The sequence below is a fragment of the Bradyrhizobium frederickii genome, assembly GCF_004570865.1.
Taxonomy (GTDB): domain Bacteria; phylum Pseudomonadota; class Alphaproteobacteria; order Rhizobiales; family Xanthobacteraceae; genus Bradyrhizobium; species Bradyrhizobium frederickii.
Window position 1 is genome coordinate 167,904 of record NZ_SPQS01000008.1, and the last position, 56,249, is coordinate 224,152.

Annotated in this window: 53 protein-coding genes, 1 tRNA gene and 1 pseudogene (2 of these 55 cut by a window edge); 37 read left to right on the top strand and 18 right to left on the bottom strand. The window is 64.8% G+C overall.

Annotation, left to right across the window (positions count from 1 at the left end):
* The 5 genes in view from E4K64_RS15985 to E4K64_RS16005 are tightly spaced (at most 54 nt apart) and all read right to left on the bottom strand, a layout consistent with a single transcriptional unit that may run on beyond the window.
* Positions 1 to 192, bottom strand: the start of a protein-coding gene (locus tag E4K64_RS15985; RefSeq protein WP_135164371.1) for a cation diffusion facilitator family transporter. It extends 786 nt beyond the left edge of the window; the window shows 192 of its 978 coding nt (coding positions 1–192); its start codon is at positions 190 to 192; the stop codon falls past the left edge of the window.
* 2 nt (positions 193 to 194) lie between these two features.
* Entirely contained in the window at positions 195 to 3,413 is a 3,219-nt protein-coding gene (locus tag E4K64_RS15990; RefSeq protein ID WP_135164372.1) for an efflux RND transporter permease subunit, read from the bottom strand.
* Complete coding sequence (gene ihpB / locus E4K64_RS15995; RefSeq protein WP_135164373.1) at positions 3,406 to 4,374, bottom strand: divalent metal ion exporter adaptor subunit IhpB; 969 nt, start codon at positions 4,372 to 4,374, stop codon at positions 3,406 to 3,408. Before ihpB ends, E4K64_RS15990 begins: the two co-directional genes overlap by 8 nt.
* On the bottom strand, positions 4,371 to 5,648 hold the full coding sequence (gene ihpA, locus E4K64_RS16000) for a divalent metal ion exporter subunit IhpA (RefSeq protein WP_135164374.1): 1,278 nt from the start codon (positions 5,646 to 5,648) through the stop codon (positions 4,371 to 4,373). The genes ihpB and ihpA overlap by 4 nt, the downstream gene beginning before the upstream one ends.
* A 54-nt stretch (positions 5,649 to 5,702) precedes the next feature.
* A complete protein-coding gene (locus E4K64_RS16005; protein ID WP_135164375.1) occupies positions 5,703 to 6,065 on the bottom strand; it encodes a hypothetical protein in 363 nt (120 codons plus the stop codon).
* A gap of 464 nt (positions 6,066 to 6,529) precedes the next feature.
* Between E4K64_RS16005 and E4K64_RS16010 the strand changes: the two genes are divergently transcribed.
* Positions 6,530 to 7,414, top strand: a complete 885-nt coding sequence (locus E4K64_RS16010; RefSeq protein ID WP_135164376.1) for a hypothetical protein — start codon at positions 6,530 to 6,532, stop codon at positions 7,412 to 7,414.
* Between the two features lie 146 nt (positions 7,415 to 7,560).
* Here the strand turns inward: E4K64_RS16010 and E4K64_RS16015 are convergent.
* The 5 genes and pseudogenes from E4K64_RS16015 to E4K64_RS16035 all read right to left on the bottom strand — a co-directional run.
* Positions 7,561 to 8,355, bottom strand: a pseudogene (locus E4K64_RS16015) (alpha/beta fold hydrolase); the annotation flags it as partial.
* The gene (pepT, locus tag E4K64_RS16020; protein WP_135164377.1) at positions 8,277 to 9,527 is read right to left on the bottom strand and encodes a peptidase T; all 1,251 of its coding nucleotides are present in this window, start codon (positions 9,525 to 9,527) and stop codon (positions 8,277 to 8,279) included. The gene pepT and the pseudogene E4K64_RS16015, both read right to left, overlap by 79 nt.
* A 101-nt stretch (positions 9,528 to 9,628) precedes the next feature.
* Positions 9,629 to 9,973 carry an HU family DNA-binding protein gene (locus E4K64_RS16025; RefSeq protein WP_135164378.1) on the bottom strand — a complete coding sequence of 115 codons (345 nt, stop codon included), beginning with the start codon at positions 9,971 to 9,973 and terminating at the stop codon, positions 9,629 to 9,631.
* A gap of 202 nt (positions 9,974 to 10,175) precedes the next feature.
* Positions 10,176 to 10,252: transfer RNA gene (locus E4K64_RS16030), tRNA-Asp, on the bottom strand.
* 160 nt (positions 10,253 to 10,412) lie between these two features.
* Positions 10,413 to 10,616, bottom strand: a complete 204-nt coding sequence (locus E4K64_RS16035; protein WP_063194782.1) for a hypothetical protein — start codon at positions 10,614 to 10,616, stop codon at positions 10,413 to 10,415.
* A gap of 413 nt (positions 10,617 to 11,029) precedes the next feature.
* Between E4K64_RS16035 and E4K64_RS16040 the strand changes: the two genes are divergently transcribed.
* The 22 genes from E4K64_RS16040 to E4K64_RS16145 all read left to right on the top strand — a co-directional run bounded on the left by E4K64_RS16040 (position 11,030) and on the right by E4K64_RS16145 (position 33,405).
* The gene (locus E4K64_RS16040) at positions 11,030 to 13,291 is read left to right on the top strand and encodes a TonB-dependent siderophore receptor (protein WP_167772035.1); all 2,262 of its coding nucleotides are present in this window, start codon (positions 11,030 to 11,032) and stop codon (positions 13,289 to 13,291) included.
* Between the two features lie 747 nt (positions 13,292 to 14,038).
* Entirely contained in the window at positions 14,039 to 14,404 is a 366-nt protein-coding gene (locus E4K64_RS16045) for an NADH-quinone oxidoreductase subunit A (protein ID WP_008136158.1), read from the top strand.
* Positions 14,395 to 14,982 carry a NuoB/complex I 20 kDa subunit family protein gene (locus tag E4K64_RS16050; RefSeq protein ID WP_167772036.1) on the top strand — a complete coding sequence of 196 codons (588 nt, stop codon included), beginning with the start codon at positions 14,395 to 14,397 and terminating at the stop codon, positions 14,980 to 14,982. The genes E4K64_RS16045 and E4K64_RS16050 overlap by 10 nt, the downstream gene beginning before the upstream one ends.
* A gap of 11 nt (positions 14,983 to 14,993) precedes the next feature.
* Positions 14,994 to 15,608: an NADH-quinone oxidoreductase subunit C gene (locus E4K64_RS16055; protein ID WP_126257328.1), complete on the top strand. Its 615-nt coding sequence runs from the start codon at positions 14,994 to 14,996 to the stop codon at positions 15,606 to 15,608.
* 2 nt (positions 15,609 to 15,610) lie between these two features.
* Positions 15,611 to 16,807, top strand: a complete 1,197-nt coding sequence (locus E4K64_RS16060) for an NADH-quinone oxidoreductase subunit D (protein WP_028136066.1) — start codon at positions 15,611 to 15,613, stop codon at positions 16,805 to 16,807.
* Positions 16,807 to 17,769, top strand: a complete 963-nt coding sequence (locus E4K64_RS16065; protein ID WP_167772037.1) for an FkbM family methyltransferase — start codon at positions 16,807 to 16,809, stop codon at positions 17,767 to 17,769. The genes E4K64_RS16060 and E4K64_RS16065 overlap by 1 nt, the downstream gene beginning before the upstream one ends.
* Positions 17,770 to 17,781: 12 nt before the next feature.
* Positions 17,782 to 18,393: an NADH-quinone oxidoreductase subunit NuoE gene (gene nuoE / locus E4K64_RS16070; RefSeq protein WP_135164382.1), complete on the top strand. Its 612-nt coding sequence runs from the start codon at positions 17,782 to 17,784 to the stop codon at positions 18,391 to 18,393.
* Positions 18,393 to 18,599 carry a hypothetical protein gene (locus tag E4K64_RS16075; protein WP_126257330.1) on the top strand — a complete coding sequence of 69 codons (207 nt, stop codon included), beginning with the start codon at positions 18,393 to 18,395 and terminating at the stop codon, positions 18,597 to 18,599. Before nuoE ends, E4K64_RS16075 begins: the two co-directional genes overlap by 1 nt.
* Before the next feature lie 15 nt (positions 18,600 to 18,614).
* Complete coding sequence (nuoF, locus tag E4K64_RS16080) at positions 18,615 to 19,940, top strand: NADH-quinone oxidoreductase subunit NuoF (protein ID WP_135164383.1); 1,326 nt, start codon at positions 18,615 to 18,617, stop codon at positions 19,938 to 19,940.
* Between the two features lie 5 nt (positions 19,941 to 19,945).
* Entirely contained in the window at positions 19,946 to 22,021 is a 2,076-nt protein-coding gene (nuoG, locus tag E4K64_RS16085) for an NADH-quinone oxidoreductase subunit NuoG (RefSeq protein WP_135164384.1), read from the top strand.
* Positions 22,022 to 22,031: 10 nt separating this feature from the next.
* Complete coding sequence (gene nuoH / locus E4K64_RS16090; RefSeq protein WP_085969087.1) at positions 22,032 to 23,099, top strand: NADH-quinone oxidoreductase subunit NuoH; 1,068 nt, start codon at positions 22,032 to 22,034, stop codon at positions 23,097 to 23,099.
* 8 nt (positions 23,100 to 23,107) lie between these two features.
* Complete coding sequence (gene nuoI, locus E4K64_RS16095; RefSeq protein WP_191093171.1) at positions 23,108 to 23,602, top strand: NADH-quinone oxidoreductase subunit NuoI; 495 nt, start codon at positions 23,108 to 23,110, stop codon at positions 23,600 to 23,602.
* A gap of 9 nt (positions 23,603 to 23,611) precedes the next feature.
* Positions 23,612 to 24,250, top strand: a complete 639-nt coding sequence (locus tag E4K64_RS16100; protein ID WP_061027048.1) for an NADH-quinone oxidoreductase subunit J — start codon at positions 23,612 to 23,614, stop codon at positions 24,248 to 24,250.
* The gene (nuoK, locus tag E4K64_RS16105) at positions 24,247 to 24,555 is read left to right on the top strand and encodes an NADH-quinone oxidoreductase subunit NuoK (RefSeq protein WP_126257332.1); all 309 of its coding nucleotides are present in this window, start codon (positions 24,247 to 24,249) and stop codon (positions 24,553 to 24,555) included. The genes E4K64_RS16100 and nuoK overlap by 4 nt, the downstream gene beginning before the upstream one ends.
* Positions 24,556 to 24,563: 8 nt before the next feature.
* Positions 24,564 to 26,654 (top strand): NADH-quinone oxidoreductase subunit L, encoded by a 2,091-nt coding sequence (gene nuoL, locus E4K64_RS16110; RefSeq protein WP_135164385.1) that lies wholly within the window; start codon positions 24,564 to 24,566, stop codon positions 26,652 to 26,654.
* Complete coding sequence (locus tag E4K64_RS16115; RefSeq protein WP_135164386.1) at positions 26,655 to 28,163, top strand: NADH-quinone oxidoreductase subunit M; 1,509 nt, start codon at positions 26,655 to 26,657, stop codon at positions 28,161 to 28,163. It begins immediately after the preceding gene.
* Positions 28,164 to 28,185: 22 nt separating this feature from the next.
* Complete coding sequence (nuoN, locus tag E4K64_RS16120; RefSeq protein ID WP_135164387.1) at positions 28,186 to 29,622, top strand: NADH-quinone oxidoreductase subunit NuoN; 1,437 nt, start codon at positions 28,186 to 28,188, stop codon at positions 29,620 to 29,622.
* A 1-nt stretch (position 29,623) separates the two neighbouring features.
* On the top strand, positions 29,624 to 30,430 hold the full coding sequence (locus E4K64_RS16125; RefSeq protein ID WP_135164388.1) for a biotin--[acetyl-CoA-carboxylase] ligase: 807 nt from the start codon (positions 29,624 to 29,626) through the stop codon (positions 30,428 to 30,430).
* A complete protein-coding gene (locus E4K64_RS16130; protein WP_167772038.1) occupies positions 30,430 to 32,100 on the top strand; it encodes a ribonuclease J in 1,671 nt (556 codons plus the stop codon). Before E4K64_RS16125 ends, E4K64_RS16130 begins: the two co-directional genes overlap by 1 nt.
* A 12-nt stretch (positions 32,101 to 32,112) precedes the next feature.
* On the top strand, positions 32,113 to 32,517 hold the full coding sequence (gene mce, locus E4K64_RS16135) for a methylmalonyl-CoA epimerase (protein ID WP_135164390.1): 405 nt from the start codon (positions 32,113 to 32,115) through the stop codon (positions 32,515 to 32,517).
* A 9-nt stretch (positions 32,518 to 32,526) separates the two neighbouring features.
* Positions 32,527 to 32,802, top strand: coding sequence for a DUF1467 family protein (locus E4K64_RS16140; RefSeq protein ID WP_135164391.1), 276 nt, complete (start codon positions 32,527 to 32,529; stop codon positions 32,800 to 32,802).
* A gap of 255 nt (positions 32,803 to 33,057) precedes the next feature.
* Complete coding sequence (locus tag E4K64_RS16145) at positions 33,058 to 33,405, top strand: hypothetical protein (RefSeq protein ID WP_135164392.1); 348 nt, start codon at positions 33,058 to 33,060, stop codon at positions 33,403 to 33,405.
* Positions 33,406 to 33,493: 88 nt separating this feature from the next.
* Here the strand turns inward: E4K64_RS16145 and E4K64_RS16150 are convergent, their stop codons facing one another.
* Together E4K64_RS16150 and E4K64_RS16155 are read right to left on the bottom strand one after the other, a co-directional pair.
* Positions 33,494 to 33,757 carry a GlsB/YeaQ/YmgE family stress response membrane protein gene (locus tag E4K64_RS16150; protein ID WP_135164393.1) on the bottom strand — a complete coding sequence of 88 codons (264 nt, stop codon included), beginning with the start codon at positions 33,755 to 33,757 and terminating at the stop codon, positions 33,494 to 33,496.
* 30 nt (positions 33,758 to 33,787) lie between these two features.
* Positions 33,788 to 34,255 (bottom strand): YidB family protein, encoded by a 468-nt coding sequence (locus tag E4K64_RS16155; RefSeq protein ID WP_126257342.1) that lies wholly within the window; start codon positions 34,253 to 34,255, stop codon positions 33,788 to 33,790.
* Between the two features lie 611 nt (positions 34,256 to 34,866).
* Between E4K64_RS16155 and mtnK the strand changes: the two genes are divergently transcribed.
* A complete protein-coding gene (gene mtnK, locus E4K64_RS16160) occupies positions 34,867 to 36,183 on the top strand; it encodes an S-methyl-5-thioribose kinase (RefSeq protein ID WP_135164394.1) in 1,317 nt (438 codons plus the stop codon).
* A 6-nt stretch (positions 36,184 to 36,189) separates the two neighbouring features.
* Here the strand turns inward: mtnK and E4K64_RS16165 are convergent, their stop codons facing one another.
* Complete coding sequence (locus E4K64_RS16165) at positions 36,190 to 37,074, bottom strand: hypothetical protein (RefSeq protein ID WP_135164395.1); 885 nt, start codon at positions 37,072 to 37,074, stop codon at positions 36,190 to 36,192.
* A 269-nt stretch (positions 37,075 to 37,343) separates the two neighbouring features.
* Here E4K64_RS16165 and E4K64_RS16170 point away from each other — a divergent pair, with 269 nt between their 5' ends.
* Genes E4K64_RS16170 through E4K64_RS16190 form a run of 5 tightly spaced genes read left to right on the top strand, consistent with a single transcriptional unit; the run spans position 37,344 to position 42,748 of the window.
* Positions 37,344 to 38,933 (top strand): ABC transporter substrate-binding protein, encoded by a 1,590-nt coding sequence (locus E4K64_RS16170; RefSeq protein WP_135164396.1) that lies wholly within the window; start codon positions 37,344 to 37,346, stop codon positions 38,931 to 38,933.
* 60 nt (positions 38,934 to 38,993) lie between these two features.
* Positions 38,994 to 39,917, top strand: coding sequence for an ABC transporter permease (locus E4K64_RS16175; RefSeq protein WP_135164494.1), 924 nt, complete (start codon positions 38,994 to 38,996; stop codon positions 39,915 to 39,917).
* Positions 39,914 to 40,735 (top strand): ABC transporter permease, encoded by an 822-nt coding sequence (locus E4K64_RS16180; RefSeq protein ID WP_135164397.1) that lies wholly within the window; start codon positions 39,914 to 39,916, stop codon positions 40,733 to 40,735. Before E4K64_RS16175 ends, E4K64_RS16180 begins: the two co-directional genes overlap by 4 nt.
* A complete protein-coding gene (locus tag E4K64_RS16185) occupies positions 40,732 to 41,712 on the top strand; it encodes an ABC transporter ATP-binding protein (protein ID WP_135164398.1) in 981 nt (326 codons plus the stop codon). Before E4K64_RS16180 ends, E4K64_RS16185 begins: the two co-directional genes overlap by 4 nt.
* Positions 41,705 to 42,748, top strand: a complete 1,044-nt coding sequence (locus E4K64_RS16190; RefSeq protein ID WP_135164399.1) for an ABC transporter ATP-binding protein — start codon at positions 41,705 to 41,707, stop codon at positions 42,746 to 42,748. The genes E4K64_RS16185 and E4K64_RS16190 overlap by 8 nt, the downstream gene beginning before the upstream one ends.
* Positions 42,749 to 43,149: 401 nt before the next feature.
* Here the strand turns inward: E4K64_RS16190 and E4K64_RS16195 are convergent, their stop codons facing one another.
* Positions 43,150 to 43,776 carry a LysR family transcriptional regulator gene (locus E4K64_RS16195; protein ID WP_135164400.1) on the bottom strand — a complete coding sequence of 209 codons (627 nt, stop codon included), beginning with the start codon at positions 43,774 to 43,776 and terminating at the stop codon, positions 43,150 to 43,152.
* A gap of 128 nt (positions 43,777 to 43,904) precedes the next feature.
* On the opposite strand from E4K64_RS16195, the gene E4K64_RS16200 reads away from it, so the two are divergent.
* Together E4K64_RS16200 and E4K64_RS16205 are read left to right on the top strand one after the other, a co-directional pair.
* On the top strand, positions 43,905 to 44,297 hold the full coding sequence (locus E4K64_RS16200; protein ID WP_135164401.1) for a RidA family protein: 393 nt from the start codon (positions 43,905 to 43,907) through the stop codon (positions 44,295 to 44,297).
* A gap of 49 nt (positions 44,298 to 44,346) precedes the next feature.
* Entirely contained in the window at positions 44,347 to 45,048 is a 702-nt protein-coding gene (locus E4K64_RS16205; protein WP_135164402.1) for an L-2-amino-thiazoline-4-carboxylic acid hydrolase, read from the top strand.
* A gap of 153 nt (positions 45,049 to 45,201) precedes the next feature.
* Here the strand turns inward: E4K64_RS16205 and E4K64_RS16210 are convergent, their stop codons facing one another.
* From E4K64_RS16210 to E4K64_RS16225, 4 genes are all read right to left on the bottom strand, one after another.
* Entirely contained in the window at positions 45,202 to 46,227 is a 1,026-nt protein-coding gene (locus E4K64_RS16210) for an ABC transporter permease (protein WP_126257353.1), read from the bottom strand.
* 11 nt (positions 46,228 to 46,238) lie between these two features.
* Positions 46,239 to 47,741 (bottom strand): sugar ABC transporter ATP-binding protein, encoded by a 1,503-nt coding sequence (locus E4K64_RS16215; protein WP_135164403.1) that lies wholly within the window; start codon positions 47,739 to 47,741, stop codon positions 46,239 to 46,241.
* 6 nt (positions 47,742 to 47,747) lie between these two features.
* On the bottom strand, positions 47,748 to 48,770 hold the full coding sequence (locus E4K64_RS16220) for a sugar ABC transporter substrate-binding protein (protein ID WP_135164404.1): 1,023 nt from the start codon (positions 48,768 to 48,770) through the stop codon (positions 47,748 to 47,750).
* A 141-nt stretch (positions 48,771 to 48,911) separates the two neighbouring features.
* Entirely contained in the window at positions 48,912 to 49,316 is a 405-nt protein-coding gene (locus E4K64_RS16225; RefSeq protein WP_135164405.1) for a globin, read from the bottom strand.
* Positions 49,317 to 49,799: 483 nt separating this feature from the next.
* On the opposite strand from E4K64_RS16225, the gene E4K64_RS16230 reads away from it, so the two are divergent.
* The 6 genes from E4K64_RS16230 to proS all read left to right on the top strand — a co-directional run.
* Positions 49,800 to 50,174, top strand: a complete 375-nt coding sequence (locus E4K64_RS16230; RefSeq protein ID WP_135164406.1) for a DUF2946 domain-containing protein — start codon at positions 49,800 to 49,802, stop codon at positions 50,172 to 50,174.
* 85 nt (positions 50,175 to 50,259) lie between these two features.
* Positions 50,260 to 52,467 (top strand): TonB-dependent receptor family protein, encoded by a 2,208-nt coding sequence (locus tag E4K64_RS16235; RefSeq protein WP_135164495.1) that lies wholly within the window; start codon positions 50,260 to 50,262, stop codon positions 52,465 to 52,467.
* Positions 52,468 to 52,528: 61 nt separating this feature from the next.
* The gene (locus E4K64_RS16240) at positions 52,529 to 53,062 is read left to right on the top strand and encodes a copper chaperone PCu(A)C (protein WP_135164407.1); all 534 of its coding nucleotides are present in this window, start codon (positions 52,529 to 52,531) and stop codon (positions 53,060 to 53,062) included.
* 29 nt (positions 53,063 to 53,091) lie between these two features.
* Positions 53,092 to 53,619, top strand: a complete 528-nt coding sequence (locus E4K64_RS16245) for a YcnI family copper-binding membrane protein (RefSeq protein ID WP_167772040.1) — start codon at positions 53,092 to 53,094, stop codon at positions 53,617 to 53,619.
* Positions 53,619 to 55,181, top strand: coding sequence for a copper resistance CopC/CopD family protein (locus E4K64_RS16250; RefSeq protein ID WP_135164409.1), 1,563 nt, complete (start codon positions 53,619 to 53,621; stop codon positions 55,179 to 55,181). The genes E4K64_RS16245 and E4K64_RS16250 overlap by 1 nt, the downstream gene beginning before the upstream one ends.
* A gap of 143 nt (positions 55,182 to 55,324) precedes the next feature.
* Positions 55,325 to 56,249 carry the 5' portion of a proline--tRNA ligase gene (proS, locus tag E4K64_RS16255; RefSeq protein ID WP_135164410.1) on the top strand. 395 nt of this gene lie beyond the right edge of the window, so the window shows 925 of its 1,320 coding nt (coding positions 1–925); the start codon lies at positions 55,325 to 55,327; its stop codon lies beyond the right edge, outside the window.

Consider the following 56,249-nt stretch of genomic DNA (forward strand, 5'->3'; position numbering starts at 1 on the left):
GCCGATATAGCCGTAGATCGCCTCGGCCACGACCAGCGCGGTGTTGAGCGAAATGCCGAGCGCGAACGCCTTGCCGAAATTCGCGGGGGCATGGACATGGCCGTGCCCATGACCATGATCATGATCATGATCATGATCATGCGAATGGCCGGCATGATCATGGTGGTGATGAGCGTGGTGATCGTGGCCCAATTCTAGCGCTCCCCGGAAGCCGCCAAATCAGCCGTCATTGTAGGCGTTTCGCGCGCCCCGTCACGGCGGAACAGCACGTAGAGCGCCGGCAGCACCAGCAGGGTCAGGGCGGTCGACGAGATGATGCCGCCGATCACCACGGTCGCGAGCGGCCGCTGCACCTCGGCGCCGGCGCCGGTGGCGAGCGCCATCGGCACGAAGCCGAGCGAGGCGACGAGCGCCGTCATCAGCACCGGCCGCAGCCGCGTCAGCGCGCCCTCGCGCACGGCCTCCGCGATGGGGCGCCCCTCGCCGCGCAGCCGCTCGATGAAGGCGATGATCACGAGGCCGTTGAGCACGGCGACGCCCGACAGCGCGATGAAGCCGACACCGGCGCTGATGGAGAGGGGAATGTCGCGCAGCAACAGCGCGGCAACGCCGCCGGTCAGCGCCAGCGGCACGCCGGAGAACACCAGCGCCGCGTCGGCCGCCGATCCCATGCTCATGAACAGCAGCAGGAACACCAGCAGCAACGCCACCGGCACCACAATGGTCAGCCGCTTGGTCGCCGAGACCAGCTGCTCGAACTGGCCGCCCCAGCCGATGAAGTAGCCCGGCGGCAGCTTGACCTTCTCGGCCACCGCTGTCTCGGCCTCGGCCACGAAGGAGCCGAGGTCGCGCGCGCGGACGTTGGCGGTGACGACGATCCGTCTCTTGCCGTTCTCGCGGCTGATCTGGTTGGGCCCGGGCGTCGCATCGACGGTGGCGACCGACGACAGCGGCACGTAGCGCATCTGGGCGAGGGGAGAGGCGACGAGCGCGGTTCGAATGGCCGAGCCGGAGCCGGCCTCCTCGCCAGGCGGCAACGGGATGGGGATCGCCCGGATCGCCTCGAGATTGCCGCGCAAATGCTCGGGCAAGCGGACCACGATGTCGAAACGGCGGTCGCCCTCGAACAGCTTGCCGGCGGACTTGCCGCCGACTGCGATCTCGACGATGCCCTGCACCTCGGCGACGCTGAGGCCGTAGCGGGCGAGCGCCTGGCGGTCGAGGCGGACGGTGAGGATCGGCAGGCCCGCGACCTGCTCGATCTTGACGTCGCTGGCGCCTCGGATGCCGCGGATCGCGGCCTCGACCTGCCTTGCGGCACCTTGCAGGATGTCGAGGTCATCGCCGAAAATCTTGACGCCGACATCGCTGCGCACGCCGGAGATCAGCTCGTTGACCCGGAACTGGATCGGCTGGGAAAGTTCATAGGCGCTGCCGGGAATGTCGTCCGCGGCATGGTCGATGGCCTCGATCACCTCCGATTTCGGCTTGTCCGGGTCGGGCCATTCGCTGCGCGGCTTGAGCATGATGTAGCCGTCGGTCTGCGCCGGCGACATCGGGTCGGTCGCGATCTCGGCGGTGCCGATGCGGGTGAAGAACTCCTTCACCTCAGGAATCTGCGTAATGCGCTTTTCCAGCGCCTTCTGCAGATCCAGCGATTGCGTCAGGCTGGTGCCGGGAATCCGGATCGAGGCAAGCGCGACGTCGCCTTCGTCCAGGCTCGGAATGAACTCGCCGCCCATGCGCGAAGCAGCGATCCCGCTGGCGATCACGATGAGCGCGGCCATGATGGCGACGGCCGCGCGGTTGTCGATGGCCCAGCGGAGCAGTGGCACATAGCCACGCTTCGCCATCCGCATGAACAGGTTTTCGTGCTCGGATACCTTGCCGGTGACGAAGATGGCCACCGCCGCCGGCACGAACGTGATGGAGAACAGCACGGCGGCGCCCAGCGCCATCAGCACGGTCAGCGCCATCGGCGTGAACATCTTGCCTTCGACGCCGGTCAGCGTCAGCACGGGCAGGTAGACCACGGCGATGATCAGCGTTCCGAACAGGCTCGGCTTGATGACTTCGCTCGATCCGCGCTGGATCGCCCGCAGCCGCTCCGGGAGCGTGAGCAGGCGACCTTTCTCGCGCTGGGCCGCAGCCAGCATGCGCAGGCAATTCTCGACGATGATGACGGCGCCGTCGACGATGATGCCGAAATCGATCGCGCCCAGGCTCATCAGGTTGGCGCTGACCTTGGTCTCGACCATGCCGGTGATCGTCATCGCCATCGATAGCGGAATGACGCAGGCCACCACGAGCGCCGCGCGGATGTTGCCGAGGATCAGGAACAGCACCGCCACCACCAGCGCCGCGCCCTCCAGCAGATTGTTCCTGACGGTGCGGATGGTGGCTTCGACGAGGTCGGTGCGATCGTAGACGGTCCGCGTCACGACGCCTTCGGGCAGCGATTTGGCGATGTCCTCGAGCCGGGCCGCGACGCGGCGCGCCACCGTGCGGCTGTTCTCGCCGATCAGCAGCATGGCGGTGCCGAGTACGGTTTCCTCGCCGTCGCGTGTCGCAGCTCCCGTGCGCAAATCGCGCCCCTCGGTGACCGTCGCGACGTCCCTGATCCTGACGGGATTGCCGCCGCGCGAGCCGATCACGATGTCCTGGATCTCGCTGATGTTGCCGACCTGGCCCGGCGAGCGAACCAGATATTGCTCGCCATTGCGCTCGATATAGCCGGCGCCGACATTGGCGTTGTTGGCGGCGAGCGCCGTCATCACGTCGCGGAAGCCGAGCCGGTAGGCCATCAGCTTGCCGGGGTCCGGCAGCACGTGGAATTGCCGTTCGAAGCCGCCGATGGTGTTGATCTCGATCACGCCGGGCACGTTGCGAAGCTGCGGCTTGATGATCCAGTCCTGCACGGTGCGCAATTCGGTCAGCGAATAATCGTGGCCGCCTTGCGTCTTCGCGCCCGCCTTGGCCTCGACTGTGTACATGAAGATTTCGCCGAGCCCGGTCGAGACCGGGCCCATCGCGACCTCGACGCCAACAGGCAGCTGGTCCTTCACCTGCTGGATGCGTTCGCCGACGAGCTGGCGGGCGAAGAAGATGTCGGTGCCGTCCTTGAACACGACCGTCACCTGGCTGAGGCCGTAGCGCGACAGCGAGCGGGTGTAGTCGAGTTTCGGCAGGCCTCCCATCGCAGTCTCGACCGGGAAGGTGATGCGCTGCTCGGTCTCGAGCGGCGAATAGCCCGGCGCGCGGGTGTTGATCTGGACCTGGACGTTGGTGACGTCGGGGACGGCGTCGATCGGCAGGCGCTGGAAATTCCAGGCCCCGAAAGCGACGGCGCCGAGCGCGAGCAGGAGGACCAGCCAGCGCTGGGCAAGCGAGACGGCGATGAGGCGCTCAATCATGCTCGGCCTCGCCCTTGCCCATCTCCGCCTTCACGACAAAACTGTTCTCGGCGACGTAATGCTCGCCGGCAGAAAGCCCGGCCTTGATCTCGACGTGGCGGGGATCGGAATCTCCAAGTTCGACCGGGCGCGCCTCGATCTTGTCGCCGTCCTCGCGGACGAACACGATGGTCCGGCTCTCCAGCGTCTGAATCGCGCTCCGGCGCACGGCGACCGCGACGTTGCGTGCGGCGAGGATCAGCCGCGCCGTGACGAACAGGCCGGGACGCAGGCGCCCGTCCGGGTTTTGCAGCACCACGCGCGCCAATGCGGTCTGGGTCTCGCTCGAGCCGATCGGCGCCATATAGGAGATCGTGCCCTTGATCTCGCCGCGGCCGTCGTCGGGATCGATCAGCACCTCGTCGTTGAGGTGGACACGCCGGAGATCCTGCCGATAGATCGAAAGATCGACCCAGATGGTGGAGAGGTCGGCGACGACGAAGGCCGGCTTCTGCTCGGAGACGTATTCGCCGAGCGAGATCTGCCGCTCGATGATGGTTCCGGCAATCGGCGCCTTCAGCTCGTAGACGGTGAGGCTCTGGTTGCTCTCGATCGCGGCCAGCAGGTCGTCCTTGCTCACCTTGTCGCCGATGCGTTTCAGAATCGATTTGGCGAGGCCCGGAAAGCGCGGCGTCACCTGCACCACGGCTTCCTGGTTCGCGCGCAGGATGCCGTTGAAGGCGAGCGTGTCGGTCAGCGTCGCGCTCGCGGCCTCCGCCAGCGTGACGCCAGCGGCCGCCAGCTTGACGTCGGAGATGCGGATGCGGTCGGCGCCGTGCTCGTCCTGCTCGACATGGTCGTTCGGCTTCCTCGGTTCGGAATGCTCGGCGGGCCCGACCTTGGCCGGCGCGAGCAGGGAGTAACTGTAAGCGCCGAGCGCGGCGGCGACGATTGCGACGAGAACGGTGGAGGACATCTTCATCGTGCGCTCTCCCGCGCCAGCGTAAAGGGATTGCCGACGAGGCCTTCGATGGTCGCGACGCCTGCATGGAAATTCTGCAGCGCCTCCTGCTCGCGCAGCCGCGCCTGGGTGACGCTGGCCTGGGCATCGAGCACCTCGAGCAGGGTGAAGCGGCCCTGGCCGTAGCCTTGCGAGATCGCCTCGGACGCCTCAACGGCCTTGGGAATGGCGGTCTCGCGCAGCACCGCGAGTTCGCGCAGCGAGCCCTGCAGCGAGTCGTAGGCGCGCCCCGCAATCACGATCAGCGTGTTGCGGTTGGCCTCGCGCTCGGCTTTGGTCTTGGCAAGGCTTTCCTGCGCCGACAGGATGTTGCCCTGGTTCTGGTCGAACACGGGGATCGGAACCGAGAGGGACAGCCGAACCGCGTCGTCATTGGTCTCGCTATAGTGACGCCAGCCGGCGGCAATCCGTACATCAGGATAGGGCTTGAGCCGCGCCAGCAGCAGCTCGGCGTTGCGCTGGGCAAACACCGCGGTCCAGCGCACCAGCTGCGGATTGGCGTCGATGGCGGCGACGACGGACTGGAAGGTCGGCGGCTTGCCCATGGTGTCGAGCCGACCGGAGACCTCGCCGAATTTCGCGGCGGGATCGCCCATCAGCACCGCAAGCTCGCGCCGGGCGCTCGCCAGGCTCGCCTTGAAGCGTTCGCGGTCGGCCCTCACGAGGGCGGAGGCGACCTCGGCGCGGCCGGTCTCGGCCGGCGAGGAGGCGCCGGCCTCGACGCGGCGGCGCAGCAGCGGGGTCAGGCGGTCGATGGCGGCGATCTGCTCGTCGAGGATTTGGATGCGGCGCTGCGCGCCGAGCACGCTGAGGAAGGCGATCGCGGTCTCCGACAGCACTTCGAGCCTGACGGCCTTGCGCTGGATTGCCGCGACTTCGACACCGGCCGCTCCGGCCGCGATCCGCGCGTCGCGCTTGCCGAACAGCTCGAAGGCCTGGCTGATCTGGAGCGTGGTCTCGGCCGATCGCGTCCCGCGATATTTGCCGGAGCCGAACGAATCGTCCTGCTCGTAGGACAGTTCCGGATTGAGCAGCGCGCCGGCCTGGATGCGCTGGCCCGTGGCGATGCCGACGTCGCGCTCCGCCGCCGTCAGCCGCGGGCTCGCGGCCAGCGCACGCGACAGTGCACTGCGCATCGTCAAAGTCTGGGCCTGCGACGGCAGTGCAAGAGCCACTCCGGCAATCAGACACGCTGCCGCGCACGCCAGGCGCGCGGCCATTCCCCTGCGAAACATGAAACCGACCTGTGAAGGATGAACCTAATGGGCGCAGACGCCCGACCAATCCGTTCAGGCAATGCGTTTGGGAGGCGGAGAGTCGGTTTCGGGGACAATGCCGGCGAGCCGGGAGGCATGTTGCGGGCGTGTTGCCGGCACGGGCGCGACCGACGCGGCCGATGGCGCCGGCTGGGTGACCGCCAGCGAGAAGCAGCCATGACAATGATGGCCGCCGACGGCCTTGTGGTCGCTATGGCCCGAGGGTTCACCCAGGACCGCGGCAGCCTCCGAGCCACCGCCGGGCGTGGTCACGTCGATATCGTGCGAGGCGTGCAGCGCGCCCGCAAGCAGATAGACCACCGCGATCAGCACGGACAGCAGCCCGCGCCAATGGCACGGACGGCAGGTTGCTGAGGGCTGGCGGGTGGCGAGCACGACGTCACTCTGGTTGCGGTCGGTGCCCGGCCTAGCATGGCGGCCGGAACAGTGTCGACCCGCAACATTGTTACGTCCCTGGAACAATCGCCGCAGCGGTGCACGCGAGCCGATCGCGTTTCATCGGCGGGCGATATGGCGCCGGCGTGAAGCGAATGTCTCGATCGTGGCCGTGCGAACCGGCGCCGGTGCGGCGGTCGCAGACACGGAAAGGCCCCAGCCGGAACTAGCCGACTGAGGCCTTGTGCTCACAATCTTCATCCTCGGGACTCCAGCACTTAATTCACATCTCGCCCATTCGTTCCCGCCGATCTCTGCAATTTGGAACGTTCCTCATACGTCGCGATTAGGCGTCAGAAGAAACTGAGGAGGACGGACAATGGACGGACTGATTTATCTGATCGGCTTGATCGTCGTCATCATGGCGATCCTGTCGTTCTTCGGCCTGCGTTGAGAGGACGACAATGGAAACGCTCGTACGGGAAGAAATCATGGAAGGCGGCCTGGAGGGCGAAGCCTCCCGCCCCATCCAATGGAGCTCGGTGTTCGCAGGCGCTCTCGCCGCCAGCGCAATGTCGTTCATCCTGATCGGATTTGGTGTCGCGGTCGGCTTGGGGGTCAGTTCGGCCTCGCCGACCTGGCGCGATGCATCGGCAGCGCTGGCGCTGCTCTCCGGGCTCTATCTGATCATCCAGGCGATCATCAGCTTCGGCTTCGGCGGCTACATCGCCGGCCGGACGGCCCGACCGGCGCCAGCGCTTGCAACCATCGAGGATGATGGCGAGCGGCGGGACGGCCTGCACGGGCTCACCTCCTGGGCCCTGGCCGTGCTGGCCGGCGCGGCTCTGCTCGCGCTGCTCGGCGCTGCTGCGCTCGACCGTTCGCCGATGCGGAGTTCAGCCAGCAATACGTCCGCGGCCGAGCCTCTGTTGAGCTATGAGCTCGACAAGCTGTTCCGCGCACCCCGCCGCGCGCCGAACATCGATCTGAGGGAGGCGCGTGCTGAAGCGGGACGCATTCTGATGACGTCGTCCAGCCACAGCGGCGTCAGCACCGATGACCGGGCCTACCTGGTGCAACAGGTTGCTGGTCTCACAGGGCTGGCGGCCCCCGACGCCGAACGGCGCGTCGATGCGCTGATCGCGGATTCGAAGACGGCGATCAACCGTGCGCGGCGCAACTCGATCATCGTGGCATTCTCGGTCGCGGCCGCGACCCTGATCGGCGCCGCGGTGGCCTGGGCTGCAGCCGTCGCCGGCGGACGGCATCGCGATGGAGAGCCGTTGCCGAATTGGATGGCGAGCTCAAATCGTTTCCATCGCAATCCGCGCGTGATGCCGGTGTCGTAGCTTTCGAGGCGTGCCTCTACCTGCCTGTGCCCGCGTGCCGGCGGACGAACTCGGTAACGAGACTTGTGACGTCCGCCGGGCGCTCCAGGCTGGGGGAGATGGGCTACGTCGGGCATTTCATGGCCCTGCGCGCCCGGGACTGCCGCGACGACGTGGCGACAGCGATCCTGAACATAGGGGAAGTCGAGCTCACCCCAGACGACGAGGGTGGGCACCGCGATCTCATGAAGCCGGTGGTAGAAGGGTTGAATATCGACGTCCGATCCGAACGGTGCGGAGCGGAGTGCGATGCCGTTCATGTCGAGAAACAGATCGCGGGCGGGACCGGTGACGCGGCCCTCGGGGGCCCGCGGGCCATCCAGCAACAGGCGCGCCTTCATCGCGTTCAACCGTTCGAGGTCGCCTGAGGCCTCGGCCTGCTTCGATTGCTTCATCAACGCCTCGATGTCGGGGGCATAGTCCGGATCGGGTGCGCCTGCGACATTCGGAGCGATCAGAACGAGGGCGCGAACGCGGGAGGGATGCCGGACCGCGGCATCGAGCGCGATGCGCCCGCCGAGCGAGCAGCCGATGAGGATTGCGGGCTGGCCGCCTGCGGTCGCCTCCAGCACCGCGACGAGGTCGGCGAGGGCGGAAAAGTCTTCAGGCTCGGCGCGGGTTTCGCCGAACCCGCGTCGGTCATAGGCAACTGCTCTGTGGGTCGCGCTCATCCAATCGAATTGGGCGCGCCACATGCGCCGGTCGCACACATTGGCATGAAGAAAGACGACGGTCTCGGCGTCGCCTGCGACTTCCGTTGCGAGGCTGGCACGGCCGGATGCGATGTATTGCATCGAATTGCGAAGTTGATTCTCGTCGCGCGTCAGGCCTTCTCCTCCCAGATCATCGCGAGATGGACGATGGTCTGCACCGCCTTTTCCATGTCCTGCCGGCTGACCCATTCGAGCCGGGAGTGAAAGGCGTGCTCGCCGGCAAAGATGTTGGGGCAGGGCAGGCCCATGAAGGACAGGCGCGAGCCGTCGGTGCCGCCGCGGATCGCGGTGCGCATCGGGCGCAGCCCGGCGCGGCGGATCGCCTCGATGGCGTATTCGAGCACGTGCGGGTGACGGTCGATCACCTGCTTCATGTTGCGGTATTGCTCCTTCACCTCGAATTTGTAGGTCGAGCGCGGATAGTCCTTCATCACGTCCTTGACGATGCTCTCGAGCAGGTCCTCCTTCTCCTTCAGCCCTTCCTCGCTGAAGTCGCGGACGATGAAGGACAGCGTCGCCTGCTCCAGCGCGCCCTCGATGCCGATCGGATGCAGAAAACCCTGCTTGCCCGAGGTCGTCTCCGGCGAGCAGCCTTCGCGAGGCAGCCGCTCGACGATGGCAGCCGCGATCTTGATGGCGTGCTCCATCTTGCCCTTGGCGTAGCCGGGATGAGCGCTGACGCCGTTGATGGTGATGGTGGCGCCATCGGCCGAGAAGGTCTCGTCCTCGACGCAGCCGGCGCTTTCGCCGTCCATGGTGTAGCCGAAATCGGCGCCGAGCTTCTTCAGGTCGACATTGTCGACGCCGCGGCCGATCTCCTCGTCCGGCGTGAACAGGATCTTGATGGTGCCGTGCTTCACGTCGGGATTGTTGATGAAGAAATGCGCGGCATCCATGATCTCGGCGACGCCGGCCTTGTTGTCGGCACCCAATAGCGTCGTGCCGTCGGTGGTGATGATGTCGTTGCCGATCTGGTTCTTCAGCGCCGGATGCTCATTGAAGCGGATCACCTGGCTGGGGTCGCCCGGCAGGGCGAGGTCGCCGCCGCGATAGTTCTTCCAGATCTGCGGCTTGACGTCCTTGCCGGTGACGTCGGGCGAGGTGTCCATGTGCGAGCAAAAGCAGATCACCGGCACCTTCTTGTCGGTGTTGGCCGGGATCGTGCCGTAGACGTAGCCATAATCGTCAAGATGCGCGTCCGCGACGCCCATGGCTTTCAGCTCGGCGGCGAGCACGCGGCCGAGATCCTTCTGCTTCTCGGTCGAGGGCGAGCGGGGGGATTCCGGATCGGACTGGGTGTCGATGGTGACGTAGCGCAGGAAGCGCTCGGTCACGGTGTGCGAAAAGGTGAGAGAGGACATTTCTGGTCAACCGCCGGGTCAGGGGATGAGAGGCGGTATACCAGAAAGCGGGCCGCGTTGCGGCTGGATCGAGTTGAGATCAGGCCTAACGAAACCTTGCCTCAGATCGCCTCTTTCAGTTCCTTGACCGGACGGAAGGTGACCTTCTTGCTCGCCTTGATGTGAATCGCCTCGCCGGTGGCGGGATTGCGGCCGGTGCGGGCGGCGCGCTTGCGGACCTGGAGGATGCCGAGACCGACAATGCGGACGCGGTCGCCCTTCCGCAGGTGCTTGGCGATCAGGTCGACCATGTCGGTCAGAACCGCCTCGGCGTGCTTTTTCGAGAGCTCCTGGCTCTCGGCGATATCGGCGGCGAGATGCTTGAGCGTGATGGTGGCGGGATTGGCTGCCTTCTTCGCCGAATCTTTCTTCGCCGAATCTTTCTTCGCCGAATCCTTCTTAGCCATGACTGGCCTCCTCGATTCCAATGACAGGGAGGCCCCGGAAAAGCCGGTCCTGCGTGGGGAATCCCTCTAAGCCTTGGAAGGCGTAGACGATTCGGGCGCGGGCTGACCATGCCGAGAGTTCCCGCCGTGCGCAATCAAACGCCGGCGCAGATGCCGCGGGCGTTGAGAAATTCAGGCTAAGGCTATGAAGGAATTGCCAAAATGGCGCGAGAGACGGGGCTCGAACCCGCGACCTCCGGCGTGACAGGCCGGCGCTCTAACCAACTGAGCTACTCCCGCGTGGTTCGCTCGATGCGCGCGGAACGAGGGGGGAATTAAAGGCGGGGCTGGGTGAAGTCAAGGACGTTGCGCTTCCCCGGTGCATCTCGGCTAAGCATTACTCCGGAAAACGAAAAAGGCCGCCCGAAGGCGGCCATTGGTCAGCCCGGAAGAGGAATTATCAGCGAATCTCCGAGGTCCCGGCGCTCGTCACCACCACCGGCTTGCCGGCCTTGATCACGTGGGTGGATTGGGCGGTCTGGCTGTAATCGGCATTGGTACGGGCTGCGATCCCGAAGCCGGCCACCATGATGCCGGCTACCAGCGCCACCACCACGATCTTCAGGTGGGTCGCACGATCAGCAGAGTGAATTGAGTGGTTCATCTGAGCCTCCCGACGGGCTTTGCCGCCGTCTATGGCTGTTGTCTTAAGGACCATCTGTTTCCGGATGGTTTCGCGGGTTCCGCAAAATGGTTTCATCTCGCCGCCGGGCTGCGTCCGCCGGCACCTGAGGGCGGGAGCCGGTCGGTCGCGTCCGGCTCCGCCGAAGCCTGGCGACCTGCCCCGGGGTTTCCGCAAGCGGATTGGAAAATCGGTTAATCCGAAGAGTGGCCCGCACTGACTCGCAGCAATCCTTGGACATGTTGGATCGCTTCTAAGAGCTGTTCTAAGAAGCTTTCAATTAGGGAATTTTCGCGCCCTCCCATAAGCGTGACGTCCGAGCGCATGCCGTCCGGGGACAGCGGCATGACGTATCGAACATGCAGCTTTGGGGTGGCGCGTTGAACAGTCTTGGAATGCTGCGGTCGGCCGTGTTGGCGACCGCGTCCGCTTTGGTCTTGATGCCGCAGGCATCACTTGCACAATCTTCCTCGCAGAGTGGGGCGCAGAACCTGCCGTCGGTGACCGTCACCGCGCCGGAAGCGCGCCGCCGCGCGGCCACAACTCCTCAGCGCCGTCTGCCGCGGGCGTCGGAACAGGTCGCCACTCGAAACAGACCGCAGCAGCCGCAGCGCAATGTCGGCTTCGTCGAGACGCCGCGCGGCCCGGTGAACGGCTACGTCGCCGGCCGCAGTTCGTCCGGCACCAAGACCAACACGCCGATCATCGAGACGCCGCAATCGGTGTCGGTGATCAGTGCCGAGCAGATCCGCGACCAGAAGCCGATGAAGCTCGATGAAACCCTGCGCTACACCGCCGGCGTGCGCGCCGGGACGTTCGGCGCGGACACCCGCAACGACTGGTGGCTGATCCGCGGCTTCAAGTCCGACGACATCGGACTGTTCCTGGACGGCATGCAGCTGTTCTACACCGCCTATGCGAGCTGGCGGCTGCCGCCGTCCAACATGGAACGCGTCGAGGTGCTGCGCGGTCCGTCGGCGGTGCTCTACGGCGGATCAAGCCCGAGCGGCATCGTCAACGTCATCAGCAAGATGCCGCCGGCCGAGCCGATCCGCTACATCGAGACCGGAGTGAACAATTTCGGCAATGCTTATGTCGGCTTCGATGTCGGCGGGCCGGTTGCGACGCAGCCTCAGGATGGCAAGCTGTTCTACCGCGTCGTCGGCGAGGTCAGGAACGGCGGCACGCAGGTCGACTTCACGCCTGATAACAACTATTTCATCGCGCCGTCATTCACCTGGAAGCCTGATGCCGATACGACCTTCACGGTTCTCGCATCAGCCTCGAAGACGGACACGAGGGGCATCAACTTCCTGCCGTACCAGGGCACGGTGACCAACGCACCGTTCGGCAAGATCCCGACCAGCTTCTTCGTCGGCGATCCCAGTGTCGACAAGTTCACGCGCGAGCAGGAGATGCTGGGCTATCAGTTCGAGCGCAATCTCACCGATGACCTCACGTTCCGGCAGAATGCGCGGTTCGCGCACGTCGATGTGACCTATCGCGGCTACGTCGGCAACGGCTATACCAATGCGACGGCCGGCGACATCTTCCGTTATAATTGGTATGCGAAGGACACGGCCAACCAGGCCAATCTCGACAACCAGTTGGAGTATCGTTTCGATACCGGCCCGGTGAAGCACACGATGCTGTTCGGCGTCGATCTGAGGGGCTACCAGATCGACGATTATCAAGCTTTCAATTTCTTCGGAGTGCCGTCAATCAATGCTCTGAATCCGGCGTACGGCGTGGGTGACATTCCGATCACCGGCGATCCGTTCAGTAACGTCAGGATTACGCAGAAGCAGGCCGGCACCTATCTTCAGGATCAGATGAAGCTCGGCAACTTCACGCTGGTGCTGAGCGGGCGCAATGACTGGGTCGAGACGACTCAGGCCGCTCGTGATACCGGCGCCACCGTCGCCAGCCGCGATGACAGCAGGTTCAGCGGGCGCGCCGGATTGATCTATAATTTCGACAACGGCATCGCGCCCTACGTCTCTTACGCGACCAGCTACAATCCGATCATTGGCATCAATAGTGCAACGAAGCGCCTGTTCCTGCCGGAGACCGGCCAACAGGCCGAAGTCGGCGTGAAGGTCGCTCCCAAGGGCTTCGACGGCTACTTCACCGCCTCGGTCTTCAACCTGAAACGTCAGAACGTGGCCACCACCGATCCGGTGATCCCCACGTTGCAGAACCAGACCGGCGAGGTGACCTCGCGCGGCATCGAGCTCGAAGTAGTGGCCAACGCCACGAAGGAGCTGAAGTTCATCGGCGCCTTCACGGCCTATCATCTCTTCACCAGCAAGGATCTCAATCCGGCGCTGGTCGGGAAGACGCCGACCAACACGCCTGAGCTCCTGGTGTCGGGCTGGGCCGACTACACCTTCAAGGACGGACCGCTCGAAGGGTTCGGCTTCGGCGGCGGGGTCCGCTACGTCGGCTCGTCCTGGGCCGACCAGGCCAACACTCTGGAGGTCCCCGCGGTCGTGCTCGGCGATCTCGCGCTCCATTACGAATGGCAGAACTGGCGTACCGCGCTGAACGTGATCAACCTGACCGACAAGATCTACGTCGCGAGCTGCGCGTCGGCCACGTCATGCTTCTACGGCGACCGCCGGCGCGTGACCGCCAGCGTCTCCTACAAATGGTGAGGATGGGCGAGGGGCGACATCGGCCGGGCCGGCCCGATCTCGACCGTCCCTCTGTCCCTGTTTGGACTGCCGCCGGTCTTTGATCACGCATTTGATGAGCTGCCGGGCTATGCCCCCCTAGCCGGAAGCTCATCCGAGCGCGGCACGCGCGACGGCCCTCCACGTCGCCGTCGCCGCGCTCGCGGCGGGGCCCGAACGGGCTGCACTATAGCGCAAGACGATGCCGATCCCGCAGGAGGCAGGCCCAGTCCTCACCGCGATGCATGGCTCGTCTGATGGCCTGCGCCTGTGGATAGGTGTCCTTGCTCTAACTTGTCTTGACCTTGTCTTGGCTCGCGGCTGACAATCACCGGCCCCTCGGGCGCTGCAGCTTCGGATTTGGCCAGCCAAGCTGTCGCCGGGGACAGTCGAAGGTTCCTGAGGTGGGTCTTATGCCTCGCTGCGTGCGCTGCCGCAGCCGAAAACCCGGCGTTTTTCTCGGGCGATCGACGGCAAGACGCTGCCGTGGCCCGCGCGCCGCAATCTCCCAGCTGCTCCCCCTGCAAAACGGCTGACCGCCCTTGCTGGGCTCTGCGATCTGCTCCATACCAACGCGGGGTGATTCCGGGATTTTTGCCGTTCTGGGAGCGGCAAAGGGCCTGAAAAGACCGTGTCTTGCGCCCATTGGTGCACTGCGCTAAGGCTCAGAATAATTCCAAACCGGACGAATCCGTGGCTGTCCCGAGGCTGCGGGAAAAAGGGCTCGCCATGAGCGGCATTCTGCAGAACTATCTTCCACTCGTCGTCTTTATAGGGGTAGCGGGCCTGATCGGCCTCGTGCTGCTGATCGCGCCGTTTATCGTGGCGTTCCAGCAGCCGGATCCGGAAAAGCTGTCGGCGTATGAATGCGGCTTCAACGCCTTCGACGACGCGCGCATGAAGTTCGATGTCCGCTTCTACCTGGTCGCCATCCTCTTCATCATCTTCGACCTCGAGGTGGCGTTCCTGTTTCCCTGGGCGGTGGCGTTCGGCAAGCTTGGCGCGACCGGCTTCTGGTCCATGGTGGTGTTTCTCGCCGTGCTGACGGTCGGGTTCGCCTATGAATGGAAGAAGGGAGCACTGGAATGGGATTGACCCCTGCAGCGTCCACGGGCCCGGTCGTCGCACCGGCCCCCAAGGGCATCCTGGACCCGTCGACCGGCAAGCCGGTCGGGGCCAACGATCCGTTCTTCCTCGAGGTCAATTCCGAGCTGTCCGACAAGGGCTTCTTCGTGGCCGCGACCGACGACCTCATCACCTGGGCGCGTACCGGCTCCCTGATGTGGATGACCTTCGGTCTCGCCTGCTGCGCGGTCGAGATGATGCAGGTGTCGATGCCGCGCTACGACGTCGAGCGCTTCGGCTTCGCGCCGCGGGCCTCGCCGCGCCAGTCCGACGTGATGATCGTCGCGGGCACGCTCACCAACAAGATGGCGCCCGCGCTGCGCAAGGTCTACGACCAGATGCCGGAGCCGCGCTACGTCATCTCGATGGGCTCCTGCGCCAATGGCGGCGGCTATTATCACTATTCCTACTCGGTCGTGCGCGGCTGCGACCGTATCGTGCCGATCGACATCTACGTGCCGGGCTGCCCGCCCACGGCGGAAGCGCTGCTCTACGGCGTGCTGCTGCTGCAGAAGAAGATCCGGCGCACCGGCACCATCGAACGCTAAGGTTTTACGTCATGGACGACGCCAAGCTCGACGCCCTTGGGCAGACGATCGTTAGCGCGCTTCCGGGCGCCGCCACCGGTCATTCGGTGGCCTTCAACCAGCTCACGGTTGAGGTCGAGGTCAGCAAGATCGTCGAGGTGGTCAAGTACCTCCGCGATGACCCGAGCTGCCGCTTCGTCAGCTTCACCGACATCACGGCCGCCGACTATCCGTCGCGCGAAAAGCGCTTCGACGTGATCTATCACTTCCTGTCGCCGACCCTGAACGCGCGGATCCGGCTCAAGGCGCAGGCCGACGAGACTACCCAGGTGCCGTCGCTGATCGACGTCTTCCCCGGCGCCGACTGGTTCGAGCGCGAGGCCTACGACCTCTATGGCGTGTTCTTCGTCGGCCATCCCGACATGCGCCGCATCCTCACCGATTACGGCTTCGAGGGTCATCCGCTGCGCAAGGACTTCCCGACCACCGGTTTCGTCGAGGTCCGCTACGACGACCAGGAGAAGCGGGTGGTGTACGAGCCGGTCAGGCTCAACCAGGAATTCCGCAAGTTCGATTTCCTCTCGCCGTGGGAAGGGGCGGATTATCCGGTGCTTCCGGGGGATGAAAAAGCGGGGCCGAAGGTCTGATCATGAACGAGCAACCTGAACAGCTTCGCAACTTTACGATCAACTTTGGACCGCAACATCCGGCGGCGCACGGCGTTCTGCGTCTTGTGCTCGAATTGGATGGTGAGGTGGTCGCGCGCGTCGACCCGCACATAGGTCTCTTGCATCGCGGCACCGAAAAGCTGATCGAGCAGAAGACCTATCTCCAGGCGATCCCGTACTTCGACCGGCTCGACTACGTCGCGCCGATGAACCAGGAGCACGCCTTCTGCCTCGCCGCCGAAAAGCTGCTCGGTATCGAGGTGCCGCGTCGCGGCCAGCTGATCCGCGTGCTCTATTGCGAGATCGGCCGCATTCTCTCTCACCTTCTCAACGTGACCACACAGGCGATGGACGTCGGCGCGCTGACCCCGCCGCTGTGGGGCTTCGAGGAGCGCGAGAAGCTGATGGTGTTCTACGAGCGCGCCTCGGGCAGCCGTATGCACGCAGCTTACTTCCGCGTCGGCGGCGTGCATCAGGATCTGCCGCAGAAGCTCGTCGACGACATCGAGGCCTGGTGCGATCCGTTCCTGAAGGTCGTCGACGACCTCGACCGCCTGCTCACCGCCAACCGCATCTTCAAGCAGCGCAACGTCGACATCGGCGTGGTGCCGCTGAAGGAGGCCTGGGAGTGGGGCTTCTCGGGCGTGATGGTGCGCGGCTCGGGCGCGGCCTGGGACCTGCGCAAGTCGCAGCCCTATGAATGCTACGCCGAGATGGATTTCGACATTCCGATCGGCAAGAACGGCGACTGCTACGACCGCTATCTGATCCGCATGGAAGAGATGCGCCAGTCCGTGCGCATCATGAAGCAGTGCATCCAGAAGCTGAATGCGCCTGACGGCAAGGGCCCCGTCGTCGTCGAGGACAACAAGGTCGCGCCGCCGCGGCGCGGCGAGATGAAGCGCTCGATGGAAGCGCTGATCCACCACTTCAAGCTCTACACCGAGGGCGTGCACGTGCCGGCCGGCGAGGTCTACGCCGCGGTCGAGGCGCCCAAGGGCGAGTTCGGCGTCTATCTGATCTCCGACGGCACCAACAAGCCCTACAAGTGCAAGATCCGCGCGCCGGGCTTTGCCCATCTGCAGGCCATGGACCACATCTGCCGCGGCCATCTGCTCGCCGACGTCTCGGCGATCCTCGGCTCGCTCGACATCGTGTTCGGAGAGGTCGATCGGTGATGGCGCAGGCGCCAATCCAGTTTGACCGCGCCTCGGGGGCCCTGGAAGGGGCCAACCTGTGGGAGCGGACGGCTGCCTTGGCGCTGGTGACGGGATCGAAGATCTCCTCGCACTTCTCGCACATGGGCTACATCGCCTGCGCCAATCTGCTGCGGAAGACGCTGCCCGAGCGCAACATCGCGATCAAGCTCAACCCCGACGCCGTGTTCGAATTCCCCTACGGCGACGGCTATTGGAGCAAGCTGCTCAACCGCTCCTACAATTACGAGGACGAGCTCGAGCTCTTGTTCGCCGACTCCATCGACGTCGACTACACGCTGCTCGATTGCGGCGCCAATTACGGCTACTGGTCGGTGCTGGTGTCGAGCAAGCCTTTCGGCGCGCACAAGGCGATCGCGATCGAGCCGTCGGGGCAGAACTATCCGAAGCTCGCCAACAACGCCCGTGTCAACGGCGATCGTTTCGAGACGATGAAATGCGCGATCGGCGCGGCCCGCGGCACCGCGCGGCTGTCCGGCACCAAGCACGAAGCCTTCAGCATCGCCGGCGATCCCTCGGCGGGCGGTGAGGAGGTGCCGGTCATCTCGCTCGATGATCTGATCGAGGACGGCAAGGTCGCTGCCGCCGGCAAGTATTTGATCAAGCTCGACGTCGAGGGCGTCGAGATCGAGGCGATCAAGGGCGGCGCGCGGCTGCTCCAGGCCGACAGCGTCATCATGTGCGAGGAGCACGGCAGCGACCGCTCCCATGCGGTGTCGCGCTACATCCTCGAGCAGACCCCGCTGAAGCTGATCGTGTTCGATCCGCGCAGCAAACGGATGGAGACCGTGACCGAGCTGTCGATCCTCGACCGCATCAAGGTCTCGACTCACGTCGGCTACAACGTTTTCGGCACCGCAAGCGCATTCTGGCAGGACAGGATCGAAGCCCTGAATGCGAAGACCGCGCGCCGCATGCAGTGAGAGATTGAAGAGATGTCCGTTCGTCGACTAGCACCGAAGGAAGTCCAGCCCGCGAGCTTTGCGTTCACGGAGGAGAACCTCGCGTTCGCCAGGCAGCAGATCGCGAAATATCCGGCCGGACGTCAGGCCTCGGCCGTCATCGCCATTCTCTGGCGCGCGCAGGAGCAGAACGAGGGCTGGGTCTCGGAAGCCGCGATCCGCGTCATCGCCGACATGCTCGACATGCCCTATATCCGCGTGCTGGAAGTCGCGACCTTCTACACCATGTTCCAGCTCGCTCCCGTCGGCAAGAAGGCCCATGTCCAGGTCTGCGGCACCACGCCGTGCCGGTTGCGCGGCGCCGAGGATCTGATCCACGTCTGCGAGCACCGCATCCATCACGAGCCGTTCCATCTGTCCAAGGACGGCAATTTCAGCTGGGAAGAGGTGGAGTGCCTGGGTGCCTGCGTGAACGCGCCGATGGTGCTGATCGGCAAGGACACCTATGAGGACCTGACCAAGGAGAGTTTTGGCAAGGTGCTCGACGGCTTCGCCTCGGGCAACCCGCCCAAGCCCGGTCCGCAGAATGGCCGCCAGTTCTCGGCGCCGATCGCCGGGCCGACCACATTGAAGGAGATCACCTGATGCGTGATCTTTCGTCGCCGGCAGGGCAGGAGAGCGGTGCCATGAAGAAGTGGGGCTTCGTCGCGATGCACGCCGTCGTGGCGGCCGCTTTCATCTTCCTGCTGCAGCGTTTCGGCCTGAACGCGTCGCTGGAATCCAGCCTGCTCTGGGCGCTGACCTTCGGCGTCTGCGCCGCTGGACTTGCCTACAAGCAGTCCAATCGTTGATCGGAAAGCACTGATATGCTCGAGGACAAGGACCGCATCTTCAAGAACCTCTACGGCCTCCACGATTGGGGGCTCGAGGGTGCGCGGCGCCGTGGCGCCTGGGATGGCACCAAGGCCATCATCGACAAGGGCCGCGACTGGATCATCAACGAGATGAAGGCCTCGGGGCTCCGCGGCCGCGGCGGCGCCGGCTTTCCGACCGGCTTGAAATGGTCCTTCATGCCGAAGGAATCGACCGACGGCCGGCCGAGCTATCTCGTCGTCAACGCCGACGAATCCGAGCCCGGCACCTGCAAGGATCGCGAGATCATGCGGCACGATCCGCATCTGCTGGTCGAGGGCTGCCTGATCGCCAGCTTCGCGATGAACGCGCATGCCTGCTACATCTACGTCCGCGGCGAGTTCATCCGCGAGCGCGAGCGCCTGCAGGCCGCGATCGACCAGGCCTATGAGGCCAAGCTGGTCGGCAAGGACAACGTCAACGGCTGGCCGTTCGACATCTACGTCGCGCACGGCGCCGGCGCCTATATCTGCGGTGAGGAAACCGCGCTGCTCGAAAGCCTCGAAGGCAAGAAGGGCCAGCCGCGCCTGAAGCCGCCGTTCCCGGCGAATGTCGGCCTGTTCGGCTGCCCGACCACCGTCAACAACGTCGAGTCCATCGCGGTTGCGCCGGACATCCTGCGCCGCGGCGCGGCCTGGTTCGCCGGCATCGGCCGTCCGAACAATGTCGGCACCAAGCTGTTCTGCATCTCCGGCCATGTCGAGCGGCCCTGCAACGTCGAAGAGGCCATGGGCATTCCGTTCCGTGAGCTGATCGAGAAGCATTGCGGCGGCATCCGCGGCGGCTGGGACAACCTCAAGGCCGTGATCCCCGGCGGCTCGTCGGTGCGCATGGTGCCGGCCGAGCAGATCGTCGACACGCCGATGGATTTCGACAGTCTGAGCAAGCTGCGCTCGGGCCTCGGCACCGCGGCCGTGATCGTGATGGACAAGTCGACCGATCTGATCCGCGCCATCGCCCGCATCTCCTACTTCTACAAGCATGAGAGCTGCGGCCAGTGCACGCCGTGCCGCGAGGGCACGGGCTGGATGTGGCGCGTGCTGACCCGCATGGCCGAGGGCCGCGCCCACAAGCGCGAGATCGACATGCTGCTCGAGGTGACCAAGCAGGTCGAAGGCCACACCATCTGCGCGCTGGGCGACGCGGCGGCGTGGCCGATCCAGGGTCTGATCGCGCATTTCCGTCACGAGATCGAAGCGCGCATCGACCAGTATTCGCACAGGGCCGACATTGACGATATCGGCGTCCGCGATCCCGTGAACATGGTCGCGGCGGAGTAGAGAGAATGACCAAGCTCATCATCGACGGCAAAGAGATCGATGTCCCGCCGGAGTACACGCTGCTTCAGGCGTGCGAGGCGGCCGGCGCCGAGATTCCGCGCTTCTGCTACCACGAGCGGCTGTCGATCGCCGGCAATTGCCGGATGTGCCTCGTTGAAGTGAAAGGCGGCCCGAAGCCGGTCGCGAGCTGCGCCTGGGGCGTGCGCGACTGCCGTCCGGGCCCCAAGGGCGAGCCGCCGGAAATCTCCACGCGTTCGCCGATGGTGAAGAAGGCGCGCGAAGGCGTGATGGAGTTCCTGCTCATCAACCATCCGCTGGACTGCCCGATCTGCGACCAGGGCGGCGAGTGCGACCTCCAGGACCAGGCGATGGGCTATGGTGTCGACACCAGCCGCTTCGCCGAGAACAAGCGCGCCGTCGAGGACAAATATCTCGGCGCGCTGGTCAAGACCTCGATGAACCGCTGCATCCAGTGCACGCGCTGCGTCCGCTTCTCGGCGGAAGTCGCCGGCGCCCCCGAGATGGGCGCCACCGGCCGCGGCGAGGACATGGAGATCACGACCTATCTCGAGCACGCCCTGACCTCGGAATTGCAGGGCAACCTCGTCGACATCTGCCCGGTCGGCGCGCTGACCTCGAAGCCCTATGCCTTCGCGGCGCGCCCATGGGAGCTCGGCAAGACCCAGTCGATCGACGTGATGGACGGTCTCGGCTCTGCGATCCGCGTCGACACCCGCGGCCGCGAGGTGATGCGCATCCTGCCGCGGATCAACGAGGCCGTGAACGAGGAGTGGATCTCCGACAAGACCCGTCACGTGGTCGACGGCCTGCGCACCCAGCGCCTTGACCGTCCCTATATCCGCGAAGCCGGCAAGCTGCGCGCGGCGAGCTGGCAGGAGGCCTTTGCCGCGATCGCCGCCAAGGCGGCGCGCACCGACGGCAAGCGCATCGGCGCGATCGCCGGCGACCTCGCCGGTGTCGAGGAAATGTTCGCGCTGAAGGACCTGCTCGCCAGGTTCGGCTCCGGCAATCTGGCGGTGCAGGGGGGCGATGCCTTCGATCCCTCGCTCGGCCGCGGCTCCTACATCTTCAACCCGACGCTGGCGGGCGTGGAGCAGGCGGATGCGCTGCTCATCATCGGCGCCAACCCGCGGAAAGAGGCGGCCGTGTTCAACGCCCGCATCCGCAAGCGCTGGCGCGCCGGCGGCTTCAAGGTCGGCGTGATCGGCTCTAAGGCCGATCTCACTTACGACTACGATCATCTTGGCGCGGGCACCGAGACGCTCGGTGAGCTCGCCGCCGGCAAGCACTCCTTCATGGACGTGCTGAAGAACGCCAAGAACCCGATCATCCTGGTCGGCGGAGGCGCCACCTCGCGCCACGACGGCGCCGCCATCCTCGCGGCCGCTGCCAAGCTTGCCCTCGACGTCGGCGCGCTCAAGGACGGCTGGAACGGTTTCGGCGTGCTGCACGAGACCGCCTCGCGCGTCGGCGCGCTCGACATCGGCTTCTCCGCAACCGGCGGCGGCCTGAACGCCGCGCAGATGACGACCTTCGGCACGCTCGACCTCCTGTTCCTGCTCGGGGCCGACGAGATCAACGCGGCGGACGGCACCTTCGTCGTCTATATCGGCACCCATGGCGACCGCGGCGCGCACCGCGCCGACGTCATCCTGCCGGCGGCCGCCTACACCGAGAAGTCCGCGATCTATGTCAACACCGAAGGCCGCGTGCAGATGACGGGCCGCGCCGCTTTCCCGCCGGGCGAAGCCCGCGAGGACTGGGCGATCGTCCGCGCGCTGTCGGAAGCGCTCGGCAAGAAGCTCGGCTACGACTCGCTCGCGCAGCTGCGCCAGGCGATCTTCAAGGCCGTGCCGCATCTGATCCGTCTCGACCAGATCGAGGCCGGTTCCGCCGACCAGATCAGGAAGCTGGCGGGGAAGGGCGGCTCGCCCGAGAAGGCGCCGTTCAAGCCGCTGGTCGAGGACTTCTATTTGACCAACCCAATCGCGCGTGCGTCCGCCGTGATGGCGGAATGCTCGCGCCTCGCCTCCGGGCACATGCTGACCGCAGCGGAGTGAGCGTGATCTGATGGAATTCTTCGAAAGCGCATTCTGGACCGGTTTCCTCTGGCCGCTGATCATCATGGTCGCGCAGAGCGTGCTGGTGCTCGTCGTCCTGCTGGTGGCGATCGCCTACATCCTGCTCGCCGACCGCAAGATCTGGGCGGCGGTGCAGATCCGGCGCGGCCCGAACGTGGTCGGCCCCTGGGGCCTGCTGCAATCCTTCGCCGACCTCTTGAAGTTCGTGCTCAAGGAGCCGATCATTCCAGCCGGCGCCAACAAGGGCGTGTTCCTGCTGGCGCCGCTGGTGTCGTGCGTGCTCGCGCTGGCAGCCTGGGCGGTGATCCCGACCAATCTCGGCTGGGTGATCGCCGACATCAATGTCGGCGTCCTCTTCATCTTCGCGATCTCGTCGCTGTCGATCTACGGCATCATCATGGCCGGCTGGTCGTCGAACTCGAAGTATCCGTTCCTGGCCGCGCTGCGCTCGGCGGCGCAGATGGTGTCGTACGAAGTCTCGATCGGCTTCGTCATCATCACGGTGCTGCTCTGCGCCGGCACGCTGAACCTGACGGCCGTGGTCGAGGCCCAGCACGCGCGCGGCCTCGCCAGCCTGATCGGGCTGCCGCAGCTCACCATCCTGAACTGGTACGTCTGGCCGCTGTTCCCGATGTTCGTGGTGTTCTACGTCTCGGCGCTGGCGGAAACCAACCGTCCGCCCTTCGACCTCGTCGAAGCCGAATCCGAGCTCGTCGCCGGTTTCATGGTCGAATACGGCTCGACTCCGTACCTGCTGTTCATGCTCGGCGAGTATGTCGCGATCGTCACGATGTGCGCGCTGGCGACGATCCTGTTCCTCGGAGGCTGGCTGCCGCCGGTGGATCTGCCGCCCTTCAACTGGGTGCCGGGCATCATCTGGTTCTCGCTGAAGCTGTTCTTCATGTTCTTCCTGTTCGCGATGGCAAAGGCGATCGTGCCGCGCTACCGCTACGACCAATTGATGCGTCTCGGCTGGAAGGTGTTCCTGCCGCTGTCGCTGGCGATGGTGATCGTGGTGGCCGGCGTGCTGCATTTCGCCGGCATCGCGCCGAAGTGAGGGCTGTCATGGGTATCAACGTCAACGCCACTGCACGCTCGCTTCTGCTGTCGGAATTCGTCTCGGCGTTCTTCCTCGCCATGCGCTATTTCTTCCAGCCGAAGCCGACGCTGAACTATCCGTTCGAGAAGGGCCCGATCTCGCCGCGCTTCCGCGGCGAACACGCGCTGCGCCGTTATCCGAACGGCGAAGAGCGCTGCATCGCCTGCAAGCTGTGCGAAGCGGTCTGCCCGGCGCAGGCCATCACCATCGAAGCCGGACCGCGCCGCAACGACGGCACCCGCCGTACCGTGCGCTACGACATCGACATGGTGAAGTGCATCTATTGCGGCCTCTGCCAGGAGGCCTGTCCTGTGGACGCCATCGTCGAAGGCCCGAACTTCGAGTTCGCGACCGAGACCCGCGAGGAACTGTTCTATGACAAGGCCAAGCTGCTCGCCAACGGCGACCGCTGGGAACGCGAGATCGCGAAAGCGATCGAGCTCGACGCGCCGTACCGGTGAGGTGAGGGCATGATCCTTCCCGCGCTGTTCTTCTATCTGTTCGCCGGCGTCTGCGTCGCCTCGGCCGTGATGGTGATTGTCTCGCGCAATCCCGTGCACTCCGTGCTGTACCTGATCCTGGCCTTCGTCAACGCTTCGGGCCTGTTCGTGCTGATGGGCGCCGAGTTCCTCGGCATGATGCTGATCGTCGTCTATGTCGGCGCGGTCGCGGTGCTGTTCCTGTTCGTGATCATGATGCTCGACGTCGACTTCCTCGAACTGCGCGAGGGCTTCATCGAGTACCTGCCGGTCGGCCTCGTGATCGGCGGCATCTTCCTGTTCGAGCTGCTGCTCACCGTCGGCTTCTGGGTCATCAATCCCGGCGTGTCCAAGACGATCACGGCGGCGATCCCGGCCAACGTTTCCAACACCGAGGCGCTCGGGCTCGTGCTCTATACGAAGTACATCCACTACTTCCAGCTCTCGGGCATGGTGCTCCTGGTCGCCATGATCGGCGCCATCGTGCTGACGCTGCGCCACAAGGCCAGCGTGAAGCGGCAGGACATCAACGTTCAGAACGCGCGCACGCCCGAGATGGCGATGGCGATGCGCAAGGTGGCGCCGGGGCAGGGGCTCTCGGATGCCGATGCGGCGGAGTGGGTGAAATGACGGTCGGGCTCGGACATTATCTGGCGGTCGGCGCGATCCTGTTCACGCTCGGCATCCTCGGCATCTTCCTGAACCGCAAGAACATCATCATCATCCTGATGTCGATCGAGCTGATCCTGCTCTCGGTCAACATCAACCTCGTGGCATTCTCGACCTTCCTCGGCGATATCGTCGGCCAGGTCTTCGCGCTGCTGGTGCTCACCGTCGCGGCGGCCGAAGCCGCGATCGGTCTCGCCATCCTGGTGGTCTATTTCCGCAACCGCGGCTCGATCGCGGTTGAGGACGTCAATCTGATGAAGGGCTGAGCTCTCAAATGGTTCAGGCAATCGTTTTCCTGCCTCTGCTGGGCGCCATTTTGGCCGGCCTGATCGCGCTTGTGGGCGCGCATGCCCGCAACCCCTCGGGCGATGAGGTCGAGCATCACGGCGACCACGGTCACGGCGCCCATGCCTCGACGGCCCATGACGTCCATGGCCACGGCGAACACGGCCACGACGAACATGGTCACGATGATCACGGCCATGGTCCGGCCGAGCCGCCCGCGGCTGGCTCGCGCGCTGCCGAGCTGATCACGACCGGGCTGCTGTTCGTCTCGGCGGCGTTGTCCTGGATGACGCTGGTCGATGTCGGCTTCATGCACCATGACGCCCGCATTCAGCTAATGCCCTGGATCTTCTCCGGCGACCTCCAGGTCTGGTGGACGCTGCGGGTCGACACGCTCACCGCCGTGATGCTGGTGGTGGTGACCACCGTGTCCTCGCTCGTGCACCTCTATTCCATCGGCTACATGGACGAGGACCCGAACCGGCCGCGCTTCTTCGGCTATCTCAGCCTGTTCACCTTCGCCATGCTGATGCTGGTGACCGCGGACAACCTCGTGCAGCTGTTCTTCGGCTGGGAAGGCGTCGGTCTCGCCAGCTACCTGCTGATCGGCTTCTGGTACCAGAAGCCATCGGCGAACGCCGCCGCCATCAAGGCTTTCGTGGTCAACCGCGTCGGCGACTTCGGCTTTGCGCTCGGCATCTTCGCCGTCTTCATGCTGGTCGGCTCGACCGATTTCGAGACGATCTTCCATGCCGCGCCCGGCCTCACCGGCAAGACCATCAACTTCCTCGGCTGGCACGCCGACGCGCTGACCCTGACCTGCCTGCTGCTTTTCATGGGCGCGATGGGCAAGTCGGCGCAGTTCCTGCTGCACACCTGGTTGCCGGACGCGATGGAAGGCCCGACGCCGGTCTCGGCGCTGATCCATGCCGCGACCATGGTCACCGCGGGCGTGTTCATGGTGGCGCGCCTGTCGCCGCTGTTCGAGCTCGCCCCGACAGCGCAGGCCGTCGTGATGTTCTTCGGTGCCACCACGGCGTTCTTCGCGGCCACGATCGGCCTCGTCCAGAACGACATCAAGCGCATCGTCGCCTACTCGACCTGTTCGCAGCTCGGCTACATGTTCGTGGCGATGGGAGCGGGGGCCTATTCGGTCGGCATGTTCCATCTGTTCACGCACGCCTTCTTCAAGGCGCTGCTGTTCTTAGGCAGCGGCTCGGTGATCTACGCGATGCATCACGAGCAGGACATCCGCAACATGGGCGGCCTCTGGAAGAAGATCCCCTACACCTATGCGGTGATGGTGGTCGGCACGCTGGCGCTGACCGGCTTCCCGCTCACGGCCGGATATTTCTCCAAGGACGCCATCATCGAAGCGGCCTACGCCTCGCATAATCCGTTCGGGGTGTACGGCTTCCTGATGACGATCGTCGCCGCCGGCCTGACCTCGTTCTACTCCTGGCGCCTGATCTTCAAGACCTTCCACGGCGAGCCGCATGACGAGCATCATTACGAGGCCGCGCACGAGGCTCCGCTCTGGATCCTGGTCCCGATCGGCGTGCTCGCGGTCGGCTCGTTCGTCGCAGGGTTCCCGTTCAAGGAGCTGTTCGCCGGTCACGGCGTCGAGGAGTTCTTCCGCGAGTCCGTGAAGATGAACCCGCACATCATCGAGGAGATGCACCACATCCCCCAGACCATCGCGTTCCTGCCGACGGTGATGATGGTGCTGGGCTTCCTGGTGTCGTACCTGTTCTACATCCGCCGGCCCTATCTGCCGGTCGAGCTCGCGAAGACGCAGCCGATGCTGTACCAGTTCCTGCTCAACAAATGGTACTTCGACGAGCTCTACGACATCATCTTCGTCCGTCCGGCGAAGTGGATCGGCTACCAGCTCTGGAAGAAGGGCGACGGCTTCATCATCGACGGCTTCGGCCCCGACGGCGTTTCGGCCCGCGTGCTGGACGTCACCCGCAACGTCGTGAAGATCCAGACCGGCTATCTCTATCACTACGCGTTCGCCATGCTGATCGGTGCCGCCGGCCTGATCACCTGGTTCATGTTCGGCTTTGGAGGCCAGTAAATGACAACCTGGCCCATCCTTTCGGTCACGACGTTCCTGCCGCTGGTCGGCGCGCTGATCGTTTACTTGAGCCGCGGCGACGACGAGGCGGCCAGGCGCAACTCGCGCTGGATCGCGCTCTGGACCACGCTGATCACCTTCGCGGTCTCGGTGATCCTGGTGATGCGCTTCGACCCCGCCAACCCCGACTTCCAGTTCGTCGAGAAGGCGAACTGGCTCGCCACCGGCATCACCTACCACATGGGCGTCGACGGCATCTCGCTGCCGCTGGTGATCCTCACCACCGCCGTGATGCCGTTCTGCATCATCGCGAGCTGGAAGGCGATCACGAACCGCGTCCGCGAATACATGATGGCGTTCCTGATCCTGGAAACGCTGATGATCGGCACCTTCTCGGCGCTCGATCTCGTGCTGTTCTACCTGTTCTTCGAGGGCGGCCTGATCCCGATGTTCCTGATCATCGGCGTTTGGGGCGGTCCGCGCCGGGTCTACGCGTCGTTCAAATTCTTCCTCTACACGCTGCTCGGCTCGGTCCTGATGCTGCTCGCCATCATGGCGCTGTACTGGAACGGCGGCACCACCGACATCCCGACCCTGATGCACACCGCCGTGCCGCGCTCGTTGCAGACCTGGGCCTGGCTCGCCTTCTTCGCCTCCTTCGCGGTGAAGATGCCGATGTGGCCGGTGCACACCTGGCTGCCCGATGCGCACGTCGAGGCGCCGACGGCGGGCTCGGTGGTGCTTGCCGCGATCCTGCTGAAGATGGGCGGCTACGGCTTCCTGCGCTTCTCGCTGCCGATGTTCCCGCTGGCTTCGCACGACTTCGCGCCGCTGATCTTCACGCTCTCGGCCATCGCCATCATCTACACCTCGCTGGTGGCCCTGATGCAGGAGGACATGAAGAAGCTGATCGCGTACTCCTCGGTCGCGCATATGGGCTTCGTCACCATGGGCATCTTCGCCGGCACCATGCAGGGCGTTGCCGGCGGCATGTTCCAGATGATCTCGCACGGCATCGTCTCCGGCGCGCTGTTCCTCTGTGTCGGCGTCGTCTACGACCGTCTGCACACCCGCGAGATCGCGGCCTATGGCGGCCTCGTCAACCGGATGCCGCTCTACGCGATGACGTTCATGGTCTTCACCATGGCCAATGTCGGTCTGCCCGGCACGAGCGGTTTCGTCGGCGAGTTCATGACGCTGCTCGGCACCTTCAAGGTCTCGATCCCGACGGCGTTCTTCGCCAGCTTCGGCGTGATCCTGTCGGCGGCCTATGCGCTGTGGCTCTACCGCAAGGTCGTGTTCGGGGCGCTGGCCAAGCCGTCGCTGGCGACCATGAAGGATCTCACCTTGCGCGAGTGCGTGATTCTGTTCCCGATGATCGCGCTGACGATCCTGTTCGGCGTCTATCCGAAGCCGGTGCTCGACATGTCGGCCGCCTCGGTCCAGCAACTCGTCAACAACTACAACACCGCTGTGACGGCCGTGAAGGCCGCCGCACTGCTCCATTGATCGGGCAGGTCAGGATATCGCCATGAGCTTTGAGACTGCAGGTTATCAACTGGCGCCGGTGCTGCCCGAGATCGTGCTCGCGGTCGGCGCCATGGCTCTGCTGATGCTGGGCGCCTATCGCGGTCAGGGGACGACCGGTGCGATCACCTCGCTGGCGGTCGTGCTCCTGGTCGTGGTCGGCGTGCTCGAATACATGCTGCCCGCCGGCAAGCATGTGACCTTCGGCGGCAGCTTCATCGTCGACGATTTCGCCCGCTTCATGAAGATCCTGGCCCTGATCGGCTCGGCGGTGACGCTGATCCTGTCGACCGAGTTCCTGTCCGACCCGTCGCGCCGCATCTTTGAGTACGCCATCCTGGTGCTGCTCTCGACCCTCGGCATGATGGTGCTGATCTCGGCCGGCGACCTGATCTCGCTCTATCTCGGCCTCGAGCTGATGTCGCTGGCGCTCTATGTCGTCGCGGCCTCGAACCGCGACAACGCCAAGTCGACCGAAGCCGGCCTGAAGTACTTCGTGCTCGGCGCGCTGTCCTCGGGCATGCTGCTCTACGGCGCCTCGCTGATCTACGGCTTCACCGGCACGGTCAGCTTCACCGGCATCGCCGCGGTCGCGACGGTCTCGAATGTCGGCCTGCTGTTCGGTCTCGTCTTCCTGCTCGTCGGTCTCTGCTTCAAGGTTTCGGCGGTGCCGTTCCACATGTGGACGCCCGACGTCTATGAGGGCGCGCCGACCCCGGTCACCGCCTTCTTCGCCTCGGCGCCGAAGGTCGCCGCGCTCGCCGTGTTCACCCGCGTCACGCTGACCGCGTTCCCGGGCATCGTCTCGCAGTGGCAGCAGATCCTGGTGTTCGTGTCGATCGCCTCGATGGCGCTCGGCTCCTTCGCCGCCATCGGCCAGACCAACATCAAGCGCCTGATGGCCTATTCCTCGATCGGCCACATGGGCTTCGCCCTGGTCGGCCTTGCCTCCGGCACGGTCGAAGGCGCGCAGGGCGTCCTGATGTACATCGTGATCTATGTCGCGATGACGCTGGGCTCGTTCTCGATCATCCTCGCCATGCGCCGCAACGGCCAGGCCGTCGAGCAGATCAGCGATTTCGCCGGCCTCTCGCGCACCAATCCGCTGCTCGCCTTCATGTTCGCGATGCTGCTGTTCTCGCTCGCCGGCATTCCGCCGCTCGCCGGCTTCTTCGCCAAATGGTACGTCTTCGTCGCCGCCATCAAGGCGAATTTGTTCACGCTCGCCGTCATCGGCGTGCTGACCAGCGTGGTCGGCGCCTACTATTATCTCGCCATCGTCAAGACGATGTATTTCGACGAGCCGGCCGGACAGGTCGATCCGGTGCGGGGCGAGGTGAAGACGGTGCTGGCGGTTGCGGGCCTGTTCAACATCCTGTTCGCGCTGTTCGCAGGTCCCGTGGTGAGCGTCGCCTCCGCCGCGGCAAAGTCGCTGTTTTAGGATGGCTTTCGCGCTCGGTCCTCGCGCATCATCCGCGGGCTACAAGCTCGCGGCGTTCGAGCGGACCGGCTCGACCAATTCCGAGGCGATCGAGCGCGCCAGGGCTGGCGAACGCGGCCCGATGTGGTTCGTCACATCCGAGCAGACCGCCGGCCGCGGCCGCCGTCAGCGCCCCTGGATCGCGCCGCGCGGCAATCTCGCCGCCAGCGTCCTCGAAGTTCTGGACGTCGCGCCGGCGGTTGCCGCCACCATCGGGTTTGCCGCCGGGCTGGCCGAGGAGGCCGCCCTGGAGAAGGTCAGCCTCGAGGCCGCGCTCCGCCTCGGCGAGGGCCGTCCCCGCTACGCCTTGAAATGGCCCAATGACGTGCTGGCCAACGGCAAGAAGCTCGTCGGCATCGGTCTGGAGGCCGAGGCCGTCGGCGACCGCCTTGCCATCGTGGTCGGCATCGGCACCAATGTCGTCGCGGCGCCCGAGGGCACCCCGACGCCCGCGGTGTCGCTGGCCGCGCTCGGCGTCCATATCAGTGCCGAGGAGCTGTTCTCGGCCCTCTCCGACGCCTGGGTCGAGTTCCGCGGCATCTGGGACAATGGAAGCGGCTTTGCCGAGATCCGGAAGCTTTGGCTGGAGCGCGCCGCCGGCCTCGGCGAGAAGGTCGCGATCCAGACGGGGACGATGACGCTGGAAGGCATTTTCGACACCATCGACGACACCGGCTGCCTGATCGTCCGAACCGCGGAGGGCCGCCGCGTGCCGGTGGCGGCAGGCGAGGTGTTCTTCGGTCCGGTCCGCTCGGTGGGAGCTGCATGATGGCGAAGCCCGAGGAACTGGTATTTGCGCCGCTCGGCGGCGTCGGCGAGATCGGCATGAACCTGTCGATCTACGGCCTCGGCAACCGCCAGCAGCGCGCCTGGCTCGCGGTCGATCTCGGCGTCTCCTTCGGCGACGAGGAGCATCTGCCGGGCATCGACCTGATCATGCCGGACATCTCCTTCCTGGAGAAGGAACGCAAGAACCTGATGGGCCTGGTGCTGACCCACGCCCATGAGGACCATTTCGGCGCCATCATCGACCTCTGGCCGAAGCTGAAATGCCCGATCTATGCGACGCAGTTCAGCGCCGCGCTGTTCGAGGCCAAATGCGCCGCCGAGCGCAACGCGCCGAAGATCCCGGTGACGGTGGTGCCGTCGGGCGGGCGCATCGACGTCGGCCCGTTCAACGTCGAATTCATCCCCGTCGCGCATTCCATTCCCGAAGCGCACGCGCTGGCGATCCACACCTCGGCCGGCACGGTGCTGCACACCGGCGACTGGAAGATCGACCCGACCCCGACCCTGGGGAGCCCGACCGACGAGAAGCGGCTGCGCGAGCTCGGCGAGGCGGGCCTGCTCGCCTTGATCGGCGATTCCACCAACGCGGTGCGCGACGGCCGCTCGCCCTCGGAAGCCGAGGTCGCCCGGACCATCATCGATCTCGTGAAATCGGCAAAGGGCCGCGTCGCCGTGACGACCTTCGCCTCCAACGTCGCGCGCATCAAGGCCGTGGCCGCCGCCGCGAAAGCCGCCGACCGCGAGGTCGTCGTGGTCGGCCGCGCCATGGAGCGCGTGGTGCAGGTCGCGCGCGAGACCGGCTATCTCGACGGCGTGCAGAATTTTCGCTCGCCCGACATCTACGGCCATCTGCCGCAGGACAAGGTGCTGGCGCTGTGCACCGGCAGCCAGGGCGAGCCGCGCGCCGCGCTGGCGCGCATCGCCAATGACGATCATCCCGAGATCACGCTCAACCGCGGCGACAGCGTGATCTTCTCCTCGCGCACCATTCCCGGCAACGAGAAGGCCGTCGGCTCGATCATCAACAATCTGGTGCTGCAGGGCGTGGAGATCATCACCGACCGCGACGCCCTGGTTCACGTCTCCGGCCATCCCCGCCGCGACGAATTGCGCGACCTGATCGCCTGGACCAGGCCGCAGCTCTTGATCCCCGTCCATGGCGAGGCCCTGCATCTGTACGAACACGCCAAGCTGGCGCGCGCTGCCGGCGTGCCGCGCGTGCTGGTCTGCCGCAACGGCGACCTGGTCAAGCTCGGCCCCGGCGATCCCGGCATTATCGGCGAGGTGCCGTCGGGCCGTCTCTACAAGGACGGCACGATATTGGAGGATTCCAAGTCCCGCGCCGTGGTCGAGCGGCGGCGCATGGCGTTCTCCGGCTGCGCCTTTGTCGCCATTGCCATGACCGAGCAGGGGGAGCTCGCCGACGATCCCGAGGTCGACCTGGTCGGCGTCCCCGAGAAGAACCGGGCGGGCGAGCCATTCGACGACATCGTCTTCGACGCGGTGATGTCGACGATCGAGGGCCTGCCGAAGGCGCGCCGCCGCGATGCGGATGCGCTGGCCGAGTCGGTGCGACGCGCTGTCCGGGCCGTCATCAACGAACATTGGGGCAAGAAGCCTCCCTGTCTGGTACACGTACTGACAGTCTAACGGGAGAGAACCATGCTGGGCCGGCTCAACCATGTCGCGATCGCGACCAAGGATGCGGTCAAGGCTGCGAAGATCTACGGAGCGGCGTTCGGCGCGCAGATTTCGGACGCCGTGCCGCTGCCCGAGCACGGCGTCATCACCGTGTTCGCGACGCTGCCCAACACCAAGATCGAGTTCATCGAGCCGCTCGGCGAGGCCTCGCCGATCGCAAAATTCGTCGAGCGCAACCCCGACGGCGGCATCCACCACGTCTGCTACGAGGTCGTGGACATCATCGCCTCGCGCGACACGCTGGTGAAGGAGGGGGCAAGGGTGCTCGGTGACGGCGTGCCGAAGATCGGCGCCCACGGCAAGCCGGTGCTGTTCCTGCATCCGAAGGACTTTTCCGGCGCGCTGGTCGAAATCGAGCAGGCGTAAGGCCGTCCCATGGCCATCCAGATATCGACCGCGATCGCGATCTACTTCGTCATCTGGTGGGTCGCGTTGTTCGTGACGCTGCCGTTCGGCGTGCGCAGCCAGCACGAGGACGGCGTCGGCGCGCCCGGCACCGACCCCGGCGCCCCGATCCTGACCCGGATGGGCCGCAAGCTGATCTGGACCACGATCATCTCGGCCATCGTCTACGGCCTCGGCATGGTCGCCTATAGCGCCGGCTATCTCTCGGTCGAGCGCCTGTCGAAGATGATGGGCATGCCGTTTTAGGTTTATCTTCGTGCGGCCCATCCTTCGAGACGCCCGCCTTTGGCGGGCTCCTCAGGATGAGGACAGGGTGCGCGGCGGCAGTTTCAAAGGGACACCGCTGTCAGTTAGCCTCATCCTGAGGAGACCGCCACCGGGTCCGCGCAAGAGCGCGGCCCGATGACAGGCTCAGCGGTCGTCTCGAAGGACGAGGCGCTTGCTTCATCTCGCCGCGTGCTTAGAATTTTTCGCCTGGCTCATTGTTTCGGGGGGACACAAATGACTTTTCAACGCATCGTCGTCGCGCTGCTGGTGCTGATCGTCGCCGGGCTCGGTGCCATCGGCTATGTCGAGTGGAAGATGGCGATGCAGCTGCGAACGCTGAAGGCGTTCGTCGAGGGCTACGTCTTCAACGAAGCGGTGATGGCCTGCGAGCAGGCCAAGAGCTCGACACCGTTCAAATGGAACGGCGGCAAGAGCACCTCGGTGATCGGCCTGAACTCGGTCAAGCTGGACAAATACAACGTCAGCGCCAGCTACACGCTGGTGGCGGATCTCGTTTATTGCGATTACGATCCGATCAAAAGAAAGGCCGAGATCGGCTCGAGCTTCCTGGAGCGGGAGTAATTGTTCGGTGTCCCGCGTGAACTCGGCGCAGTATTGCGCATCTCTTGACGCGAGTGCGTAGCCTCGACGCACTTTTCACGCAAGACTATCAAATCGTTCGGCGTTGGCGGCCCGCGATCATTCCGTAGACGAGCAGCACGATGATCGCGCCAACGACCGCGCCGATCAATCCTGCCCCTTCTCCGGGACGATACCAGCCGAGGGCCTGGCCGAGGTAGGTCGCAACGAATGCGCCCACGATCCCGAGGATGGTCGTCAGGATGAAGCCGGACGGCTCATTGTCCCCGGGCATGATGAATTTGGCTATGACGCCGGCGACGAAGCCGATGATGATCGTCCAGAGAATGCTCATTTCAAACCTCTTCAAGTTAAGCAGCGGCAGTTAAGCCTGCGGCAGGCGCCCGTCCGGTGTGTACTTGTCGATTGCCGACGGCAATTCCCGGGACAGCCTTGCGAGGATCTCGTCTTGAGAGAGCCCCGTCTGCTGTTCGAGCTTCTCGAGCACGTCGGCGCCAACGGCAGTTTTCAGCTCAGGCGGCGTAATCTCCTTGTTGGGGCCGGGCTTTACCCAGGAGTCGGCTATCTCGCCCCGGCCATTCTGGTTAAACCTTTCCAGGAGCTCGCCAATTCCTCCATTGAGCAGCCCCCCGATGCCGCCCGCGCCGAGCATGCCGCCCAGGTTGCCCAACATTCCCCCGAGCGGCTCCTGAGCACTCCCGCCGGCGGGCCCTCCGCCCGCAGACCCTGCGCCTGAACCCTTCAGCAGTTCGGCCAGCTTGTCGCGGTTTTGATAGCCAGCTATGGCCAGCATCGCCAGAAGGGCAGTCATGGAAGGCATTCCGCGTGCCATTGGCGTCTCCTTGAGATCCGAGATCCGAGAAGAGCGAAACTGTCTCAACACGCATGAGTTCCCGAGATCGCGCATGATCACTCGCGGCGAAGCGTCTCTCTGGCGCGAGGGAGAGAAGCAACGACGGGGTGGGACGGGCTGGCCGGGGACGACGGCAGGAGGTAGTAAATCCCATCTCAGCTCGACCTCGGCGGAGCCGGACGATCTCAGGACCAAGCGCCACGCGAGAACGCAAATGTCATGATCGGAAGCCGCCGCCCGGATCATCGATCTCCATCAGCGCCAGGCGTCGGACTGAATCGAGAAGCGCGCTCAAAGCGGCCTGTTTGATCGAGCCTGGCTCGATCGCTTTCCAGCGTTGCTGCCAGCGAATATCGGTCGCTGCTGGGCCGGAACGGCTTCCGCGTCGTGTCGCATGTCGCCGACGATCGCGATTGCGGCGGCCACACGATCTGGCTTGCACAGCGCATCGATACGCTCGGTTCAGTCGAACGATTGTGGCGATAGGCGCCAGCGCGCTTTTTGGCTATGATGATCCGAAAAGAAGGCCGGCTCAAATCCTGACATGGGAGTGAACAGCTGCTCCCGCCGGCATAGTGGGGGAGACCGGCATGAGTTCAGCGCCTCGACCGTTGGCCGATCCGCGGCGGCAGGGTTATCGAATTCTCCATGAAGCCGATTTGCGGGATTACATTGCAGAGATCTTCGATGTCGCGGCCCGGCTGGGCGGCGAGCCGGCGTCCTGGACGATCACCGAGGTCGGCGACGGCAATCTCAACCTCGTCTTCATCGTCAAGGGCGCGCGCGGCGGCGTCGCCGTCAAGCAGGCGCTGCCCTATGTCCGCCTCGTCGGCGAAAGCTGGCCGCTGCCGCTGTCGCGGGCCCATTACGAATATCTGGCGCTGTCGAAGCAGGCCCAGCTCGCACCCGGTCTCGTGCCGGCTTTGCTGCATCACAACGAGAATCTGGCGCTGACGGTGATGGAGCTGCTTGAGCCCCATATCATCATGCGCAAGGGGCTGGTTGCGGGCACGCAATATCCGCGCTTTGTGGACGACATCACCACCTTCATGGCGCGCAACCTGTTCTTCACCTCCGACCTCGCGCTGTCCGCCGCCGAGAAGAAGGAGGGCATCGCCGCTTTCGCCGGCAATCACGCGCTGTGCAAGATCACCGAGGATCTGATCTTCACCGATCCCTACCGTATCGCCGAGCAGAACCGCTGGACCGCGCCGTATCTCGATGCCCTCGCCGCGGAACTGCGCGATGACATGGAGCTGCACGTCGCGATCTCCCGGCTGAAGCTGAAGTTCATGGCAAGCCCGGAGGCGCTGCTGCACGGCGACCTCCACACCGGATCGATCATGGTCACGGAGAGCCAGACGCGGGTGATCGACCCCGAATTCGCGTTCTATGGCCCGATGGGGTTCGACGTCGGCGCCGTGCTCGCCAACCTCCTGATGGCCTATTTCGCCTCAGCCGGTCACGAGCGTTCACCGGGCGAGCGGGCCGCCTTCGAAGGCTGGGTCCTGGAGACGGTCGAGCAGGTCTGGAGCGAATTCGCCCGCAAATTCCTCGAGCTCTGGCGCGCCGGCGCGGCAGGCGACGCCTATCCCGCCTCGCTCTTTGCCGGAGAGAAGGGCGCCGCGCGGCTGGAGGCCGAGCGGCAGGCCTACCTGCAGCGCCTGTTCACTGAGACGGTCGGCTTCGCCGCCGCAAAGACCATCCGCCGCATCTTCGGCCTCGCCCACAACATCGACTTCGAGCTGATCGCGGACCCGAAGACGCGCGCCATCAGCGAAGCGCGCGCGGTGCGGCTGGCACGTGCCATGATGGTGGAGACGGGGACGTTCCGGACGATCGCCGACGTTACGGGGGCTGCGCGAAAACTGCGGGACTGGATGCCGGAATTGTCAGGTTGGAGATAGACGCCCTCAATACAGCCGTATCGGCAGCGGGACACCCTCGGGGCCGACCAGAAGGCCCCAGGCCTCGTTGGCCGCGACCTCGAACTCCCGGCTCGCGGCCGCGCTGCCGTCGAGCTTGAGGGTGACCTTGTATGTGCCGGGCGACAGATCGATCTTCTGGCTATCAGGCAATTTGTCCGCGGCGACGTCGGAGTCGATCAGTCTCTCTCCGGCGTGAGCCGCCAGTTTGATGGTTCGCCCATTGACGGTGACGTCGGCCGCTTCGTCCGTCTTGTTGCCGAGCAACAACATCACGCGGCCCGGCGCCGGCTGGATGGCGGACGTGGCGGCCAACAGCTTACGCAGCGAGAGGTCGGCAATCGTCATGTTGTCCTGACGGACCAGCCGCAGCAGCCCCGGCCCATCTGACGTCGTGAAGGCGACGACGGCCCGATCGGGCGCGACGACCGCACCGTCATCTTCGGTCCAGCCGCGCTTTGCGAGTGCAGCGCGATAGAAGCCGAGCACGGCCTCGACACCAAGCGGCGTCTCGACGTGAGCCGACCTGATGAACGGTGAATTCTTCGCGGTCATCAGGCCCCAACCTTCCGCGAGCGGCAGGCCCATGTCGTCGGACATCTTGGCCTCGAACGTCCGGCTTGTCGCCCGTGCCAGAAGCCCGATGGCGTCGCACAGCAGGCGCCCGCCGAGATAGTCCGGGGCGCAACGGTCCCTGAGTGCCCACCATGTATCGTCGACGTACCCGTTGGACCGTGTGGTGTGGGACCAGCTGACCTGGATGGTGTTCGTCGGGCTGTCACGGAGAGCGTCCGGCGCAACGGGAATCGCCATCGCGGCCGTCGCGGCCACCAGGCTGCCGGCGAGCAAGGCGCCTAACGTTCGGCGTTTCATTTTTTAGGCAATCCTCAGGGCTCAGATGACGATCCAGAGCTTGGTCGCGTTGACCGGGAAAAATGTTCACCGGCCCGGGTCGCCCGATGACGGCACCGCGTCAGTGCGGCTTGCACCGCTCGGGGGATGCAACCTGGCCTCCGAGCTCCTCGCCGAAGCGCCGCCATCTCGGAACTGACATTGCTCTCCAGCAAAAACGAAGCTTGCATTCGATGGGCTGCGAATGATCAAATCTCTGATCGGCATCGAATTGCGTTGTTGGGGGACACATGATGTTCAGGATGATCGCTATCATCGCGGGAATGGGGCTGGCGCTCGCCGCAACGGCGGAGGCCCAGACGCCGCGCAAGGGCGGAACCATCCGCATGACGGCGCCCTACGGCTCGAGCTTCACGAGCCTCGACATTCACACCACGCAACGCGCCCAGGACGAGATCTACGCCAAGGCGCTGCATCGCTCGCTCTACGTCTGGAATTCCGCGGAAGGCAAGCCGGTTCTGGAACTCGCCAAGGAGGAAGTGGTCTCCGGCGGCGGCCTGGTTCACACTTTCAAGCTGCGCGACGACGCCTATTTCCACAATGGCCGCAAGATGACGGCCGACGATATCATCTGGTCCTATAACCGCATCATGGACGGTACCAAGGCCTATCCCGGGGCGCGGTTCGTCCGCGTCATCGAGGGCGCCGCCGCGGTCGAGAAGGGCCAGGCCAAGGAAATCTCCGGCCTGAAGAGGATCGACGATTTCACCATTGAGATGAAGCTGACCGAGAAAGTCGATCCGGGCTTCTACTTCTTCACCGCGCTGACTTCGATCTATCCCGCCGACGAGGGCGCCAAGGAGAGCTTCATCCAGAAGCCGATCGGCCTTGGACCGTTCAAATTCGTCGAGCATGTGCCGGGGTCGCGCATCGTGCTGGAGCGGTGGGACCGGTTCTACAAGCCCGGCAAGCCCTATGCCGACAAGGTCGTCGTGTCGATCATGGCCGAAGCCGCGGCGCGCGACGTCGCCTTCCGCAACAAGGAGATCGACACCTCGGTGCTGGGACCTGCGCAATACGTCGCCTATCAGTCCGATGCCGCCCTCAAGGGCACCATCGTCGAGGTCGCCGAGGTCTTCACGCGCTACATGGGCATGAATCCCACGTTCAAGCCGTTCTCCGACAAGCGCGTGCGGCAGGCGATCAATTACGCGATCGATACCGATCTGATCATCAACAAGCTGGTCAAGGGCAAGGCCTATCGCGCCACCAGCTGGCTGCCGCTGACCTCGCCCGCCTACGACAAGGCCATGAAGCCTTACCCCTACGACCCCGCCAAGGCCAAGCAATTGCTCGCCGAGGCCGGCTATCCCAACGGCTTCGAGTTCGAATGGACCACCAGCCCGAATGAAAGCTGGGGCCTGCCGATCGTGTCGGCCGTGATCCCGATGCTGGACAAGGTCGGCATCAAGGCCAAGGTCAAGCAGGTCGAGACCGCGGTGCTGGCGGAGGTGGTTCGCACCGGCGACTACCAGGCCTTCATCTATTCCCAGGCCAGCGGTCCGGATCCGCTGGCTGCGCTCAAATGCTTCCACTCGTCGACACCGCAACCGGCCTGCAACTACATGGCCTACAAGAATGCCGATTTCGACAAGATCGTCGAGCAGGCAGGGCAGGCCGACGACGTCGCAAAGCGCGGCGAATTGCTGCAACAGGCCAATGCACTGCTCTATGAGGAGGCTCCGGTCTGGTTCTTCAACTACAACAAGGCGGTGATGGCGGTGCAGCCTTGGCTCAAGGGGGTTCAGCTGAACGCGACGGAGCTGACCCATCAGAACGTCGAAGATCTCTGGGTCGACGAGACCTCGCCCGCGAAGTGACCTACGCTCGCGCGCTCCCTCCATCGCCGCAAGCCATGGAGGGAGAGAGGAACAGTGCCGATGCTCTCCTTCCTGATCCGTCGATTGCTGCAAACCGTTCCGACCGTGCTCGCCGTCGTGCTGCTGATCTTCGTGCTGTTCAGCGTCGTTCCGGGCAGCATCGTCTCCTCCATGAGCGACGACAGCGACCCGCAGGTCGAGCTGCGCATGAAGAAGCAGCTCGGTCTCGACGATCCCGTCTATGTGCGTTTCGGCGCCTACATTGCCAAGCTCGCGACCGGTGATTTCGGCACCTCGTTCCGCACGCGCGAGCCGGTCACGACCATGATCGCGAAGCGGGCATGGCCGACGCTGCAGCTGATCTTCGCGGCCATGGCCTTTGCGATTCTGATCGGCGTTCCCCTGGGCTTCATCGCCGCGCTGAAACCGGGCGGCATCGTCGACACGCTCGCGATGGTCGTGGCGGTGTCGGGCCTCTCCATCGCCAAATTCTGGCTCGGCCTCGTCCTGATGTACCTGTTCGCGTTGAAGCTCGGCTGGTTGCCGAGTTTCGGCTATGGCGACGGCGGATTGAAATATCTGCTGCTGCCGGCCGTCACGCTCGGCGTCTCGCCGATGGCGCTGTTTGCCCGGACGACGCGCGCCGCGGTCCTGGAGATCATGACGGCTGATTTCGTCCGCACTGCGCGCTCCAAGGGCATGAGCGAAATCAGGGTCGTGAAGTGGCATGTGATGCGCAATGCGCTCGTCATCATCCTCACCACCGTCGGCCTGCAATTCGGCGGGTTGATGGGGCAGGCGGTCGTCGTCGAGAAATTGTTCTCTTGGCCGGGCATCGGCTCGCTCCTGGTCGACAGCGTCCTGCAACGGGACATTCCGGCCGTCCAGGGCTCCATCCTCGTGGTGGTGATGGCCTTTCTCGCGATCAATCTGCTGATCGACGTGCTCTACGGCGTGATCGATCCCAGGATCAGATACGCATGAAGCTCCGCCCCAATCTTATCATCGGTGGCGTGTTGTTCGCGCTGGCGATCCTGGTCGGCCTGCTCGCGCCCTGGCTGGCGCACACCGATCCCGTCATGGACGCCAACCTGATGAACGCAGAGGAGCCGCCGAGCTGGACCTGGTGGTTCGGCACCGACGATCAGGGCCGCGACATCTATTCCCGCGTCGTCTACGGCGCGCGGGTCTCGCTGACCGTCGGCATCATCTCGCAGCTGATCAACAGCGTCATCGGCGTGGCCTTAGGGCTTAGCGCCGGCTATTTTGGCGGCTGGTGGGACGATTTCGTCAACGCCCTCACCAATCTCATGCTCGCGATCCCTTCGCTGATCTTCGCGCTGGCCATCATGGCGGTGCTCGGCCCCGGCCTCACCAGCCTGTTGATCGCGCTCGGGCTGACCAACTGGTCCTTCACGTGCCGGATCGCGCGGGCCTCGGCGCTGTCGCTGCGGAGCCAGGGCTATGTGCAGGCGGCGACCGTGCTCGGCTACGGCGATCTGCGCATCATGATCACGCAGCTCCTGCCGAACATGCTCGGGCCGATCATCGTCATCGGCACGCTCGGCATGGGCAGCGCGGTGTTGTCCGAGGCCGCATTGTCGTTCCTCGGCCTCGGCGTCCGTCCGCCCTTTCCAAGCTGGGGCAGCATGTTGTCGGAGGCCCGCGAGCAGATCACGACGGCGCCGTGGCTCTCGGTGTTTCCGGGCCTCGCCATCTTCCTGACGGTGCTCGGCCTCAATCTGCTCGGGGACGGTTTGCGCGACATTCTCGATCCCCAATCGCGGAGCCGGCGCACATGACGGGAACGCCGCTGATCGAAGTCGAAAATCTCCGGCTCGATCTCGATGTCGGATCGGGCCGTGTCGCGGCGGCCGAGGACGTTTCATTCCGCATCGACCGTGGCGAGACGTTCGGCCTCGTCGGCGAATCCGGCTGCGGCAAGAGCATCACGGCGCTCGCCTTGATCGGCCTGTTGCGGCCGCCCTTGGCGATCGGCGGCGGCGTCATCCGGTTCGAGGGCAAAGAGATCCAGCATCTTTCGGCCGGCAGGCAGCGGGAGCTGCGCGGCAACCGGATCGCCATGATCTTCCAGGAGCCGATGACGGCGCTGAATCCGGTCTCGCCCGTGGGAAGGCAGATCGCCGAGATGTTCGTGCTGCACAAGGGCAAGAGCTGGCAGGAAGCCAACCGGCTGGCGGTCGAGGCGCTGGCAAGCGTCCGCGTGCCCGCGCCCGAGCGGCGGGTGAAGGACTATCCGCACCAGCTGTCCGGCGGCATGCGCCAGCGCGTGATGATCGCCATTGCGCTGGCCTGCGGGCCGGATCTCCTGATCGCCGACGAGCCGACCACCGCGCTCGACGTCACCGTGCAGGCCGAAATCATCGAGCTGATGCGGAATCTCTGCGCCGAGCGGGGAACGGCGATCCTGATGATCAGCCACGATCTCGGCCTCGTCGCCAATGTCTGCCGCCGCGTCGCCGTGATGTATGCCGGCCGCATCGTCGAGGAGCGCGGCTCGGCCGATATTTTTCGGGCGCCCTCGCACCCCTACACGCAAGGCCTGGTCGACTCGCTGCCGCGGCTCGGCAGCCGCGCGGCGCTCGGCCGCGGCAGGCTCCAGGAAATCGCGGGCGTCGTTCCCGCCATCACGAACTTCCCCGATGGCTGCCGGTTCAATCCGCGCTGCACGCAGGCGACCGAGATCTGCCGGACGGTCGTGCCGGCGACGGACTTGCTGGCGGCGGGCGGTCTGGTGAGGTGTCATCACCATGCATGAGCCGCGCAACATGCCGGGTGAGCGGCGGCCGGACGACGATCTCATTCTCAGCATCGAGGATCTCGCGGTCCATTTTCCGCTGGGCGGCGGCCTGCTGGGCCGCGGCCGGCGGCTGCTTCGTGCCGTGGACGGTGTCGACCTCGAGCTGAAACGCGGCGAATGCCTCGGCCTCGTCGGCGAGTCCGGCTCGGGCAAGTCGACGGTCGCCTTGTCGATCCTTGGCCTGCTGACGCCGACGCGCGGCCGCATCGTGCTGGACGGGGAGGTCGTCACGACCAGGCAATCCGGCGACCGCAAGGCGTTGGCGCGCACCGTGCAGATGGTGTTTCAGGATCCCTACGCCTCGCTCAATCCGCGCCAGACCGTGCGCCGCACGCTGGAAGATCCGCTGCGGGTGCACGGCGTGACCGCGAAAAGCGAGATCGAGGACCGCGTCGCCACCATGCTGCGGCATGTCGGCCTGCGGCCCGAGCAGGCCGGCCGCTACCCGCACGAGTTCTCGGGCGGCCAGCGCCAGCGCATCGGCATTGCCCGCGCCCTGATCCTCAATCCCAAGATCGTCATCTGCGACGAGCCGGTGTCGGCGCTCGACGTCTCGATCCGCGCCCAGATCATCAATCTGCTGCTGGAGCTGAAGGAGACGCTCGGTCTGTCCTACATCATGATCAGCCACGATCTCGGCGTCGTCGAGCACATGAGCGACCGCGTCGCAGTGATGTATCTCGGCCGCATCGTCGAGAACGGCCACTGGCGTGAGATCTTCGAGCGGCCGGCGCACCCCTACACGCAGGCCCTGATCGCCGCCATCCCCGATCCCTTGCGCCACGCCCCGCTGGCGACGACGGGCGGGGACCTTCCCAACCCGCTCAATCCACCCAACGGCTGTGCCTTCAGCCCGCGCTGTCGTCATGCGGAGGCGGTGTGCCGGAGCGAGCCGGGCCCGGCGCTGGAGACGCGCGCCGATGGACATGCGGTGCGGTGCTGGCGCAGCGAGGAGATTGCGGCAGCGGGCCTCGCTCTATCTCCGTCACCCTGAGGTGGCCGCTTCTTGAGCGGCCCTCGAAGGGCGACGGCCCGGCTGGCATCTTGGCCGCTCATCCTTCGAGGCTCCGCCTGCGATGCTTTCGCATCGCAGGCTTCGCACCTCAGGATGACGGGGCGCAACGTGAAGTCCGGAGCGCTCGCAACGACGGGCTGGCACGGCGAGCGTCGCTCTATCTCCGTCACCCTGAGGCGGCCGCTTCTTCAGCGGCCCTCGAAGGGCGACGGCCCGGCTTGCGGCTCGGCCGCTCATCCTTCGAGGCTCCGCCTGCGATGCTTTTTCGGCAAACGCGCCAGGCGAGGGCTTGTTCGCAGAGGGTGAGGCGCAGGCGGAGCGAGGTGACTGCGGTCGGAACCGCGAGCCTCGGCTAGGGGTCCTGCTGCTCCCTGTCGCCCTCAACTTCCGACGCCGCCAACCAGGCGCGGGCGTCGGTTTGCATGCGGCATCTCGGTCGGCAGGGCCCGCAGCCATGCACGAAAACTGACGATCTCGGGGCAATCCGCGGTGCCCTCGGGCGCAATCAGCCAGTCGCCGAGGCCCGCGCCCTCGCTGACCCGGTCGCAGCGATAGCCCGGATGATGGCCGAGGCCGCGGGCGATCAACAGGTCGACCTTGCCCTCGACCAACTCGTGCAGGCCGGCCGGCTGCAGCACCCGCAAGCCGATCTCCGCATGGGTGCTGCGAAACGCAGCCAGATCGAGCCGGCGCAGGTCGAAGCTGCCATGGACTCCCAATTGAAGCTGCATCGCGCCTGCCGGTTTCAATTGCGAGGTCGCCTCCGCAATGTGGCGAAAACCTTCGGAGATGCCGGGCAGGTAGGCCTGTCCGGCCGCGGTGAGGATGAGCTGCTTATGCAGCCGCTCGAACAGCTGCACGCCAAGGCGCGCCTCCAGCGCTTTCACTTGCTGCCCTACGGCAGCAGGCGTCACGTGCAGCTCGTGCGCGGCCAGCTTGAAGCTGAGATGCCGTGCGGCGGCTTCGAAGGCGCGGAGCGCGTTGAGTGGTGGAAGAGCGTAGGTCATCGCGCCGCACTTTGACACTGCCGGGCCGGGGCGTTGCAATAGATTTTCTTGCGCTGAACCGCAGGAATGATGCTTTGCGCGGCCGCGATGCCGGCGGGTAGGGTCGGCTCGCAATCCGGAGAAATGCCATGTCCCCAGCTCACATCGTCAGCCACAATCCTGCAACGGTCAACGCGCCGTTGGGCGGCTACAGCATGGGACTTGAGCTGAGGCAGCATCGCCGCCTGCTGTTTATCAGCGGCCAGGTCCCTGAAAGCTCCGACGGCACCGTGCCAGAGGGTTTCGAGGCGCAATGCGAGCAGGCCTGGCGCAACGTCAAGGAAGTGCTCGCCGCGGCCGGCCTTGGCGTCGAGCATCTGGTCAAGATCACGACGTTCCTGACCGACCGCAACCAGGTCGTGCCCAACCGTATCATTCGGCGCGCAATGCTCGGGGAGCACCAGCCCGCCTTGACAGTCGTGATCGTCGAGACTGTCGACAGCAAATGGCTGCTGGAGATCGAGGCGATCGCCGCGGAATGAAGCCGGGCTTTGCCGGCCTCGCAATGAAACGAACCGAACTGGGTGACCAATGACTGAGATCGTCCATCCCTTCTACGAGGCGCATCGAAGCGCCATGGTGGCCGCCATGCGCGATCGCATCGACCTTGCCGGAACAATGTTGCGCGAGCGCGCGCACTTGGCCGATACCGACGGAAGCAGCCGGGAGGTGATGGACGAATTCGAGATCGTGCTCGCCCAGATGCCCTATGTCGGCGGCGCGGCAAGCCGCATGAGCGATTTCTTCATGCGCCTGACGGGCTTCATGGCCATCAGCCGGGTGCTGCAACGGCACGGCGTGCCGGTGGCCGTGATCGGCGAGATCGAGCGGGAAACCTACAAGGCGCAATTGCTCGGGGTGCCCGAAGCCGAGCGCCTCGCCTCGGGCCGCCAGTTCATGTCGCCGGAGAACCAGGCGTTGTTGCGCGAGCAGGCGGCAAGAAGCGTCACCGAGAGCCATCAGGAGCAGTTTCCGGAAGACTTCGTCTACGATTTCGTCGAGCCGGGTCCGCACGACAAGTTCGAATTCGGTATCAACTACAAGGCCTGCGGCTTCTGCAAGCTCGCGGCGCGCCACGGCGACAACGATATCCTGCCGAACATCTGCGGGCTCGATTTCGACGCCTATGCAACGCGAGGCATCCGCCTGGAACGGACACAAACGTTGGCGGGCGGTGCGAGCCACTGCGATTTTCGATTTTCGCGCGTTGCGGATATCGAGCCGTCACCCTGAGGTGCCGATGACATCGTGGCCCTGTTTTGCTCGACGCGTCAAACGGACTTCGTGAAATCCGCAGGCGCGGAGCGTCACTGGCAAGTCATTGATTCTGCTGGCCCCGGCTACTGTGCATGGGGTTGTTTTCGCGCTTTTTGTCTTGAAGAGCGTCTAGTCCGCCGCCTTCTCCCTCAAGCGCTGCGCGTAGACGTTGATGACCAGCGCCGCCAGCAGGATCAGGCCGCGGATCAGGATCTTCAGGAAGCTGTCGATGTTGACGTGGTCGAGGCCGTTGTTGAGAACGCCGAGTACGAACAGCCCGACGATGGTGTTGCCGATGCCGCCGCGGCCGCCGAACAGGCTGGTGCCGCCGACGACGACCGCGGCAATGGAGTCGAGAAGGTAAGTATCGAACTCGTTCTGCTGCGCGCTGCCGAAATGGGCGACACCCAGCATGCCGCCGATGCCGGAGCAGACCGCCGAGATCACCATCACGCTGCCTAGGATGAGCTTGACGTTGAGGCCGGAATATTCGGCCGCCTCGCGGTTGCCCCCGACCATGTAGACGTAGCGGCCGAAGCGCGTGTAGGTCAGCACGAGGTGACCGGCGAGCAGCATGATGGCGGCGACGATGACGATCCAGGGAATGCCGCCGATCGATCCCGAGCCGAGCGTGGTGACGAGGCTCGGGACCTTGTAGGCGATCTGGCCGCGCACCAGCAGCGCCGAGATGCCGGCGGCGATCTGCATCATCGCCAAGGTCATGATGAAGGAGGGGATGCCGATCACGGTCAGCCCCAGCGCATTGACGAGGCCAAGCAGGGCGCAGAGCAGGATCGACAGCAGGATCGCGACCGCGCCGGGCAGCGGGATGTTGGCGATGTTGACGTAGGATTCCTGCAGCGTGAAGTAGGCGACGGCGATGCCGGTGACGTTGGCGATGCTGGCGATCGAGAGGTCGATCTCGGCGCAGAGGATCACAAAGGTGAGTCCGACCGCGATGATGCCGGTGACCGATACCTGCGTCAGGATGTTGCCGAGATTGTCCAGCGTCGCAAAGGAGGGGCTGGCGAAGGCGAAGAAGGCGGACAGGAAGATCAGGGTGAGGAACGGGGCGATGTTGCGCATCTGCGAGCGCAGGAAGGGGGCAAGGCCCCGCGTCCGCTGCCCCGCCGCTAAAGCCGTCTCGCTGCTCATGTGCTTCTCCGTCACGCCGCTTCCAGCAGGCGGTCCTTGCTGACCGGCTCGTTCCTGAATTCCCGCACCAATGCGCCGCGCTTGAGCACGAGGATGCGGTCTGCCAGCGACAGCACCGTTTCCGGCTCGGTCGACAGCACGATGATCGCGAGCCCTTTGGTGCGGAGGTCGCGGACGATGTTGATGACGTCGTTCTTGGCGCCGACATCCATGCCGCGGGTCGGCTCGCACAGCACCAGGAGCTTGGGCGGATAGGTCAGCCATTTCGCCAGCGCGACCTTCTGCTGATTGCCGCCGGAGAGCATGCCGAGGTCGAGACCGACCACCGGCGGCCGGATCTGCAACTGCTCGACCTGACGCTTCGCGATGTCGCGCTCCTGCGCCGGCTTGAGCAGCAGCGCGGAGATGCGGTCGAGAATGCTGATCGAGATGTTCTTGTAGACCGGCTCCTGATGAAACAGCATGTCGCGCCGGCTCTCCGGCACCAGCGCCACGCCGGCACGCCGTGCCGCCGCCGTGCTGGCGAAGGTCTTCGGCGTTCCGTCGACGAAAAGCGTGCCGGTGTCCGGCTTCAGCTTGCCGAACAGGATGCGCGACAGCTCCTGCTGGCCGCAGCCCATGAAGCCGTAGATGCCGAGCACCTCGCCGGCGCGCGCCTCGAACGAGACGTCCTTCAGGCTGCGGGACAGCGAGAGCTGATCGACCTTGAGAACGACCTGGCTGTCGCTTGGCCGCGGCAGCATCAAATCGTCGGTATAGCTGTGCTCGAGCGCCTCGCCGCCGCGGCCGATCATGGCCTCGATCAGCGCGCCCTTGCTGGTCGCCGCGCTCGCGGTCTCCGCGACCTTCCGCCCGTTGCGGAACACGGTCACCGTGTCGGAGACAAGCAGGATGTCCTCGATGAAATGCGAGATGAAGACGATTGCAGTGCCGTCCTCGCGCAGCCGACGAAGGGTCGCGAACAAGCGCTCGACCTCGGGCGGGGAGAGCGCGGAGGTCGGCTCGTCCAGGATGATGATGCGGGCGCCGGAGAATAGGACGCGCGCGATCTCGATCAGCTGCTGCAACCCGATGGGGAGGTCGCCCAGCCGCGACATCGGATCGACGTCGATGCCGAAGCGGGCGAGCTGCTCGCCGGCCTCGCGCGCCATCCGCCGCCATTGTACGAAGCCGAGGGCGTTGGTCGGCTGGTTGCCGAGGAAGACGTTCTCGGCGACCGTGAGGTCGGGCGCGACGGAAAGCTCCTGGTGCACCATGGCGATGCCGGCCGTATGCGCATCGCGGGCCGAGCGGAAATGCGTCTCCACCCCCCCGATCAGGAAGCGGCCGGAGAATTCGGTGTGCACGCCGGCGATGATCTTCATCAGCGTGCTTTTTCCGGCGCCGTTCTCGCCGACGAGACCATGGATCTCGCCGGGATGGAGCGCGAAGTCGACACCACGAAGTGCCTCGACGCCGCCGAAGCTCTTCGTGATGCCCTGCAGTTCAAGGATGGGCGGACGACCCTCGGACATGAAAGTTCAGATCAGGAAGTGATCCTGCATCCACTGCATCCCGGCGGCGTTGGCCTTGGTCACGACCGGGCCGTCGGTGACGACGTTCTTGGGAATGCCTTGTCCGCTCTTCTCGCCGCCGACCACGGCCGAGACGCCGGCGATGATGGCGCCGCCGTGGATGCGGCAGGAGGGATTGCGGACGGTCGCGAACATGCGGCCTTCGCTCACCGCCTGGATCGCCGGCGGCATGGCGTCGACGCCGCCGATCAGGATGTTGGTGCGGCCGCGCGCCTTCATGATGTTGGCGGCGGCGAGCGCCATGTCGTCGTTGTGGAAGAATGCCGCGTCGATCTGGGGATACTTGGTCAGATAGGTTTCCCACAGCCGCGCCGTCTTGGAGACGTCCCAATCAGCGGGCTGGGTGTCGAGCACCTCGATGCCGGGGAATTGCTTGACCACCGAATTGAAGCCCTTGGCGCGCCCTTGCGCACCGGTGTGCCCGAGCGCGCCCTGCGTCATGATGATTTTGCCCTTGCCGCCCATGGCGTTGCAGAGGGCCTGCGTCACCGAGGCGCCCATGAACTCGTTGTCGGGAGCGAGGAAGGAATGCACGTTGATCTGGTCGAGCGGGGCGATCAGCGTGTCCATGTCGATCACCGGCGTGCCGGCGTCGATCATCTTCTGCACGGGCTGGGTGAGGGTGCCGATGCCGAAGGCCTGGATCGCGACGAAGTCCCATTTCTGCGAAGCCATGTTGTCGATCGCCGCGCGTTGCTTCACGGCGTCGAGCTGGCCGTCGAACCAGGTGACCTCGACATTGAACAGCTTGCCCCAGAATTCGGCGGCCTGCTTGCCCTGCGCGCACCAGGTGGCCTGGAGGCCGGCATTGGAGAACGCCGCCTTCAGCGGCTTCTCGCTTCGCCCGACCTCGGCGGCCAATGCGGGGTTTATGCCCATGCTGCCGAGGAGGGCAGCTCCGGCGCCGGCGGTCGCGGCCGCCTGAAGAAGATCGCGCCTCGTCGTCGAGAAATCTTTCGTCCCGGACATCGCTCGCTCCCATGAAGTTATATCGTCGGCGCGTCATTGATTGCGCGACCGATGTCCGAAAGTGTCTCACAAGAGTTGCCGCCACTCAATCTGCAATCACTCGCCAACATTGCAGCAGCCGCGTTGGTGCAGCGCAAAGTGTCAGGCCGTCGCGCCGGCGAGCGTGTCGATGTCGGCGCGCAATGCGTCCCAGGCTCGCGCAATCTCGGTTGTCCATTGATCGCCGAGCAGGTCGCGCAGCGTATCCCTGATGATGGTGAAGAACGCGATGAACAGCTCACGCGGCGTGCCATAGCCATCGTGCGAGGCGGCCTCGCAGGCGATCAGCCGGAAATGCCCGCGACGCTGACCGGCGAAATCGAGGATCGCCTCGATCGCCAGCGCGAGCATCGATCCTTTCACGAGGTCGCGGCCGTCGAAACGGAACATCGCCCGCGTCTCGGGATGCTCGTCGAACAGGCGTCGGTAGACGCAGGGCGTGAGATCTTCGCAGCGCGCGGCCGCCAGCACGAAGCTGATTTCGATTGGATTGCGCAAAGCACGCATCCGCGCGTCAGCCTCGCGGACAAAAAAAGAGCGGGGCCCTGGCCCCGCTCAAAAATTGTGTCGACCCTATTATCCCCGATTCTAAGATTTGCTCTTGATTGACGGGGCGACGCTGCATTTTGCGCGTCAGGGGCTCCTCCCGAGACTTGGACCACCAGACTTTGACCTCACGGCCAGCCTGAGCGAGAGGGATGCTAGATCAACTTTTCTCACTTGTCATCATTTTCGGCAACGAATGTTCAAAATTCGGTCAGTAGACGAAATGATCGGGCGCCATGGCCCGCAAGTATATGACAAATAAAAGAAATCTGTTGAGCGCGGGTCCGTTTGACCTGCCTCAAATGGCCGCTGTCCATCCTATGCTGGGTTATCCAGGTCACGATTTTGGACAAATTTGCGCTGGGGCAAGAAGGGAGGCGGTGCTGGCCTCGACTTGGAGCTGGGTGCGGTGTTTAGTTAGCAGACGAACGAACGGTTCGGCGAATGCGCGCACGGCTACAAAAATTCCTGCCCCTGGTCCTGCTCGCCCTGGCGATGCAGGTGCTGGCGCCGATTGCCGCCTGCTGGGCGACGGGCCTTGCCGCCGCCGATCCGCTGTCTGCCGGCGTCATCTGCCATAGTGCGAGCGAGCCGGGCGGCCTAAGCGATCAGACCGGATCGCCGACCGCTCATGCCGGCGCGTGCGCCCTGTGTTGTCTGGCCCAGGCCAGCGCGTCGCTCGATTCGCCGACCTACGCTGCGCTCGCGATTCCCGTTCGCCATGCCGAGCGGGTGGTGTGGCGTCCGGCGGACGCGTCCGCCATCACCGTTCACAAGGGCTCGAGCGCCCAGGCGCGCGCCCCGCCTCAATTTTCCTGATCTAGCCACGAATCTGCCCCGTCAGCGGCTGCTGCACGGGGATTCGCAATGCACCGGCGCTCGCGCCGGTATCGGGAATTTTCACATGTCTCGCCTTGGTTTGTTCCAAAGCGCTTCCGCGCGCGGAATTTTGCTTGCTTCTCTGTCTGCTCTCTCCCTGCCACAGCTCGCCGACGCGCAGGAAAATCGGCTCGAACTTCCTCCGGTGACAGTCGAGTCGCCACGCGAAAGGCGCGCTGCGCCGGCCCGCTCGCAGCGGACTCCCGTGCGATCAACGCTCGCGCGCACCGCGGCTCCGCAACAAGCGGCGCGTCCGCAGGGTGAGGGCGCCAGCGGTCCAGGCGCGTTGACCGTTCTGACGGCGCAGCAGGCCCTGGCGGAAATCAACCAGACGCCGGGCGGCGTGGCGCTGGTGACAGCCGAGGCCTACCGGAATTCTACGCCCGCGAGCACAATCAAGGACGTTCTCGACTACGTCCCTGGCATCTTCGCCCAGCCTAAATGGGGCGACGACACCCGGCTCTCGATCCGAGGCTCCGGGCTGTCGCGTAATTTCCATCTGCGCGGCGTGCAGCTCTATATGGACGGCATCCCGATCAACACCGCGGACGGTTACGGCGATTTCCAGGAGATCGACCCTACCGCCTACAAGTACGTTGAGGTCTACAAGGGCGGCAACGCGCTCCAGTTCGGAGCGAACTCGCTTGGCGGAGCGATCAACTTCGTGACGCCGACCGGCCGCGATCCGTTTCCGAACGGGGTTTCCGTCGATATGGGAGGCTTCGGATACAAGCGCTTCCAGGCCAACGCTGGCGGAGCAAACGGTGCTTGGGACGGCTTCGTCACGGCCTCGACGCAGGCCGCGGACGGTTTTCGAGACCACAGCTTTGGCTCAAGCAACCGGCTCAGCGCCAATGTCGGCTATCAGTTTTCGCCGGATTTCGAGACGCGCTTCTATCTCAACGCCAACGAGGTGCGGCAACGCATTCCCGGCACCGTTACCAAGGCGTCTGCGCTGACCAATCCCGAGGCTGCAGCTCCGGCAAATGTTGCCATGGATCAGCAGCGCAACATCGACACGGTCAGGCTGGCAAACAAGACCACGATCCGTTTCGACCAGACCAAGGTTGAATTCGGAGCCTTCGGCGTCGATCGCCATCTGATGCATCCGATTTTCCAGTGGCTCGACTATCGTTACAAGGACTACGGAGGCTTCGCGAAAGTTACCGACGAGCGCTTCATCGGCGGCTTTCGCAACAGGCTGGTTGCGGGTGTCAACGTGCTGAATGGCAGCATCGACAATCAGCAATTCGCCAACATCGCTGGACAAAAGGGAGCTCTGCTCTCGTCGTCGATCGATCGCTCGAAGAACACATCCGTCTACGTTGAAGACAGCTTCTATTTCCTCCCCAGCGTTGCGGCGATAGCCGGAACGCAGTTTCTCCATGCGACTCGCAACCGGCAGGACCGTTTTCTCAGCAACGGCGATCAATCGGGGGCGACCCGTTTCAATCTGTGGTCGCCGAAAACGGGCTTGCTGTGGCAGATCGATCCGACATGGCAGGCTTTCGCCAACGTGTCGCGGAGCGCCGAAGTGCCGAGCTTCGGCGAGAGTTCAAATGGGCCGGGCATTCCGACGATTCCGTTTACCAGCATCCGCGCCCAGATCGCGACGACCTACGAGATCGGGACGCGCATGCGGAGGCCGGACTACTCGTGGGAGCTGACCGCTTATCGCGCCAACATCCGCGACGAACTGCTATGCCTCTACAGCGCCTTCGGCAATTGCAACGTGACCAATGCGGATCGGACCATCCACCAGGGCATCGAAGCCGGCGCGGGGGCTGCGATCTTCCAGGACCTCTTCGTAGTGGGAAGCGCGCCGGACAAGGTGTGGCTCAATCTGGCCTACACCTATAACGACTTTCGCTTCGACAACGATGCTACCTTCGGCAACAATCAGCTACCTGGAGCGCCTCGTCACTATTTGCGCGCCGAATTGCTCTACAAGCATCCGACGGGCCTCTATATCGGACCTAACGTCGAATGGGTGCCGAAGGCCTATTTCGTTGACAGCATGAATACGGTGACGACGGAGCCTTATGCATTGTTGGGACTGAAGGCCGGCTTTGACAATGGCGGTCCATTCTCCGCCTACGTCGAGGGCCGTAACCTCACCAACCGGATCTATATCGCAAGCGCCAGCATCATCGACCGCGCGACTGCGGCGTCGACTTTGTTCGAGCCGGGAACGGGACGGGCGGTTTATGCCGGAATGCGGTATCGATGGTAAGTGCTGCGGGCTCGCTGAAACAACCTTACGCGATCGCCAGATCAATTACGAGGGAACCAAAATGAACAGGACCAGACAAACACTTTTCGCCATCGCCATTCTGCTAAGCGGCAGCGCGGCCGCATTGGCCGAAGACGTCAAGGCCGGCGATCTCGTCATCTCGCAGGCGTGGAGCCGTGCGACCCCGGGCGGCGCAAAGGTTGCAGGCGGCTATCTCGTCATCGAGAACAAGGGGACGGCGCCGGACAGGCTGGTCGGCGTGTCGGCCGACATCGCCGGCAAGGCCGAGATCCACGAGATGGCGATGGATAACGGCGTGATGAAGATGCGCGCACTCGACAAGGGGCTGGTGGTCGATCCCGGCAAGATGGTGAAGCTCGCGCCCGGCGGCAATCATTTGATGCTCCAGGAGCTGAAGGGCCCGTTCAAGCAGGGCGACAAGGTGCCGGTGACGCTGCAATTCGAGAAGGCCGGCAAGGTCGCCGTCTCTCTCGACGTCCAGGGCGTCGGCGCGCAGGCCCCCGGCGATGCCGGGCATTCGGGTCACATGGACATGAAGAAGATGCCGGATCATTCGGGAATGAAAATGAAATGAGACCGATCTCAACTCCCGGGAGACCGAACATGAAGAGAGCCTGCCTGATCCTGGTTGCCGCGCTCGCTGTCTCGCCGGCGGCGGCGCACGTGTCGCTCGAGACCAAGCAAGCGACGGTCGGTGCTTCCTACAAGGCTGTGTTCACCGTGCCGCACGGTTGCGCGGGCTCGCCGACGGTGAAGATCCGCGTGCAGATCCCGGAAGGCGTGATCGCGGTGAAGCCGATGCCGAAGGCGGGCTGGAATGTCGATGTCGTCGAGGGCAAATATGCCGTCGAATACGACTATCACGGCAACAAGCTCTCCTCCGGTGTCAAGGAGGTGGCGTGGTCCGGCGGCAAGCTGCCGGACAAGCACTATGACGAGTTCGTCATGCATACGGTCCTGACCGACAAGCTCAAGCCGAACACGATTCTATACTTCCCCGTCGTTCAGGAATGCGAGACCGGCGTCAGCCGCTGGATCGAAATCCCAACCGAGGGAGCAGGGCATTCGCATGAGGGCAAGTCCGAGGGCAAGTCGCCGGCGCCGGGCGTGAAGCTGCTGCCGAAATCCTGATGCGCTTCTTCGCCGCGCTCGCGACCCTGCTGTTCGCCGCCGGATTCGCGGGCGCGGCGTGGGCGCACGCGGCGCTGATCTCGGTCGAGCCGCCGAGCGGGAGCATGCTCGCGGCCGCGCCCAAGGCGGTGGAGCTGCGCTTCAGCGAGGCTGTGACGCCCGGTGCGATCCGGCTGATCGACGGTGCCGGCAGAGCGCGGGACGATGTACGCATCAGCGCATCCGGCGAGACGATTTCGGTGGCGATACCTGTGGATCTGCCTGAGGGCACCGCGGTCGTCAGCTATCGCGTGATCTCGCAGGACGGCCATCCCATCGCCGGTTCGGTGATCTTCTCGATCGGCATGCCGACGGCGACGAAGCTCCCCGCCGCCGTGGACGGCGGGGTGAATGCACTGATCTGGCTGGCGCGCGTCGGCCTCTATCTCGGGCTGTTCGTCGGCGTCGGCGGCGTGTTCTTCGCGCGCTGGATCGCATGGTCGATGATCGGCATGGCCGTGCCGCGCATGGCGATCGCCATCGGTATCCCCGGTGCTGCAGCGTCTCTCGGCGCGTTGGGCCTCGACCTTCTCGGCCTGCCGCTAACAGCTCTCACGACCGCCGCACCCTGGAAAGTCGCGCTCGGGGCGAGTGCCGGTCCCGCCCTGCTGGTCGCCATCGCGGCGATGCTGCTGGCGCTGATGGCGCTGCGAAGCGCGTGGTACGCGCGCGCTCTTGCGATCGTGGCGTTGGTCGGCGTCGGGCTGTCGCTCGCCATGACTGGGCACGCCGCAACCGCCCCGCCGGAGGTGCTGATGCGTCCGGCGATCTTTCTTCACGGCCTCGGTGTCGCCATCTGGATCGGTGCGCTTGCGCCGCTCGTCGCCCTGGTCTCGCGTTCGACGACGGCGCCGCTCCCAATCGTGAACCGCTTTTCCCGCATCGCTGCGCTGGCGGTCGGTGTGCTGGCCGTGACCGGCCTCGCTCTCGCAATCGTGCAGCTCGAAAAGCCGGGAGCGTTGGTGGAGACCCGTTACGGGATGATCCTCGCGAGCAAGCTCGTTCTGGTCACGGGATTGCTGGCGCTGGCGGCACTCAACCGGTTCCGGCTCACACCGGCGCTGGCCCGGGACGGGACAGGGACGCCCGCGCTCATGCGCTCGATCTTGGCCGAATGCGCCATCGCGCTGGCCATCCTGGCCGTCGTCGCCGGCTGGCGCTTCACGCCGCCGCCGCGGACCATCGTTCCCGACACGCCGCTGGCGATCCACATCCACAGCGACAAGGCGATGTTCCAAGTCCTGGTCTCGCCCGGCAAGCCGGGGATCAATGATGTCGTGCTCCAGCTCATGAACGGCGAGGGGAGTCCGCTGGCGGCAAGGGAGACGACGTTGACGCTGAGCCTGCCCGAGCGCGGCATCGAGCCGATGGAGCGGAAGGCCTCGCTGGGGCCGGACGGCCACTGGCATGTGCGCAAGGTCGAGCTTCCCTTTGCCGGCCGCTGGCACGCGCGGATCGACGTACTGGTGAGCGACTTCGAGCAAATCACGCTCGAGGATGAACTCGACGTCACATCGCGTTAAGGCGCGGTTCGCGCTGAACCTGAAGTCCGACGGAAAAATGACAGCAATTCCGCTGCTTAGCGGCTTTTCCTCATTCTCGGTCTTGTATTTTCGCTCTCAATCCGGTTTCACTGCAACCGATCACTGATTCCCAGAGTATTGCCATGCGGTTGTCGCGGTTCTTTCTGCCCATCCTGAAGGAAAATCCGAAAGAGGCGGAGATCGTCTCGCATCGGCTGATGCTGCGCGCCGGCATGATCCGGCAGGAGGCGGCCGGCATTTACGCCTGGCTACCGCTCGGCTTCCGCGTGCTCAAGAAGATCGAGCAGATCGTGCGCGAGGAGCAGGATCGCTCCGGCGCGATCGAGGTTTTGATGCCGACGCTCCAGCTGGCTGATCTCTGGCGCGAGAGCGGCCGCTACGACGCCTATGGCCCGGAGATGCTGCGCATTGCCGATCGCCACAAGCGCGAGCTCCTGTACGGGCCGACCAACGAGGAAATGATCACCGAGATCTTTCGCGCCTATGTGAAGTCCTACAAGAGCCTCCCGCTCAATCTCTATCATATCCAATGGAAATTCCGCGATGAGCAGCGTCCGCGTTTCGGCGTGATGCGCGGCCGCGAGTTCCTGATGAAGGACGCCTATTCATTCGACCTCAACGAGGCCGCGGCGCGCGTCGCCTACAATAAGATGTTCGTCGCCTATTTGCGCACCTTTGCGCGGATGGGGCTGAAGGCGATCCCGATGCGCGCCGAGACCGGCCCGATCGGCGGCGATCTCAGCCACGAGTTCATCGTGCTGGCGGAGACCGGCGAATCCGGCGTCTTCATCAATCGCGACGTGCTGGACCTGCCGGTTCCGGGCGAGGATGTCGATTATGACGGCGACCTGACGCCGATTATCAAGCAATGGACCTCGGTCTATGCGGCGACGGAGGACGTTCACGACGCCGCGCGCTTCGAGCAGGAGGTGCCCGCGGACAAGCGGGTGAACACCCGCGGCATCGAGGTCGGGCAGATCTTCTACTTCGGCACCAAATATTCCGAGCCGATGAAGGCGCTGGTGGCAGGGCCCGACGGCGTCGACG

Coding starts and splice junctions, on each gene's coding strand:
- nuoG (WP_135164384.1), top strand. CDS start 19,946: ATGACCAAGCTCATCATCGACGGCAAAGAGATCGATGTCCCGCCGGAG.
- E4K64_RS16055 (WP_126257328.1), top strand. CDS start 14,994: ATGGACGACGCCAAGCTCGACGCCCTTGGGCAGACGATCGTTAGCGCG.
- E4K64_RS16010 (WP_135164376.1), top strand. CDS start 6,530: ATGGAAACGCTCGTACGGGAAGAAATCATGGAAGGCGGCCTGGAGGGC.
- ihpB (WP_135164373.1), bottom strand. CDS start 4,374: ATGAAGATGTCCTCCACCGTTCTCGTCGCAATCGTCGCCGCCGCGCTC.
- nuoN (WP_135164387.1), top strand. CDS start 28,186: ATGAGCTTTGAGACTGCAGGTTATCAACTGGCGCCGGTGCTGCCCGAG.
- pepT (WP_135164377.1), bottom strand. CDS start 9,527: ATGTCCTCTCTCACCTTTTCGCACACCGTGACCGAGCGCTTCCTGCGC.
- ihpA (WP_135164374.1), bottom strand. CDS start 5,648: ATGTTTCGCAGGGGAATGGCCGCGCGCCTGGCGTGCGCGGCAGCGTGT.
- E4K64_RS16165 (WP_135164395.1), bottom strand. CDS start 37,074: ATGAAACGCCGAACGTTAGGCGCCTTGCTCGCCGGCAGCCTGGTGGCC.
- E4K64_RS16075 (WP_126257330.1), top strand. CDS start 18,393: ATGCGTGATCTTTCGTCGCCGGCAGGGCAGGAGAGCGGTGCCATGAAG.
- E4K64_RS16200 (WP_135164401.1), top strand. CDS start 43,905: ATGTCCCCAGCTCACATCGTCAGCCACAATCCTGCAACGGTCAACGCG.
- E4K64_RS16035 (WP_063194782.1), bottom strand. CDS start 10,616: ATGAACCACTCAATTCACTCTGCTGATCGTGCGACCCACCTGAAGATC.
- E4K64_RS16170 (WP_135164396.1), top strand. CDS start 37,344: ATGATGTTCAGGATGATCGCTATCATCGCGGGAATGGGGCTGGCGCTC.
- E4K64_RS16245 (WP_167772040.1), top strand. CDS start 53,092: ATGAAGAGAGCCTGCCTGATCCTGGTTGCCGCGCTCGCTGTCTCGCCG.
- E4K64_RS16050 (WP_167772036.1), top strand. CDS start 14,395: ATGGGATTGACCCCTGCAGCGTCCACGGGCCCGGTCGTCGCACCGGCC.
- E4K64_RS16210 (WP_126257353.1), bottom strand. CDS start 46,227: ATGAGCAGCGAGACGGCTTTAGCGGCGGGGCAGCGGACGCGGGGCCTT.
- E4K64_RS16150 (WP_135164393.1), bottom strand. CDS start 33,757: ATGAGCATTCTCTGGACGATCATCATCGGCTTCGTCGCCGGCGTCATA.
- E4K64_RS16155 (WP_126257342.1), bottom strand. CDS start 34,255: ATGGCACGCGGAATGCCTTCCATGACTGCCCTTCTGGCGATGCTGGCC.
- E4K64_RS16100 (WP_061027048.1), top strand. CDS start 23,612: ATGATCCTTCCCGCGCTGTTCTTCTATCTGTTCGCCGGCGTCTGCGTC.
- nuoE (WP_135164382.1), top strand. CDS start 17,782: ATGTCCGTTCGTCGACTAGCACCGAAGGAAGTCCAGCCCGCGAGCTTT.
- E4K64_RS16220 (WP_135164404.1), bottom strand. CDS start 48,770: ATGTCCGGGACGAAAGATTTCTCGACGACGAGGCGCGATCTTCTTCAG.
- mtnK (WP_135164394.1), top strand. CDS start 34,867: ATGAGTTCAGCGCCTCGACCGTTGGCCGATCCGCGGCGGCAGGGTTAT.
- E4K64_RS16185 (WP_135164398.1), top strand. CDS start 40,732: ATGACGGGAACGCCGCTGATCGAAGTCGAAAATCTCCGGCTCGATCTC.
- E4K64_RS16230 (WP_135164406.1), top strand. CDS start 49,800: ATGCGCGCACGGCTACAAAAATTCCTGCCCCTGGTCCTGCTCGCCCTG.
- E4K64_RS16125 (WP_135164388.1), top strand. CDS start 29,624: ATGGCTTTCGCGCTCGGTCCTCGCGCATCATCCGCGGGCTACAAGCTC.
- E4K64_RS16180 (WP_135164397.1), top strand. CDS start 39,914: ATGAAGCTCCGCCCCAATCTTATCATCGGTGGCGTGTTGTTCGCGCTG.
- E4K64_RS16205 (WP_135164402.1), top strand. CDS start 44,347: ATGACTGAGATCGTCCATCCCTTCTACGAGGCGCATCGAAGCGCCATG.
- E4K64_RS16130 (WP_167772038.1), top strand. CDS start 30,430: ATGGCGAAGCCCGAGGAACTGGTATTTGCGCCGCTCGGCGGCGTCGGC.
- E4K64_RS16060 (WP_028136066.1), top strand. CDS start 15,611: ATGAACGAGCAACCTGAACAGCTTCGCAACTTTACGATCAACTTTGGA.
- E4K64_RS16025 (WP_135164378.1), bottom strand. CDS start 9,973: ATGGCTAAGAAGGATTCGGCGAAGAAAGATTCGGCGAAGAAAGATTCG.
- E4K64_RS16140 (WP_135164391.1), top strand. CDS start 32,527: ATGGCCATCCAGATATCGACCGCGATCGCGATCTACTTCGTCATCTGG.
- mce (WP_135164390.1), top strand. CDS start 32,113: ATGCTGGGCCGGCTCAACCATGTCGCGATCGCGACCAAGGATGCGGTC.
- E4K64_RS16250 (WP_135164409.1), top strand. CDS start 53,619: ATGCGCTTCTTCGCCGCGCTCGCGACCCTGCTGTTCGCCGCCGGATTC.
- E4K64_RS16175 (WP_135164494.1), top strand. CDS start 38,994: ATGCTCTCCTTCCTGATCCGTCGATTGCTGCAAACCGTTCCGACCGTG.
- E4K64_RS15990 (WP_135164372.1), bottom strand. CDS start 3,413: ATGATTGAGCGCCTCATCGCCGTCTCGCTTGCCCAGCGCTGGCTGGTC.
- nuoH (WP_085969087.1), top strand. CDS start 22,032: ATGGAATTCTTCGAAAGCGCATTCTGGACCGGTTTCCTCTGGCCGCTG.
- nuoK (WP_126257332.1), top strand. CDS start 24,247: ATGACGGTCGGGCTCGGACATTATCTGGCGGTCGGCGCGATCCTGTTC.
- E4K64_RS16045 (WP_008136158.1), top strand. CDS start 14,039: ATGAGCGGCATTCTGCAGAACTATCTTCCACTCGTCGTCTTTATAGGG.
- E4K64_RS16065 (WP_167772037.1), top strand. CDS start 16,807: ATGGCGCAGGCGCCAATCCAGTTTGACCGCGCCTCGGGGGCCCTGGAA.
- E4K64_RS16235 (WP_135164495.1), top strand. CDS start 50,260: ATGTCTCGCCTTGGTTTGTTCCAAAGCGCTTCCGCGCGCGGAATTTTG.
- E4K64_RS16190 (WP_135164399.1), top strand. CDS start 41,705: ATGCATGAGCCGCGCAACATGCCGGGTGAGCGGCGGCCGGACGACGAT.
- nuoI (WP_191093171.1), top strand. CDS start 23,108: ATGGGTATCAACGTCAACGCCACTGCACGCTCGCTTCTGCTGTCGGAA.
- nuoF (WP_135164383.1), top strand. CDS start 18,615: ATGCTCGAGGACAAGGACCGCATCTTCAAGAACCTCTACGGCCTCCAC.
- nuoL (WP_135164385.1), top strand. CDS start 24,564: ATGGTTCAGGCAATCGTTTTCCTGCCTCTGCTGGGCGCCATTTTGGCC.
- E4K64_RS16040 (WP_167772035.1), top strand. CDS start 11,030: ATGCTGCGGTCGGCCGTGTTGGCGACCGCGTCCGCTTTGGTCTTGATG.
- E4K64_RS16240 (WP_135164407.1), top strand. CDS start 52,529: ATGAACAGGACCAGACAAACACTTTTCGCCATCGCCATTCTGCTAAGC.
- E4K64_RS16215 (WP_135164403.1), bottom strand. CDS start 47,741: ATGTCCGAGGGTCGTCCGCCCATCCTTGAACTGCAGGGCATCACGAAG.
- E4K64_RS16145 (WP_135164392.1), top strand. CDS start 33,058: ATGACTTTTCAACGCATCGTCGTCGCGCTGCTGGTGCTGATCGTCGCC.
- E4K64_RS16195 (WP_135164400.1), bottom strand. CDS start 43,776: ATGACCTACGCTCTTCCACCACTCAACGCGCTCCGCGCCTTCGAAGCC.
- E4K64_RS16225 (WP_135164405.1), bottom strand. CDS start 49,316: ATGCGTGCTTTGCGCAATCCAATCGAAATCAGCTTCGTGCTGGCGGCC.
- E4K64_RS16115 (WP_135164386.1), top strand. CDS start 26,655: ATGACAACCTGGCCCATCCTTTCGGTCACGACGTTCCTGCCGCTGGTC.